Source organism: Achromobacter sp. FW305-C-13 (assembly GCF_058783475.1).
Map to the genome: position 1 here is coordinate 849,504 of NZ_JBYSYN010000003.1, position 56,135 is coordinate 905,638.

At 65.1% G+C, this 56,135-nt stretch carries 52 protein-coding genes and 1 tRNA gene (2 of these 53 cut by a window edge); 37 read left to right on the forward strand and 16 right to left on the reverse strand.

The window, feature by feature from the left end:
* On the forward strand, positions 1-725 hold the 3' portion of the coding sequence (locus tag AC3WMU_RS22800) for a LysR family transcriptional regulator (RefSeq protein ID WP_492283014.1). The gene continues 211 nt to the left of window position 1, outside the view; only the last 725 of its 936 coding nucleotides appear in the window; its start codon lies beyond the left edge, outside the window; it ends in the stop codon at positions 723-725.
* A gap of 721 nt (positions 726-1,446) precedes the next feature.
* Here AC3WMU_RS22800 and AC3WMU_RS22805 read toward each other — a convergent pair.
* A tRNA-Met gene (locus tag AC3WMU_RS22805) sits at positions 1,447-1,523 on the reverse strand.
* Between the two features lie 62 nt (positions 1,524-1,585).
* Here AC3WMU_RS22805 and scpB point away from each other — a divergent pair.
* The 8 genes from scpB (at position 1,586) to typA (ending at position 13,324) form a co-directional block, all read left to right on the forward strand.
* Positions 1,586-2,767: an SMC-Scp complex subunit ScpB gene (scpB, locus tag AC3WMU_RS22810; RefSeq protein WP_424922716.1), complete on the forward strand. Its 1,182-nt coding sequence runs from the start codon at positions 1,586-1,588 to the stop codon at positions 2,765-2,767.
* Between the two features lie 35 nt (positions 2,768-2,802).
* A complete protein-coding gene (locus AC3WMU_RS22815) occupies positions 2,803-4,647 on the forward strand; it encodes a pseudouridine synthase (protein ID WP_424625699.1) in 1,845 nt (614 codons plus the stop codon).
* Positions 4,648-5,144: 497 nt separating this feature from the next.
* Positions 5,145-5,648 carry a ribosome maturation factor RimP gene (gene rimP / locus AC3WMU_RS22820; protein ID WP_006225086.1) on the forward strand — a complete coding sequence of 168 codons (504 nt, stop codon included), beginning with the start codon at positions 5,145-5,147 and terminating at the stop codon, positions 5,646-5,648.
* Positions 5,645-7,123 (forward strand): transcription termination factor NusA, encoded by a 1,479-nt coding sequence (gene nusA, locus AC3WMU_RS22825; protein WP_006225085.1) that lies wholly within the window; start codon positions 5,645-5,647, stop codon positions 7,121-7,123. Before rimP ends, nusA begins: the two co-directional genes overlap by 4 nt.
* A 95-nt stretch (positions 7,124-7,218) precedes the next feature.
* Complete coding sequence (gene infB, locus AC3WMU_RS22830; protein WP_006225084.1) at positions 7,219-10,287, forward strand: translation initiation factor IF-2; 3,069 nt, start codon at positions 7,219-7,221, stop codon at positions 10,285-10,287.
* 24 nt (positions 10,288-10,311) lie between these two features.
* Positions 10,312-10,713, forward strand: a complete 402-nt coding sequence (gene rbfA / locus AC3WMU_RS22835) for a 30S ribosome-binding factor RbfA (protein WP_006225083.1) — start codon at positions 10,312-10,314, stop codon at positions 10,711-10,713.
* A 38-nt stretch (positions 10,714-10,751) separates the two neighbouring features.
* On the forward strand, positions 10,752-11,504 hold the full coding sequence (gene truB, locus AC3WMU_RS22840) for a tRNA pseudouridine(55) synthase TruB (RefSeq protein WP_424625700.1): 753 nt from the start codon (positions 10,752-10,754) through the stop codon (positions 11,502-11,504).
* The gene (gene typA, locus AC3WMU_RS22845; protein WP_006225081.1) at positions 11,501-13,324 is read left to right on the forward strand and encodes a translational GTPase TypA; all 1,824 of its coding nucleotides are present in this window, start codon (positions 11,501-11,503) and stop codon (positions 13,322-13,324) included. Before truB ends, typA begins: the two co-directional genes overlap by 4 nt.
* Before the next feature lie 90 nt (positions 13,325-13,414).
* Here typA and AC3WMU_RS22850 read toward each other — a convergent pair whose 3' ends face one another.
* The gene (locus AC3WMU_RS22850; protein ID WP_006225080.1) at positions 13,415-13,813 is read right to left on the reverse strand and encodes a tautomerase family protein; all 399 of its coding nucleotides are present in this window, start codon (positions 13,811-13,813) and stop codon (positions 13,415-13,417) included.
* A gap of 106 nt (positions 13,814-13,919) precedes the next feature.
* Between AC3WMU_RS22850 and AC3WMU_RS22855 the strand changes: the two genes are divergently transcribed.
* Positions 13,920-14,783: a LysR substrate-binding domain-containing protein gene (locus tag AC3WMU_RS22855; protein ID WP_006225079.1), complete on the forward strand. Its 864-nt coding sequence runs from the start codon at positions 13,920-13,922 to the stop codon at positions 14,781-14,783.
* 8 nt (positions 14,784-14,791) lie between these two features.
* On the opposite strand, the gene AC3WMU_RS22860 is transcribed toward AC3WMU_RS22855, so the two are convergent.
* Positions 14,792-15,715, reverse strand: a complete 924-nt coding sequence (locus AC3WMU_RS22860; protein ID WP_006225078.1) for a LysR family transcriptional regulator — start codon at positions 15,713-15,715, stop codon at positions 14,792-14,794.
* Between the two features lie 122 nt (positions 15,716-15,837).
* On the opposite strand from AC3WMU_RS22860, the gene AC3WMU_RS22865 reads away from it, so the two are divergent.
* On the forward strand, positions 15,838-16,821 hold the full coding sequence (locus AC3WMU_RS22865) for a Bug family tripartite tricarboxylate transporter substrate binding protein (protein WP_280025347.1): 984 nt from the start codon (positions 15,838-15,840) through the stop codon (positions 16,819-16,821).
* A 47-nt stretch (positions 16,822-16,868) separates the two neighbouring features.
* Positions 16,869-18,293, forward strand: coding sequence for a M20 family metallopeptidase (locus AC3WMU_RS22870; protein WP_315135123.1), 1,425 nt, complete (start codon positions 16,869-16,871; stop codon positions 18,291-18,293).
* A 46-nt stretch (positions 18,294-18,339) separates the two neighbouring features.
* Here AC3WMU_RS22870 and AC3WMU_RS22875 read toward each other — a convergent pair whose 3' ends face one another.
* A complete protein-coding gene (locus AC3WMU_RS22875; RefSeq protein WP_446678354.1) occupies positions 18,340-19,032 on the reverse strand; it encodes an LOG family protein in 693 nt (230 codons plus the stop codon).
* On the opposite strand from AC3WMU_RS22875, the gene polA reads away from it, so the two are divergent.
* The 3 genes from polA (at position 19,031) to AC3WMU_RS22890 (ending at position 23,544) form a co-directional block, all read left to right on the forward strand.
* Positions 19,031-21,748, forward strand: coding sequence for a DNA polymerase I (gene polA, locus AC3WMU_RS22880; protein WP_280025344.1), 2,718 nt, complete (start codon positions 19,031-19,033; stop codon positions 21,746-21,748). The two genes, AC3WMU_RS22875 and polA, sit on opposite strands and share 2 nt — an antisense overlap.
* A gap of 114 nt (positions 21,749-21,862) precedes the next feature.
* Positions 21,863-22,699 carry a ZIP family metal transporter gene (locus AC3WMU_RS22885; RefSeq protein ID WP_035213206.1) on the forward strand — a complete coding sequence of 279 codons (837 nt, stop codon included), beginning with the start codon at positions 21,863-21,865 and terminating at the stop codon, positions 22,697-22,699.
* 56 nt (positions 22,700-22,755) lie between these two features.
* A complete protein-coding gene (locus AC3WMU_RS22890) occupies positions 22,756-23,544 on the forward strand; it encodes a dienelactone hydrolase family protein (RefSeq protein WP_006225072.1) in 789 nt (262 codons plus the stop codon).
* A 221-nt stretch (positions 23,545-23,765) separates the two neighbouring features.
* Here the strand turns inward: AC3WMU_RS22890 and AC3WMU_RS22895 are convergent, their stop codons facing one another.
* On the reverse strand, positions 23,766-25,427 hold the full coding sequence (locus tag AC3WMU_RS22895; RefSeq protein ID WP_006225071.1) for a Na/Pi cotransporter family protein: 1,662 nt from the start codon (positions 25,425-25,427) through the stop codon (positions 23,766-23,768).
* Positions 25,428-25,602: 175 nt separating this feature from the next.
* Between AC3WMU_RS22895 and AC3WMU_RS22900 the strand changes: the two genes are divergently transcribed.
* Entirely contained in the window at positions 25,603-26,994 is a 1,392-nt protein-coding gene (locus AC3WMU_RS22900) for an L-serine ammonia-lyase (protein WP_088590219.1), read from the forward strand.
* Positions 26,995-27,077: 83 nt separating this feature from the next.
* On the opposite strand, the gene htpX is transcribed toward AC3WMU_RS22900, so the two are convergent.
* Positions 27,078-27,959 (reverse strand): protease HtpX, encoded by an 882-nt coding sequence (htpX, locus tag AC3WMU_RS22905; protein WP_006225069.1) that lies wholly within the window; start codon positions 27,957-27,959, stop codon positions 27,078-27,080.
* 153 nt (positions 27,960-28,112) lie between these two features.
* On the opposite strand from htpX, the gene AC3WMU_RS22910 reads away from it, so the two are divergent.
* Both AC3WMU_RS22910 and AC3WMU_RS22915 read left to right on the forward strand, forming a co-directional pair.
* A complete protein-coding gene (locus tag AC3WMU_RS22910) occupies positions 28,113-28,967 on the forward strand; it encodes a DMT family transporter (protein ID WP_035213204.1) in 855 nt (284 codons plus the stop codon).
* 31 nt (positions 28,968-28,998) lie between these two features.
* A complete protein-coding gene (locus AC3WMU_RS22915) occupies positions 28,999-29,850 on the forward strand; it encodes a sulfurtransferase (protein ID WP_492283015.1) in 852 nt (283 codons plus the stop codon).
* A gap of 85 nt (positions 29,851-29,935) precedes the next feature.
* Here the strand turns inward: AC3WMU_RS22915 and AC3WMU_RS22920 are convergent, their stop codons facing one another.
* Positions 29,936-30,505, reverse strand: coding sequence for a phosphonate degradation HD-domain oxygenase (locus AC3WMU_RS22920; protein ID WP_006225066.1), 570 nt, complete (start codon positions 30,503-30,505; stop codon positions 29,936-29,938).
* A 52-nt stretch (positions 30,506-30,557) separates the two neighbouring features.
* Positions 30,558-31,421, reverse strand: coding sequence for a LysR family transcriptional regulator (locus AC3WMU_RS22925; protein WP_035213262.1), 864 nt, complete (start codon positions 31,419-31,421; stop codon positions 30,558-30,560).
* A 147-nt stretch (positions 31,422-31,568) separates the two neighbouring features.
* On the opposite strand from AC3WMU_RS22925, the gene AC3WMU_RS22930 reads away from it, so the two are divergent.
* From AC3WMU_RS22930 to AC3WMU_RS22950, 5 genes are all read left to right on the forward strand, one after another.
* Positions 31,569-32,642: a putative 2-aminoethylphosphonate ABC transporter ATP-binding protein gene (locus tag AC3WMU_RS22930; protein WP_454676377.1), complete on the forward strand. Its 1,074-nt coding sequence runs from the start codon at positions 31,569-31,571 to the stop codon at positions 32,640-32,642.
* Positions 32,643-32,673: 31 nt separating this feature from the next.
* Entirely contained in the window at positions 32,674-34,422 is a 1,749-nt protein-coding gene (locus AC3WMU_RS22935) for a putative 2-aminoethylphosphonate ABC transporter permease subunit (protein WP_052017882.1), read from the forward strand.
* Positions 34,423-34,437: 15 nt separating this feature from the next.
* Positions 34,438-35,271 carry a phosphonoacetaldehyde hydrolase gene (phnX, locus tag AC3WMU_RS22940; RefSeq protein WP_424625707.1) on the forward strand — a complete coding sequence of 278 codons (834 nt, stop codon included), beginning with the start codon at positions 34,438-34,440 and terminating at the stop codon, positions 35,269-35,271.
* 125 nt (positions 35,272-35,396) lie between these two features.
* Entirely contained in the window at positions 35,397-36,419 is a 1,023-nt protein-coding gene (locus AC3WMU_RS22945) for a putative 2-aminoethylphosphonate ABC transporter substrate-binding protein (protein WP_088590223.1), read from the forward strand.
* A gap of 104 nt (positions 36,420-36,523) precedes the next feature.
* Complete coding sequence (locus tag AC3WMU_RS22950; RefSeq protein ID WP_424625708.1) at positions 36,524-37,651, forward strand: TIGR03364 family FAD-dependent oxidoreductase; 1,128 nt, start codon at positions 36,524-36,526, stop codon at positions 37,649-37,651.
* 93 nt (positions 37,652-37,744) lie between these two features.
* On the opposite strand, the gene AC3WMU_RS22955 is transcribed toward AC3WMU_RS22950, so the two are convergent.
* The 3 genes from AC3WMU_RS22955 to AC3WMU_RS22965 form a co-directional block, all read right to left on the reverse strand.
* Positions 37,745-38,890, reverse strand: a complete 1,146-nt coding sequence (locus AC3WMU_RS22955; protein WP_492283016.1) for an aromatic ring-hydroxylating oxygenase subunit alpha — start codon at positions 38,888-38,890, stop codon at positions 37,745-37,747.
* 294 nt (positions 38,891-39,184) lie between these two features.
* The gene (locus tag AC3WMU_RS22960) at positions 39,185-40,195 is read right to left on the reverse strand and encodes an acyltransferase (protein ID WP_280025331.1); all 1,011 of its coding nucleotides are present in this window, start codon (positions 40,193-40,195) and stop codon (positions 39,185-39,187) included.
* A 211-nt stretch (positions 40,196-40,406) separates the two neighbouring features.
* On the reverse strand, positions 40,407-41,375 hold the full coding sequence (locus AC3WMU_RS22965) for a Bug family tripartite tricarboxylate transporter substrate binding protein (RefSeq protein WP_280025329.1): 969 nt from the start codon (positions 41,373-41,375) through the stop codon (positions 40,407-40,409).
* Positions 41,376-41,546: 171 nt separating this feature from the next.
* Here AC3WMU_RS22965 and AC3WMU_RS22970 point away from each other — a divergent pair, with 171 nt between their 5' ends.
* The 12 genes from AC3WMU_RS22970 to AC3WMU_RS23025 all read left to right on the forward strand — a co-directional run bounded on the left by AC3WMU_RS22970 (position 41,547) and on the right by AC3WMU_RS23025 (position 51,675).
* Positions 41,547-42,401, forward strand: a complete 855-nt coding sequence (locus AC3WMU_RS22970) for an IclR family transcriptional regulator (protein ID WP_006225056.1) — start codon at positions 41,547-41,549, stop codon at positions 42,399-42,401.
* An 82-nt stretch (positions 42,402-42,483) separates the two neighbouring features.
* Positions 42,484-42,750 (forward strand): exodeoxyribonuclease VII small subunit, encoded by a 267-nt coding sequence (locus tag AC3WMU_RS22975; RefSeq protein ID WP_006225055.1) that lies wholly within the window; start codon positions 42,484-42,486, stop codon positions 42,748-42,750.
* A 7-nt stretch (positions 42,751-42,757) separates the two neighbouring features.
* A complete protein-coding gene (locus AC3WMU_RS22980; RefSeq protein ID WP_006225054.1) occupies positions 42,758-43,669 on the forward strand; it encodes a polyprenyl synthetase family protein in 912 nt (303 codons plus the stop codon).
* A gap of 53 nt (positions 43,670-43,722) precedes the next feature.
* Positions 43,723-45,585 (forward strand): 1-deoxy-D-xylulose-5-phosphate synthase, encoded by a 1,863-nt coding sequence (dxs, locus tag AC3WMU_RS22985; RefSeq protein WP_006225053.1) that lies wholly within the window; start codon positions 43,723-43,725, stop codon positions 45,583-45,585.
* A gap of 187 nt (positions 45,586-45,772) precedes the next feature.
* Entirely contained in the window at positions 45,773-46,570 is a 798-nt protein-coding gene (folE2, locus tag AC3WMU_RS22990; protein ID WP_006225052.1) for a GTP cyclohydrolase FolE2, read from the forward strand.
* A gap of 7 nt (positions 46,571-46,577) precedes the next feature.
* Positions 46,578-47,501: a DUF817 domain-containing protein gene (locus AC3WMU_RS22995; protein WP_006225051.1), complete on the forward strand. Its 924-nt coding sequence runs from the start codon at positions 46,578-46,580 to the stop codon at positions 47,499-47,501.
* Between the two features lie 226 nt (positions 47,502-47,727).
* Positions 47,728-48,102 carry a 30S ribosomal protein S6 gene (gene rpsF, locus AC3WMU_RS23000; protein ID WP_006225050.1) on the forward strand — a complete coding sequence of 125 codons (375 nt, stop codon included), beginning with the start codon at positions 47,728-47,730 and terminating at the stop codon, positions 48,100-48,102.
* 50 nt (positions 48,103-48,152) lie between these two features.
* Complete coding sequence (gene priB, locus AC3WMU_RS23005; RefSeq protein ID WP_006225049.1) at positions 48,153-48,476, forward strand: primosomal replication protein N; 324 nt, start codon at positions 48,153-48,155, stop codon at positions 48,474-48,476.
* 110 nt (positions 48,477-48,586) lie between these two features.
* The gene (rpsR, locus tag AC3WMU_RS23010) at positions 48,587-48,859 is read left to right on the forward strand and encodes a 30S ribosomal protein S18 (RefSeq protein ID WP_006218308.1); all 273 of its coding nucleotides are present in this window, start codon (positions 48,587-48,589) and stop codon (positions 48,857-48,859) included.
* Between the two features lie 14 nt (positions 48,860-48,873).
* Positions 48,874-49,329 carry a 50S ribosomal protein L9 gene (gene rplI / locus AC3WMU_RS23015; RefSeq protein WP_006225048.1) on the forward strand — a complete coding sequence of 152 codons (456 nt, stop codon included), beginning with the start codon at positions 48,874-48,876 and terminating at the stop codon, positions 49,327-49,329.
* A gap of 127 nt (positions 49,330-49,456) precedes the next feature.
* Positions 49,457-50,296, forward strand: coding sequence for a BUD32 family EKC/KEOPS complex subunit (locus AC3WMU_RS23020; protein WP_006225047.1), 840 nt, complete (start codon positions 49,457-49,459; stop codon positions 50,294-50,296).
* On the forward strand, positions 50,293-51,675 hold the full coding sequence (locus AC3WMU_RS23025) for a replicative DNA helicase (RefSeq protein WP_006218311.1): 1,383 nt from the start codon (positions 50,293-50,295) through the stop codon (positions 51,673-51,675). Before AC3WMU_RS23020 ends, AC3WMU_RS23025 begins: the two co-directional genes overlap by 4 nt.
* Before the next feature lie 64 nt (positions 51,676-51,739).
* Here the strand turns inward: AC3WMU_RS23025 and AC3WMU_RS23030 are convergent, their stop codons facing one another.
* The 5 genes from AC3WMU_RS23030 to AC3WMU_RS23050 form a co-directional block, all read right to left on the reverse strand.
* Positions 51,740-52,717 (reverse strand): bile acid:sodium symporter family protein, encoded by a 978-nt coding sequence (locus tag AC3WMU_RS23030; protein WP_006225046.1) that lies wholly within the window; start codon positions 52,715-52,717, stop codon positions 51,740-51,742.
* Between the two features lie 115 nt (positions 52,718-52,832).
* On the reverse strand, positions 52,833-53,825 hold the full coding sequence (gene pdxA / locus AC3WMU_RS23035) for a 4-hydroxythreonine-4-phosphate dehydrogenase PdxA (protein ID WP_280025320.1): 993 nt from the start codon (positions 53,823-53,825) through the stop codon (positions 52,833-52,835).
* Positions 53,822-54,130 carry a hypothetical protein gene (locus tag AC3WMU_RS23040; protein WP_006225044.1) on the reverse strand — a complete coding sequence of 103 codons (309 nt, stop codon included), beginning with the start codon at positions 54,128-54,130 and terminating at the stop codon, positions 53,822-53,824. The genes pdxA and AC3WMU_RS23040 overlap by 4 nt, the downstream gene beginning before the upstream one ends.
* 81 nt (positions 54,131-54,211) lie before the next feature.
* Entirely contained in the window at positions 54,212-54,670 is a 459-nt protein-coding gene (locus AC3WMU_RS23045) for an Lrp/AsnC family transcriptional regulator (RefSeq protein WP_006225043.1), read from the reverse strand.
* Positions 54,671-54,767: 97 nt separating this feature from the next.
* Positions 54,768-55,373 (reverse strand): hypothetical protein, encoded by a 606-nt coding sequence (locus AC3WMU_RS23050; protein WP_006225042.1) that lies wholly within the window; start codon positions 55,371-55,373, stop codon positions 54,768-54,770.
* 171 nt (positions 55,374-55,544) lie between these two features.
* Here AC3WMU_RS23050 and AC3WMU_RS23055 point away from each other — a divergent pair, with 171 nt between their 5' ends.
* Complete coding sequence (locus AC3WMU_RS23055) at positions 55,545-55,790, forward strand: hypothetical protein (protein ID WP_006225041.1); 246 nt, start codon at positions 55,545-55,547, stop codon at positions 55,788-55,790.
* 228 nt (positions 55,791-56,018) lie between these two features.
* Positions 56,019-56,135 carry the beginning of a hypothetical protein gene (locus tag AC3WMU_RS23060; RefSeq protein WP_006225040.1) on the forward strand. The gene runs 117 nt beyond the window's last position, so the window shows 117 of its 234 coding nt (coding positions 1-117); the start codon lies at positions 56,019-56,021; the stop codon falls past the right edge of the window.

A 56,135-nucleotide genomic window follows, 5' to 3' on the forward strand; every position in this document is an offset into this window, starting at 1 on the left:
AGATGCTCGATATGGTGGGTGACCTGCGTAGCGCGGTCTCCACGCCTGAAGACACGCCGCGCGGCTTGCTGCGCATCACGACCAGCATGTCCTTCGGTTCGAAGCATCTGGCCAGCGCGGTCACGGACTACGTCAAGCTGCATCCCGGCACGTCGGTGGATCTGATGCTGGTCGAACGCGCCGTCAATCTGGTGGAGGAGCGGGTGGACCTGGCCGTACGGATCACCAACGACCTCGATCCCAACCTGATCGCCCGAAAATTGGCCGTCTGCCGTTCGGTGGTGTGCGCATCCCCGGAATACCTGGCACGCGAAGGCGTGCCTGCCCGCATCGAAGACCTGTCCTTGCGCAACTGCCTGACGCATTCCTATTTCGGCAAAAGCCTGTGGCGCTTCGAACGCGACGGCCAGCCGGTGGATGTGCCGGTCAGCGGCAATATCAGTGCGAACGAGGTTTCCGTGCTGCTGAGCGCCGCGCTGGAGGGGGCGGGCATCGCGATGTTGCCGACTTACTATGCGGCAGAATATGTGGCGGCAGGGCGCCTGAAGGCCATCCTGCCACAATGCAAACCGCAGGAACTGGGGATTTACGGTGTTTATGCCTCGCGCCGCCAGATGCCGCTGATCCTGCGTTCGATGCTGGATTTTCTGGTGGAACGGCTGGGTTCTGCACCCTGGGACAAGGCCGCCGCAGCGTCTGCGGTGCCGCCCATCTTGTCGTCTTGAGGCGCCCGGCTGCGGGCGCTCGGGCTTGAGGCCCGGAGTTATGGCGGTATAATTTGGACATTGCTTTGGCGGGCGGGTCGCTTTGATCTCGCGTTTCTGCCAGCAAACCATTTTGCGGCGGGCGGTTGTCCGCTAGCATGTAGTCGTCGAAAACATCTAAGAATCGTAAGTCCGGCCTGGGGTTGGCCAACGCATTGCGAAGCCGGTCTTCGTATGCACGAGGGGGAGCATGGGGTTCAGGGAGCGGCAACTGGCCGCAATACCGAATCCGATGCCTGACGATCCGGGTTCTTGATACTGATCGCTGCGGGAAAATGGCGCTGGGTTACCGGCGGGTCCCGCAGGCTTGTTGGCGAGTGAGGCCAGCTTTTCCAGAATTGCTCAAGGCGTCTGCCGCGATGAAAGTCGGGCAGGCATATCGCCCTATCTTGATCGGTACGGCTGTTTAGGCGCATGTTCGCCGCGCAGTCCGTCATGCATGGCAATCATCACAGGAATTTTGTGAACATTACGCAAACCAATGCCGTCTGTAGCGGGTCCACTTTCATGGTGGCCCTGCCGGCGGGTGCGGGCGTGATGTCCATTTTCGGTTTTGCGGCCACTGCTTCGGCTGGCGCCAAAGCAGTGCGCGCAGCATTTGTTGCTGCGCATTCTTCGCAAACCTTGATTTTGCAAACACAAATGAAAAAGGCCCGGCGCATTCGCCAGGCCTTCGTCAATTTGGTTGCGGGGGCAGGATTTGAACCTACGACCTTCGGGTTATGAGCCCGACGAGCTGCCAGACTGCTCCACCCCGCGTCTGAGAAAAGAATATTAACCTTATTTTCAACCTAGCGCAAGTTAGCCCTTTTTGAATTTGAATGTCGATGAACGATAGCGAGGCAATACTCGTGCTGGAAACCGCGCTGCTATGCGCGGTGCAGCCGATGCAACTGTCCGATATGCGCAAGCTATTCGGGGACGATGAACAATTCGACAACAGCAAACTGCGTGCGCTGTTGGAGACGCTGCAAAGCAATTGGGCCGATGGCGGCCTGGAGCTGGTGCAGCTGGCAAGCGGGTGGCGTTTCCAGAGCCGTCCGCACATGCAGCGCTACCTGGAGCGGCTGAGTCCTGAAAAGCCGCCCAAGTATTCGCGCGCCGTCATGGAAACGCTGGCGATCGTGGCCTGGCGCCAGCCGGTCACTCGCGGCGACATCGAGGATATCCGTGGCGTCACCGTGTCTTCGCAAATCGTGAAGGCGCTGGAGGACCGGGGGTGGATCGAGGTCATCGGGCATCGCGATGCGCCGGGGCGTCCGGCCCTGTTCGGCACCACGCGCCAGTTCCTGGATGATCTGGGCTTGCGGGCGCTGGATGAGCTTCCGCCGCTGGAATCGGCGCAAGCCGCCGCGGCGCTGGCCGGGCTGGATCTGGGCGAAGTGCAACAGATCACAGGCGAGGGCGCCGCGCCCGCCGAGGAGGCGGCGCAGGACGAAACCGCGGTGGCTGTCGAAGGCGAAACCGAGCCCGCGCAAGGTGAAATCCCCGTCGACGTGCCGTCCGAAGTGGACGAAAATGACAATATCCCGGTTGCGGAATTGTCTGTTTCGGAACACGATGCACCCATAGCCCCGGGCGATAGCGTAGAATCCGTCGTTTCGCGCACAGAAGAAGGCGCGGATCCCGCAGACGAACCCACCGTCCGGGAGCAAGCCGAAGGCTTGTCCAATACGCCGACCCCGTCCGGTTTTCCCGACGAAGGGGCCGGCAGCGACATTTCCGATATAGCCGCCGACGTCACAGAGGCCGGTGCTGCAAAGGAAAGTGTCGAGAACGCAAAACACGCGGAACCGACCGAACCGATTGACGAGACCGATCACGCAGCGCCTGGCGCCGCCGGGCACGAGCCCGCCATCGGCCTTGACGAACGTGTTCGGCCCGACCCCGATGCCGCCTTTACGGCGTCGGACGAGGCAGATCCGGAGCGGCCTGGCGCCGACCGCGAGTCGGCGTCCCCTGATGATGACGAGCTTGCCCCTGGCAAGCCTACCCAAGTTTGAAATTCGGAGCTGTCCCAGTGACAACGAATACAGCAATGCAGGACGACAATCCCCGTTCGGATGACACCGTTTCCAACGGTCAGCCGGAATCTTCCGCCGCGCGCGAGCCGGCAGCCGAAGGTGAGGCCGGCGCCCGTGGGCGTGGGCGCAAGCTGAGGACGCCGTTCCGCCGCCGTCGCGGCGACGCCGCGGCCGAGCAAGCGCCGGCTGCCGAGGGTCAGCAGTCCGTGGCCGCCGCCGCTCCGGTCGAGTCGCCTGACTCCCGCGGTGGCGAGCAGGAGGCCGAGCAGGCCCTGGCGTACCTCGATTCCGCGGACCGCATGGAGCAGCGCCTGGGCAAGTACCTGAACAGCGATTCGGTCATGCCCAAGCTGCATAAGGTGCTGGCGGATGCCGGCATCGGTTCGCGCCGCGAAATGGAAGAATTGATCGTCGCGGGCCGTGTGTCGGTCAACGGCGAGCCGGCCCATATCGGCCAGCGCGTGGCGCCGAACGACCAGGTTCGCGTCAACGGCAAGCCCATCATGCGCGTGAATACGAAGAAGCCGCCGCGCGTGATCCTGTATCACAAGCCGGCCGGCGAAATCGTCAGCCACGACGATCCGGGCGGCCGTGCCAGCGTCTTTGCGCGCTTGCCCAAGCTGCGTACGGGCAAATGGCTGTCGGTGGGCCGCCTGGACTTGAATACCGAAGGTCTGCTGATTTTCACGACCTCGGGCGATATGGCCAACCGGATCATGCATCCCCGTTATGGCACCGAGCGCGAATATGCGGTCCGCGTGTTGGGTGAAATGGACGAGGCGCAGCGCCAGTCGCTGGTCGACGGCATCGAGCTCGAAGACGGCTTGGCCGCCTTCGGCGCGCTGGACTACCTGGGCGGCGACGGCAGCAACCGCTGGTATCGCGTGACCCTGCAGGAAGGCCGCAACCGGGAAGTCCGCCGCATGTTCGAAGCGGTCGGCGTGACGGTCAGCCGTCTGATCCGCACCCGTTTCGGCGACGTGGTGCTGCCGCGTACGCTGCGTCGCGGCCGCTGGGAAGAATTGGATGGTTCGCTGGTCACCGCGCTGATGGTTCAACTGGGACTGTTGCGTGAAGACGACGAATCCGGCGGCAATCGTCGCCGCTCGAAGCAGCCGCAATCGCATGACAGCGCGCTGCCTCCGGGCTTTGGCACCATGGATCGCAATGGCATGAACGGCGCCCGCATCGGCCGCCGCGGCAAACTGCAGGGCGGCCGTCTGGGCAGCGCGGGCCAAACGGCCGCGTGTCCGTCGGATCCGTTCGGCACCGGCCTGATGATCGCGGGCGGTTATGCCAACGGCCATCCGCTGGCAGCCGAAGGCGCTGGCGGCAATCGCAAGGGCGGCAAGCCTGGCGGCGGCCGTTCGGCGGCACCTGCGGGCGGTGGCCGGCCGGGTGGAAAGCAGGGCGGCAGGCCGGGTGGCAACCAGGGTGGCAAACCGGGCGGCAAGCCGCGTGGTCCGCGGTCGGCAGCGGCCAATGGCCCGTCGGGCGGCGTGGCGTCGTCGGACGTCGCGGTGGGCAATGTGGCCGAAGCGCCGCTGGGCGGTGGTGGCCGCAAGCCTTCGGGCCGTAAGCCTGGCGGCAACAAGCCGGCGGGCGCGGGCGGCGGCAACAGCCGCGGCGGCAAGCCGGCAGGCGCCGGCCGTGGCGGCAACAAGGCTGATGGATCGCCCCGCGCAGCGGGAAGCGGCGCCGGCAACAACAAGGGTCCCGGAGCTGGCGGCAAGCCGCGCGCACCGCGCAACGCTTCGGCCTCATCCTCGCCTCGTGGTGACGACTGGCAGCCGCGTGGTGCGTCGGCCCACGAATCGCGTCTTGGCGTGATGGGCGGACGTGGCCGTCAGGGCCGCTAAGCGCTATCAGGCGGCGGGCTTGGCGCGCCGCCGGGTCCGATGTGTCCCATATAAACGTAAGCCCGTGACGAATCAGGCGTTTTTCCGGTTTATCTGGTAAAATCAATGGTTTTCATGGCTTCGCGTCATTGCTTTTTGTGTGGCAATGGCGTTTGGCGTGGCTGCAAGCAGGCGATAGAGCCAGCGATGTAGTCAGGCAGCAGCCAGTGTTGTGCCGCAATGAGTGTGCGCTGTAAGTTAGGGTCCGATATCGGGCCGGTAGGCTGGGCGCAGTAGGCGGTAGGCAAGAGCAGTTGGCATCGGCGTTGCGCCAAGTGCCGTCAGGCCCGGAATGACGGGTGGGGGCGGGACTGTGTGGGGGAAACCCGTGGCGCAATCCACAAATTAGGTCGCAATATAGGGCGCTGCCCAGCATTGCTCCTTACGTGCAGTAGGGAAGCGGCTGGGCTCTGCGCAATATCGGTGGGCTGGGCGTGCAGCCCATTTTTTTTGAGTATATGGCTGATTTATTCGCATTGACCGAAGAGGCTTTGGCCGGCATGGACGTCGAACTCGTGGACGTCGAGCGTGCCGCCCTGGGCCTTTTGCGCGTGACGATCGATCGGGTCGGCGGTGTGCGCATCGAAGACTGTGAGCAGGTGTCTCGCCAATTGTCGCGGGTGTTTGAAGTCGAGAACATCGACTACAAGCGGCTGGAAGTCGGCTCGCCGGGCATTGACCGCCCGTTGCGCAACGAGAACGAGTTCCGCCGTTTCGCTGGCGAGCGCATCGAAATCAAGCTGCGCGAGGCATTAGACGGACGTAAGGTCTTCTCCGGCACGTTGACCGTGCCCGAAGACGACGCCGCCGCCTCCGACGCCGCTGCTGGCATGCACAAGACCGTGTTCGGTCTCGAATTTGAGGCAAAAAAGAACGAAGTCCAGGTTTTGAATTTCACGGTCGATGACATCGAACGTGCAAAACTGGATCCCGTTCTGGATTTCAAGGGCAAAAAGCGATGAGTCGCGAAATTCTTCTGTTGGTCGATGCCTTGGCGCGTGAAAAGAACGTCACGCGCGACGTCGTGTTCGGTGCACTGGAAAGTGCGCTGGCCTCGGCCATGAAAAAGCGCTTCAAGGATGATGCGGACATTCGTGTCGCCATCGATAGGGAAACCGGCGATCACGAAGGCTTCCGCCGCTGGCTGGTGGTGCCGGACGAAGCCGGGCTGCAAGAACCCGACAAGCAGGAAATGCTGTCGGATGCAGTGGAAATCGTCCCTGGCATCCAGGAAGGCGAATACATCGAAGAGCCGCTCGAGCCCATCGAATTCGGCCGTATCGGCGCGCAGGCGGCCAAGCAGGCCATTCTGCAAAAGATCCGTGACGCCGAACGCGAACAGGTGCTGAACGACTTCCTGGACCGTGGCGAAACCATCGTGTCCGGTACGATCAAGCGCATGGACAAGGGCGACGCCATTGTCGAAACGGGCAAGATCGAAGCACGCCTGCCGCGTTCCGAAATGATCCCGAAGGAAAACCTCCGGGTTGCCGACCGCGTCCGCGCTTTCGTGTTGCGTGTTGACCACGCCGCGCGTGGCCAGCAAGTGATCCTGTCGCGCACCTCGCCCGAGTTCATCCGCCAGCTGTTCGAGAACGAAGTTCCGGAAATCGAACAGGGCCTGCTGGAGATCAAGGCAGCTGCCCGCGATGCCGGCGTGCGTGCGAAGATCGCCGTGGTGGCTTACGATAAGCGTATCGACCCCATCGGCACGTGTGTGGGCATGCGCGGTTCGCGTGTGACCGCGGTTCGCAACGAGCTGGGCGGCGAGCAGGTCGATATCGTGCTGTGGTCGGAAGACCCCGCGCAGTTTGTCATTGGCGCCCTGGCGCCGGCCAACGTCGAATCGATCGTCGTTGATGAAGACAAGCATGCGATGGACGTTGTCGTCGACGAAGAAAACCTGCCCAAGGCCATCGGCGCCAAGGGTCAGAACGTGCGCCTGGCGTCCGAACTGACTGGCTGGCAGATCAACATCATGACGCCGGAAGAAAGCCTGAACCGCCAGGAAGTCGAGCGGTCGGGTCTGCGCGCCACGTTCATGAGCAAGCTGGACGTCGACGAAGAAGTTGCCGACATCCTGATCGACGAAGGTTTCACCGGTATCGAGGAAATCGCTTACGTGCCCATGCAAGAACTGCTGGAAATCGAAGCGTTTGACGAAGACACCATCAATGAATTGCGCGCCCGTGCCCGCAATGCGCTGCTGACTGAGGCAATTGCCCAGGAAGAGCGCCTTGAGACCGCACAGGATTTGCTTGAACTCGAAGGCATGACGCAAGAACTGGCTGGCAAGCTGGCCGAGCGTCAAGTGCATACGCGTGATGATCTGGCCGAACTGGCAACGGACGAACTGGCGGAAATCGCCGGCTTGACCGAGCAGGAAGCCAGCGACCTCATCATGCGTGCCCGCGCCCATTGGTTCGACGAAGAATAACCAAAAGGACACGGGTCTGCGGTGTGTAGTGCTGGTTTCATCCACCGCAAGTTCACGTTGTTTGTAATAGCTGCATATAGGGAAGAGAGAGCCTAATGTCGAGTAACACCGTCGCCCAGTTCGCTACCGAGCTGAAAATGCCTGCCAATGTGCTGCTGGATCAGCTGCGCTCGGCTGGCGTTGACCTCAAATCGGTTGACGATTCCGTCACCGACAGCGACAAGGCGAAATTGCTCGAATCGCTGCGTCGCGCCCATGGCGCGACCGAAGGCAAGAAGATCACCCTGACGCGCCGCCAAACGTCCGAAATCCGGCAGGCTGACGCCACCGGCCGTTCGCGCACGATTCAGGTCGAAGTGCGCAAGAAGCGCGTGTTCGTCAAGCGTGATCCCTCCGAAATCGCCCTGGAACAGGCCGCGTCCGCGCGTGCCGAAGATGAAGCCTCCGTCGAAGACGAGCAGCAGGTGTCCGCGCCGGCTGCACCCGAGGCTCCTGCCGTGGTCGAGCCCCGCGAGGCCACTCCCGTCCAGGCGGAGGCCCCGGCCCCCGTCCAGGCGGAAGAGCCCGTTGCTGTAGAAGCGCCCGCGCCGGTTGAAGCGCCCGCGCCTGTTGAATCCGTCGCGGCCGAAGTGCCCGCCCCCGTCGAGGCGCAAGCCCCCGAAGTCCAGGCCCAGCCTGAACCCGAACCGACGCCGGCGCCTGCTCCTGCCGAGCCCGTGGCCGAAGAGGCCAAGCCCGAAGTTAAGACTGAATCCACCGAGCCCCTGGCTGAAGAAGCCAAGCCGGAACCCGTTGTGCTAGCTAATAAGTCAGAAACATCTTCCTCCCAGGCCAACGCGCCTGTCGCCCAGGCTCAGCCTGCTGCGAAGTCCGAACCCGTCAAATCCGCCGCGCCCGCGCCGGCCGCGCCTACGCCCGCAGCTCCTGCTGCCCGGGTAGGCAACCGTGCCGACAACCGCCGCGCCGGCCCGCCGCTTGCTGCCTCCGCCACGTCGGCAGGCCGCGATGAGGCCCGCCGTGCCGCCGAGGCCGAAGCCGCCGCGCTGCGTGAAATGCTGAACCGTCCCCGCAAGGTGTTGCGCGCTCCCGAACCGGAGGCGCCTGCCGCTCCCGCGGCTGCGCCGATTTCGGGCACGCTGCACAAGCCGGCCGGCAAGCCGGGCGCCACGCCTGGCGCCAAGAAGGACGCCAAGCCCGCCGCTCCCGGCGCGAAGAAGACCATCAAGACCGCCGAAGTCGCTTCGACCTGGTCGGATGACGCATCGCGCAAGAAGCCCGCTGACAAGCCGGCAGCCCCGGCCAGCCGTGATGGCTGGCGCGCAGGCGGCAAGGGTGGTGGCAAGGGCGGCGGCCGTGGTGGCCGCAACCAGCAGAACGACCGTCGCAACGAGCCGGCACCCGCAGAATTCATCGCACGTGAAGTCCACGTGCCGGAAACCATCAGCGTGGCCGACCTGGCCCACAAGATGTCCGTCAAGGCCGCCGAGGTCATCAAGCAATTGATGAAGCTGGGCCAGATGGTCACCATCAACCAGGTGCTGGACCAGGAAACGGCCATGATCGTGGTCGAGGAACTGGGCCACGTGGCGATCGCCGCCAAGCTGGATGACCCGGAAGCGTTCCTGGACGAAACCGCCACGGTTTCCGAAGCCGAGCAACTGCCGCGCGCACCGGTCGTGACCGTCATGGGCCACGTCGACCACGGCAAGACCTCGCTGCTGGACTACATCCGCCGCGCCAAGGTTGCCGCGGGCGAAGCCGGCGGCATTACGCAGCACATCGGCGCCTACCACGTTCAGACCGAGCGCGGCATGGTGACCTTCCTTGACACCCCGGGCCACGAGGCGTTCACCGCCATGCGTGCCCGCGGCGCCAAGGCGACCGACATCGTGATCCTGGTGGTCGCTTCCGACGACGGCGTGATGCCGCAAACGCGTGAAGCCATCCACCATGCCAAGGCTGCGGGCGTGCCCATGGTCGTGGCCGTGACGAAGATCGACAAGCCGTCGGCCAACCCGGAACGCGTCAAGCAGGAACTGGTTGCCGAACAGGTCGTGCCGGAAGAATACGGTGGCGACGTGCCGTTCGTGGGCGTGTCCGCCAAGACCGGCGAAGGCATCGACGATCTGCTCGAAAACGTGCTGCTGCAAGCCGAAGTGCTGGAATTGAAGGCACCGGTCGAAGCCGCCGCAAAGGGCCTGGTCATCGAAGCCCGTCTGGACAAGGGCCGTGGCCCGGTCGCGACGATCCTGGTGCAGAGCGGTACGCTCAAGCGCGGCGACGTGGTGCTGGCCGGCGCAAGCTTCGGCCGCGTCCGCGCCATGCTGGACGAGAACGGCAAGCCGATCCAATCGGCCGGCCCGTCGATCCCGGTGGAAATCCAGGGCCTGACCGAAGTGCCTGCCGCCGGCGACGAGCTGATGGCGCTGTCCGACGAGCGCAAGGCGCGCGAAATCGCGCTGTTCCGCCAAGGCAAGTTCCGCGACGTCAAGCTGGCCCGCCAACAGGCCGCCAAGCTGGAATCGATGTTCGACAACCTGGGCGAGGGCACGCAAACGCTCACGCTTATCGTCAAGACCGACGTGCAGGGTTCGCAGGAAGCGCTGGTGCAGTCGCTGGTCAAGCTGTCGACCGACGAAGTCCGTGTGCAAGTGGTGCACGCGGCCGTGGGCGGCATCTCGGAAACCGACATCAACCTGGCCATCGCCTCGAACGCGGTCGTTATCGGCTTCAACGTGCGTGCGGAAGCAAGCGCCAAGAAGCTGGCCGAGAACAATGGCATCGACGTGCGCTACTACAACATCATCTATGACGCCGTGGATGAAGTGAAGGCAGCCATGTCGGGCATGCTGGCGCCCGAGAAGAAAGAAGAAATCATCGGCCTGGTCGAGATCCGCGAGGTCTACAGCATCTCGCGTCTCGGCAACATCGCGGGTTGTATGGTGCTTGATGGCATCGTGCGTCGCGACTCCCAGGTACGCCTGCTGCGCAACAACGTGGTTCACTGGACGGGGCATCTGGAATCGCTGCGCCGCTTCAAGGACGACGTCAAGGAAGTCAAGTCGGGCTTCGATTGCGGTCTTACGCTGCGCGGCAACAACGACATCCAGGTGGGCGACCAGCTGGAAGTCTTTGAAATCAAGGAAATCGCGCGTACGCTGTAAAGCGTCCGCGAGGCATTATTGCTAATGAGCCGTCACAAGTCCAAAGCCATCCCCGGCCGCAATTTGCGGTTGGCCGACCAGATCCAGAAGGATCTGGCCGGGATCATCCAGCGCGAGATCGACATGACTCGCGCGGGACTGATCACGCTCTCTGGTGTGGAACTGTCGACCGACTACGCGCATGCCAAGGTGTGGTTCACGGTTTTGGGCGCCGAGCCCGAAGCCGCCACCGCCTTGCTGAACGAGAAAGCCGGTTGGCTGCACTCGCAGCTCTACAAGCTGCTGCACATTCACACTGTCCCCACTTTGCGTTTCTTCCACGACGAGCAGATTGCCCGTGGTATCGAAATGTCGATCCTGATCGACCGCGCAAACCGGCCCGGCCCGCACTCGGGCGTGCCCGACGAACCTGAAGACCAGTCCTGATCGGGCTGTCGTCACTGCTCTAAACACGGATTCCGACGATGGCTAAACGACGCGGGCTTGCGCTCGACGGTGTGCTGTTGCTCGACAAACCCGTAGGTTTGTCGAGCAACCACGCTTTACAACGCGCCAAGCGTGCCATGGACGCGGCGAAAGCCGGCCATACGGGCACGCTGGACCCCTTTGCCACCGGCTTGCTGGTGTGCTGCATGGGACGCGCAACCAAGATTTCCGGCGCGATGCTTAACGCCGACAAGGCATATCGCGCTACGCTGCAATTTGGCAGTGAAACCGATTCTGGCGACCTGACCGGCAATGTCGTGTCGACCGCCGAACGGGGGTTTGTCGTAGAGGAACAGGCACTGCGCGACGCGCTGTCACGTTTCTCGGGCACGATCGAGCAGATTCCGCCGATGTACTCCGCGCTCAAGCGCGACGGCAAGCCGTTGTACGAGTACGCGCGCGCCGGCATCGAGCTGGAACGCGCGCCGCGCCAGATCACGATTCACCGCATCGAGCTGCTGTCCCTGTCGGGGACGCAGGCAGAGATCGATGTGGCTTGCAGTAAAGGCACATACATCCGGACACTGGCCCAGGACATCGGGCGCGTGCTGGGCTGTTACGCCCACCTGACGGCGCTGCGGCGCACGCATGTCGGGCCATTTTCTCTGGAACGCGCCGTTGAGCTGGAAGCCTTGCAGGCCATGCCAGACCCCAAGCAGGCATTGCTTGCACTGAACGAATTGCCGGAGGGCTTGCTGCCCTCCACCCTGACCTTAAAGGACTCGCTATGACTCGCGCCTTGCGCAACGTCGCCATCATCGCCCACGTGGACCACGGTAAAACAACCCTGGTCGACCAGCTGCTGCGCCAATCCGGCACCTTCCGCGAAAACCAGGCGCTGACCGAACGGGTCATGGACTCGAACGATCTGGAAAAAGAACGCGGCATTACGATTCTGGCCAAGAACTGTGCCGTTGAATACGAAGGCACGCACATCAACATCGTCGACACCCCGGGACACGCGGACTTCGGTGGCGAAGTCGAACGCGTGCTGTCCATGGTTGACGGCGTGCTGCTGCTGGTGGACGCCGTTGAAGGCCCGATGCCGCAGACCATTTTCGTGACCCGCAAGGCGCTGGCCCTGGGCCTGAAGCCGATCGTCGTGGTCAACAAGGTGGACCGTCCGGGCGCCCGTACCGACTTCGTCATCAACGCCACGTTCGACCTGTTCGACAAGCTGGGCGCGACCGAAGAGCAGCTGGACTTCCCGGTGGTGTACGCCTCGGGTCTGTCGGGCTACGCCGGCCTGACGCCGGACGTGCGCGAAGGCAACATGCGCCCCCTGTTCGAAGCCATCCTGCAGCACGTGCCGCAGCGCGACGACGACCCCAACGGTCCGCTGCAGATGCAGATCATCTCGCTGGACTACAACAGCTACGTCGGCAAGATCGGCGTGGGCCGCATCAACCGTGGCCGTATGCGCCCCGGCATGGAAGTGGCGTACAAGTTCGGTCCGGAAGGCCAGGGCGGCCGCGGCCGCATCAACCAGGTGCTGAAGTTCCATGGCCTGGAACGCATCGTGGTGGATGAAGCCGAAGCCGGCGACATCGTGCTGATCAACGGTATCGAAGAACTGGGTATCGGCTGCACCGTCACCGACGCGGCCACGCAGGAAGCCCTGCCGATGCTGCGCATCGACGAACCGACGCTGACCATGAACTTCATGGTGAACACGTCGCCGCTGGCCGGCCGCGAAGGCAAGTTCGTGACCAGCCGCCAAGTGCGCGATCGCCTGGACCGCGAACTGAAGTCCAACGTGGCGCTGCGTGTGCGTGACACGGGCGACGATACGGTGTTCGAAGTGTCGGGCCGCGGTGAACTGCACCTGACGATTCTGCTGGAAACGATGCGCCGCGAAGGCTACGAGCTGGCCGTGTCGCGCCCGCGCGTGGTGTTCAAGGACATCGACGGCGTGAAGTGCGAGCCGTTCGAATCGCTGACGGTTGACGTCGAAGACGCCCACCAGGGCGGCGTGATGGAAGAACTGGGCCGCCGCAAGGGCGACCTGCAGGACATGCAGCCGGACGGCCGTGGCCGCACCCGCCTGGAATACCTGATCCCGGCCCGTGGCCTGATCGGCTTCCAGAACGAGTTCCTGACGCTGACGCGCGGCACGGGCTTGATGAGCCACATCTTCCATGAATACGCTCCGGTCAAGGAAGGTTCGATCGGTGAGCGCCGCAACGGCGTGCTGATCAGCCAGGACAACGGCGACGCCGTGGCCTACGCCCTGTGGAAGCTGCAGGATCGCGGCCGCATGTTCGTGAGCCCGGGCGATGCGCTGTACGAAGGCATGATCATCGGTATCCACAGCCGCGACAACGACTTGGTCGTGAACCCGATCAAGGGCAAGCAGCTGACCAACGTGCGCGCCTCGGGCACCGACGAAGCCGTGCGCCTGGTTCCGCCGATCCAGATGTCGCTGGAATACGCCGTGGAATTCATCGACGACGACGAACTCGTGGAAATCACGCCGAAGTCGATCCGTCTGCGCAAGCGCTACCTGCTGGAAAACGAACGCAAGCGCGCTGCGCGCGACGCAGCCGTCTAAGCGGAGCGGGGGGCAAGCCCCCTTCGCGTTTCGGTAGTACGCGAAAAAGCCGCACACCTTCGGGTGTGCGGCTTTTTCATTGCCGGCCGCCTAGACGCCGTTTTGCTGATGCCGGTATTCCTGTGTTGCGCCGCCGTAGCCGTAGGCCGCCGCGCGCGCATCGATCACGTGCACATAAGAGCATTCGTGCAGTTCGCCCAGGATCTCCTGGAACGACGCATAGATCTCTTTGATGAAGCGCGCCTTCTCGGCCTTGGTATTGGTCTCGTCGGTGACGCTGATGTCCAGGTGAAAGGCGTTCTTGCCCAGCTCGGACAACGGGCGGCCGCCGATGAACCACAGGTCATGCGGGATGTGCTGCAGCGTAATGGCGATCACGGGCAGCTTCTTGCCCAGTACGGACTGGGTCAGGGCGGCCACGGAATCCACGACGCGACGGTTCACGGCGGGATCGGATTGGCCGGAGAGATGGACGACGATGTGAGGCATGATAGGCTCCTGATTGGGTAGGTGTGAAGCCAGTGTAGGAACCCTGTTGACATCGGAAAAGCGGGAATTTACGATTTTATCCATCGTGTATTCCGTTGGATGAGCCATGTCGGGATTTGATCTGGACCAGTTGCGCACGCTGGTCGCCGTGCTGGATTCCGGCAGCCTGACGGCGGCGGCGCCGAAGGTGTTCCTGTCCCAATCGTCCGTCAGTGAGCAGATGCGCAAGCTGGAAGACCGCGCGGGGCAGCCTTTGCTGGTGCGGGGCAAGGCGGGCGTGGCGGCGACGCCCGCCGGCGAACGCCTGTTGGCGCATGCGCGCGCCATCCTGGCGCTGAGCGACGAGGCCTATCGCGATTTGCGAGGCGTGGCGTTGCGGGGCGAATTGCGCCTGTGCATCACGGACTATTTCCGTCCCGGCGACGTGGCGCGGATGCTGCGGCGCCTGAACGAGCAGTATCCGCAGGTGCGCCTGCACGTCACGATCATGAAAAGCGGCGCCATCGAGGCCGCCTATGAGCGGGGCGAGATCGACGTCGGCATATCGATGTCGATCCAGGAGCGTGGCGCGCCGCGGGCGCGGGCGCAGGGCGCCTTGTTGCGCCGCGAACCGTTGCTATGGATGGCTGCGGAAGGGGCGGGCCCACAAGCGGGCGAGTTCTTGCCGCTGCTGGTGTTGCCGGAGACGTGCGCCTTGCGCCAGTACGTCGAACGGCTGTTGTCGCGCCGGGGCGTGCCCTATGCGGTGGCGCACGTGGCCTCTGGCGTGGCAGGTTTGCAGCTGGCCATTTCGGCCGGCCTGGGCGTCGCCTGCCTGAACGAATCCGCGCTGGCGCCGGGCATTGCGCGCCTGCACGCTCCCGGACTGCCGGCCTTGCCGGCCGTGGAATTCAGGCTGTTGCCCGCCCGGGCTGGCGAAAGCGAATTCATGGGACTGGCGCGCGAGGCCATCATCAAGACGATGAGCTGATTCCCGCGTCAGCGGCGCAGCCACTCCAGGAAATCGCGGCCTGGGCCTAGCGCGCGGACAATGGCGCCGATGGGCGCGAACGAGCCCGGCGATTCGATCGCCACGCGCTGAAAATGGCCGTGCTGCACATACCAGTTGGCCAGCGTCAGCGGCACCATCGCCAGGGCCTGCTGCGCGTGCATGACGGCGATCAGCAAGGGCATGGGCGGCGCGGCGCTGGCCAGCCGGCAACGGCGGGGGACGACTCCCGCACGCTCGAAGAACGCCGTGAACACGGCATGGATGGCCAGTTCGGGGCGGGGCTCGATCCATAGCTGCGCCGCGACCTGTTCCAACGTGGGAACGGATCCGGGCGACAGCAAGGGGTGCCCGGCCGTGGCGACGATCACCGCGGCATCCTGCTGCAGGGGAACGAACTCCAGTCCGGCCGGCACGGCATCCGGCCGTCGGCACAACAGCATGTCGAGGCTGCCGCTGGCGGCAAGCGGCAGCAGTTGTTCCCGGCTGCCTTCCACCACTTCCACATGCAGGTCAGGATGCGCCGTCATGAACGCGGGCAGGCGCTCGGCCAGCAGGCCGCCGCTGGCAGCCGGAATCGCCCCCAGGCGCAGGCTGCCAGCGGCCCCCTCGCGCAACGCGGCTACCGAGTCGGTGGAGGCGCGCAGGGTCGTCAGCATGCCTCGCGCACACTCCGCCATCAACTGACCGCTGCGGGTGGTGCGCATGCCGCGGGCGTGGCGTTCGAACAGGCGCACGCCCAGCAGGTCTTCGATGTCGGCCAGGGCATGGGTGGCGGCAGGCTGGCTCAAGCCGATGTGGTTGGCGGCCTGCTGGATGCTGCCCAGGTCAGCGATGCTGGCCAGCAGTTGCAGATGGCGCAGCCGGCCCTTGGCAAGCAGGCGGGAAAGCAGGGTGGCGGGCGCGACGTCCATGACTCGTATAGATATTCAAAATATGAATATATCAACGCATTAATGTATTTGAAATAAGGATATGCCCTGGCCACAATGCAGCGATTCCGTTCTTCGCTTGCGTCCCTAGGAGTAGCTGGTTCATGAAGTCCCGTCTGCTGCATGCCGTACTTTGCGCTGTTGCCCTCAGCGCGCCTGTCTTGGCCACCGCCCAGGGCGCGTATCCCTCGCAGCCGGTGCGGCTGATCGTGCCGTTCGCGCCCGGCGGATCCACGGACGTGCTGGCGCGTGCCGTGGCCGACGGCCTGCGCAAGGAATTGGGCCAGAGCGTGGTCGTGGAGAATCGCGCCGGGGCGGGCGGGCTGATCGGCACCGAGGCCGTGGCGCGCGCCGAACCGGATGGCTACACCCTGGGCATGGCGACGGTCAGCACCATGGCCGTCAACCCCTTGCTTTATGGCACGCAGCGGGTGGACCCTGCGCGGCAACTGGCGCCCGTGGCCTCGGTGGCGACGGTGCCGGTGGTGTGGATGGTCAACCCGGCCTTTCCCGCCCAGGATTTTCCGCAGTTCCTGGCTGAGCTGCGTGCGCACCCCGGCAAGTATTCCTTCGGGTCGCCCGGCGTCGGTTCGCTGGGCCATCTGAACCTGGCCGCGATGAACGCGGACCTGAAGGTCGACGTGCTGCATGTGCCGTACCGCGGCATGGGGCCGGCGCTGACCGCCGCCGTCGGGGGCGAGGTGCAGGTGCAGCAGGACCAGTATGCGTCGGCGCAATCACTGATCAAGGCGGGCAAGTTGCGTGCCATCGCGGTGTCGGCGCCTGGCCGGTTGGCGGGCATGCCGGAATTGCCGACGCTGGCGGAATTGGGCTACCCGCAGTTGAATGCGCTGGGCCAGACCTGGTTCGGCCTGGTTGCGCCCACCGGTACGCCGGACGCCGTGGTGCAGACGTTGAACCAGGCCGTGAGCCGTGCGCTGGCCGATCCCGCGCTGGTGCAACGGCTGGCGTCGCTGGGCGCGCAGCCGGACAGCGGCACGCCGGACGCGTTCGCGCAGCGCATCTCGCAGACGCTGGCCGTGAACCGGAAAATCATTGAAACTGCCGGGATCAAGCTCGACGAATGACAGGCTTTTTTCAAAGAGACAGGATCAGCCCTTTCACTGGAGAAGCAATGGGTGCCATCGACAAACTTGCGCCGTTCATCGACGCGCGCAGCGACCGTTACGCCGACCTGAGCGACCGCATCTGGAGCCTGGCCGAACTGCGTTACGCCGAGCACAAATCGGCCGAGCTGCACATCGCGATGCTGGAGGAGGCGGGCTTTCGCATTACGCGGGACGCCGCCGGCATCCCAACCGCGTTCGTGGCCGAAGCGGGCCAGGGCGGCCCCGTCATCGGCATTCTGGGCGAGTACGACGCGCTGTCCGGCCTGAGCCAGGAAAGCGGCGCATTCGCCTGCCAGCCGTCGCCCGAGACGCCCAACGGCAACGGCCACGGTTGCGGCCATCACCTGCTGGGCACGGCCGCGCATTTTGCCGCGGTGGCGGTCAAGGAATTCCTGGAAGCCAACCAGTTGCCGGGCACGATCCGCTTCTACGGCTGTCCGGCCGAAGAGGGCGGATCGGGCAAGACCTTCATGGCGCGCGCGGGCCTGTTCGACGACGTCGATGCAGCCCTGACCTGGCACCCGGCCTCGCATACGGGGATATTCCACCAGTCGTCGCTGGCCAATATCCAGGCCTATTTCCGCTTCCGCGGGATTGCCGCGCATGCCGCGAATTCGCCGCATCTGGGCCGCAGCGCACTGGACGCGGTGGAACTGATGAATGTGGGCGTGAACTATCTGCGCGAACACATGGTGCCGGATGCGCGCGTGCATTACGCCGTGACCAATAGCGGCGGCATTTCGCCGAACGTGGTGCAGGCCCGTGCCGAAGTCCTGTACCTGGTGCGCGCGCCGGTCAATTCGCAAGCGTCCGAGCTGTATGAACGCGTGAAGAACGTGGCGCGTGGCGCGGCGTTGATGACGGGTTGCGAGCTGGACATCGTGTTCGACAAGGCGTGTTCGAACTACATGCCGAACCGCGTGCTCAACGAGGTGATGTACGCCAACATGCAGGCGCTGCAAGGGCCCGCCTACACGCCCGGCGAAGAGCAGACCGCGCGCCGCATGTGGGATTCCATCACGGAAGACGACATCGACAACGCGGGCAAGAACCTGGGTGCGGTGCTGCGCAATCCCACACCGCTGTTCTCCGGCGTGGCGCCGTTTGATCCCGCCAAGACCGAGATCACCTACGGTTCCACGGACGTCGGCGATGTCAGCTGGGTGACGCCCACGGCGCAGTGCTGGGGCGCCTGCTACGCCTACGGCACGCCTTTCCATTCCTGGCAGATGGTGGCGCAGGGCAAGCTGTCCATGGCGCACAAGGGCATGGTGCACGCGGCCAAGATCATTGCGGCCACCGCCGCCGATCTGTACACGCAGCCCGAGGCGCTGGCCCGGGCCAAGGAAGAACTGCTGGACGCGCGCCGTGGCCAGCCATACGTGTGTCCCATCCCGGCCGAGGTCGTGCCGGCGTTCATGCGGAAGTGAAAAATGCCCCCTCGGGGGCATTTTTCATGGGGGTGGCGAAGAACGTTCAGGCCGGCAGGGACGGTGCGTATTGCGCGTCCGAGTTGACCTTTTCGTGGAACTCGACCACCCGGCGCACCACCTTGACGGGATCGTCTTCGATGATGAAGAGGTCCAGGTCGTGTGCGCCGATCATGCCATTGGCCAGCACCTGGCCGCCCAGCCATTCGACCAGGCCCGACCAATATTCGCTGCCCACCAGGACGATGGGCGCGGGCGGGACCTTGCCCGTCTGGATCAGCGTCAACGCTTCGAAGAGCTCATCAAGGGTGCCGAAGCCGCCAGGCATCGCCACGTAGGCGAAGCTGTGCATGAAGAACGTGGCCTTGCGCGAAAAGAAATATTCGAACGACAGGCTGATGGTCTGGTATTCATTGTTGTGCGCTTCGTGCGGCAGGCTGATGTTCAGCCCGATGCTGGTGCCGCCCGCCTCGAATGCGCCTTTGTTGGCTGCCTCCATGATGCCGGGGCCGCCCCCGGCGATGACCGCGAATCCGGCGCCGGCGAGGGCGGCCGAGATGGCGACGGTGGTTTCGTAGTGGGGGGAATTGCGACTGACTCGTGCACTGCCGAAGACGCTGACTGCGGGCCCGATGTTTGCGAGCTTGTCTGCCGCCGTCCGTATCTCTGACATAATCAGCGGAATTTGTTTGTTGGCGGGTGTTTCCGCAGTTATTGCCATATCTGCCTTTGTAACCATGAAAAAAACCTTATTACTGGTCGACGGTTCAAGTTACTTGTACCGCGCTTTCCACGCTATGCCTGATTTGCGCAATGCGCAAGGCGAACCTACGGGTGCGCTCTACGGCGTGGTGAACATGTTGCGCAAGCTTGTATCTGACCACAAGGCAGAGTATGCCGCATGTATTTTCGATGCACGCGGCAAGACCTTCCGGGACGATTTGTATCCCGAGTACAAGTCGCATCGTCCTCCCATGCCGGAGGACCTGGCCGCGCAGATCGAACCCATCCATCGCGCGGTGCGTGCGCTGGGTTGGCCGGTGCTGGCCATCGAGGGCGTGGAAGCGGACGATGTGATCGGCACGCTTGCCAAGCGCGCGGCCGAGCACGACGTGCACACCATCGTCTCCACCGGCGACAAGGACCTGGCGCAACTGGTCAACAGCCACGTCACGCTCGTCAACACCATGACCGGCGAAGTGCTGGACGAGCCCGGCGTGATCAACAAGTTTGGCGTGCCGCCCGACCGCATCGTCGACTACCTGATGCTGGTGGGCGACACGGTGGACAACGTGCCGGGCGTGACCAAAGTCGGCCCCAAGACCGCGGTCAAGTGGCTGACGGAGTTCGGTTCCATCGACAAACTGGTCGAAGGCGCCGACGGGATCAAGGGCGTGGCCGGCAGCAACCTGCGCGAAGCCATCCCGAATTTCCCGTTGACGCGCCAGTTGCTGACGGTGAAGTACGACTGCGACTTGACCGGCCACGTCGAAAGCGTGGACGACCTGACGCCGCGTGAACGCGACGAGGCCACGCTGACCGAACTGTACGAACGCTACGGTTTCCGTACCTGGCTGCGCGACCTGACGGGCGACGCCGAGCGCGTGCCCACGGGTGATGCGCGCATTGCGGCGGAAGTGCCCGCGGCGCCCACCGAATTGGACTACCGCATCATCTCCGACTGGGCCGAATTCGACGCCTGGTTCGACAAGCTGCAGAACGCGTCCCTGGTGGCGCTGGACACTGAAACCACGTCGCTGGACCAGATGCAGGCCAAGCTTGTCGGCTTGTCCCTGGCGGTGGAACCGGGCGTGGCCTGCTACATCCCCGTGGCGCATCGCGGCCCCGACGGCGCGACGCAATTGCCCAAGGCCGAGGTGCTGGCGCGCTTGAAGCCGTGGCTTGAAGACGCCTCGCGCGCCAAGCTGCTGCATCACGCCAAGTACGACGCGCATGTGTTCGCCAACGAAGGCATCAAGCTGGCAGGCATCGCCGAAGACACGATGCTCGAGGCGTATGTGCTGGAGTCCCATCGTGGCGTGGGCTTGAACGACCTGGCCCAGCGCTATCTGGGCCGCAGCGGCGTGTCTTACGAGGACCTCTGCGGCAAGGGCGCCAAGCAGATCGGCTTTGATGAAGTGGCTGTCGACAAGGCCGGCCACTACGCCGCCGAAGACGCGGATTTCACCTTGCAGCTGCATCAGGTGCTGCGCCCGATGGTGGCGGCCGACGAAGGGCTGAACCGCGTTTATCAGCTTGAGATCCAGGTGTCGGCGGTGCTGACCACGATCGAGCGCAACGGCGTGAAGGTGGATGCCGCCGAGCTTGGCCGCCAAAGCCACAAGCTGGGCCAGGAAATGCTGCGGCTGGAGCAAAAGGCCTATGAACTGGCCGGCCAGCCTTTCAACCTGAATTCCCCCAAGCAGTTGGGCGAGATCCTGTTCGACCGCATGCAGCTGCCGGTGGTGCGCAAGACCGCGGGCGGCGCGCCGTCTACGGACGAAGACGTGCTGACCAAGCTGGCGCAGGACTACCCGCTGCCGCAGGTGCTGCTGGAATACCGCGGCCTGTCCAAGCTGAAGTCGACCTACACCGACAAGCTGCCCCGCATGATCAACCCGGACACGGGGCGCGTGCATACGCGCTACGCGCAGGCCGCGGTGATCACGGGCCGCCTGGCGTCGTCCGATCCCAACCTGCAGAACATCCCGGTGCGCACCGAGGCCGGCCGCCGCGTGCGCGAAGCCTTCATTGCCGAGCAGGGCCTGCTGCTGTCGGCCGACTATTCGCAGATCGAGCTGCGCATCATGGCGCACGTCTCCGATGACGCCAACCTGCAGCGCGCGTTCGCCGCGGGCGAGGACATCCACCGCGCCACGGCCTCGGAAGTGTTCGGCGTGCCGCTGGCGGACGTGTCGAGCGAGCAGCGCCGCGCAGCCAAGGCCATCAACTTCGGCCTGATCTACGGCATGGGCGTGTTCGGCCTGGCGTCCAACCTGGGCATCACGCGCGATGCGGCGCAGGCGTATATCGACCGCTATTTCGCCCGCTATCCCGGCGTGGCGATGTACATGGAAAACACCCGCCGGCTGGCGCGCGAGCAGGGCTACGTGGAAACCGTGTTCGGTCGCCGCCTGCAACTGCCGGAAATCCGCGGAGCCTCGGGGCCGCGCCGGCAGGGAGCGGAACGGGCGGCCATCAATGCGCCCATGCAGGGCACCGCCGCCGACCTGATCAAGATGGCCATGGTGGCCGTGCAGGACTGGCTGGAAGCCGAAAAGCTGCAAACCCGCATGATCATGCAGGTACACGATGAACTGGTGCTGGAAGCGCCGGACGCCGAGATCGAGCTGGTCAAGGAAGCGCTGCCGCGCCTGATGTGCAGCGTGGCCGAGCTGCGCGTGCCGCTGGTTGCCGAGGTGGGCATGGGCAAGAACTGGGAACAGGCGCACTAAGCCCGCGTCTGGTCGCCCGCAGGACCGGTGGGCCGCCTTCGGGCGGCCCATTTCCGATTTTGGGATTGCAACAATATAATGTTGCGCTTCCCCCGCCTATATTGCGTCCCCCAAATGTTGCTGCTCTGGGTCCTGCTTGCCACCGTCACCGGTGGCCTTATCGCCGTCCTTGTCGCCAGCTGGCTGGCCTACAAGGTGTTTGCCCAATACCTGCATCACATGGTCAGCCTGTCGGTGGGCGTGCTGCTGTCGGTGGCGCTGTTGCACTTGCTGCCCGAGGCCTTCGAGGGGGCGGTGGGCGACGCCCATGCGCTGTTCGGCCTGATGCTGGCGTCGTTGATCGGCTTCTTCGTGCTGGAGAAGATCGCCTTGCTGCGCCACAGCCATCACCACGAGGGCGACGGCCACCATCACCACAAGGGCCACGACCACCACGAAGCGGGGCGTGGCGGGGTGCTGATCCTGATCGGTAGTTCACTGCACAACCTGTGCGACGGCGTGCTGGTGGCGGCCGCGTTCCTGACCGATCCGCTGCTGGGCGTGCTGACGGCCGCCTCGATCATCGTGCACGAAGTGCCGCATAAGCTGAGCGACTTCGTCGTGCTGCTCAATGCAGGGCTGGCGCGCCGCCGTGCCTTTTCGCTGATCCTGTTCACCAGCTTGTGTTCAGCCGTGGGCGGCATAATAGGGTACTTCGTGCTTCAGCAGGCGCAGGGCTGGGTGCCCTATGTGCTGGTGATCGCCGCCAGCAGCTTCCTTTACATCTCGGTGGCCGACCTGATGCCGCAGATGCACGAACGGGTGTCCCTTTCGGACGCCGTCCCGCAATTGCTGCTGGTGGGTGTGGGCGTGGCGCTGATCTATAGCGTGACGACGCTGATGCACGGGCATGAGCATGGAACCGACGCCGCTCGCGGCGCGCCCCATGCGGAGCATTCCCACACGCACTAGGGACGCGCACGGAAACGGGAGGCCCGGTGTCGTTGATCCCTACACAGGAGTACTCCATGAGTTTTTCCGCCGCCGCCGGCAACGTCGCTCCCACCGTCATCCATACGGACACCCAGGGCCTGGTCCACGGGGATTTCCAACTACCCGTGGCCGATGGCTCCATCGCCGCCTATTACGCCGCGCCTGAAGGCCGCCGCGACCTGCCCATCGTGCTGGTCGTGCAAGAGATCTTCGGCGTGCACGAGCACATCAAGGACATCTGCCGCCGGGTCGCCAAGGCCGGCTACCTGGCGGTGGCCGCCAACCTCTACGAGCGCCAGGGCGATGCCTCGGTCTATACCGACATCCCCAAGCTCATCGCCGAACTGGTCAGCAAGGTGCCGGACGAGCAGGTGTTCGCCGACCTGGATGCCAGCGTGGCCTGGGCCGCGCAGCACGGCGGCGACGCCCGCCGCGTGGCGGTGACGGGCTTTTGCTGGGGCGGGCGCCTGACGTGGATGTACGCCGCGCACAACCCCAACGTACGCGCCGCCGTCGCCTGGTACGGCAAGCTCAGCGTCGGCCACGGCCCGCTGATCAAGCGCTTTGCCTATGACGTGGTCAACGAGCTGCATGGCCCGGTGCTGGGGCTGTACGGCGCCAAGGACGCCAGCATCCCGGTGGCAGACATCGAGACCATGAAGACCAAGCTGGCCAACGGCAACGCCGCCGCCAAGCAGTCGGAATTCGTGGTGTACCCGGACGCCGACCACGCCTTCATGGCCGATTACCGCGCCAGCTACAAGCCCGACGCCGCGAAAGACGGTTGGAAGCGGATGGTGGAGTGGTTCCAGCGGTACCTGTAGGAGGGCGACGGTAGGATGGGTGGAGCGCGGGTTGGCGGCGGCAAAAGCTCAGCCGCCAAGCGCGCGCAACCCATCAAGCAGCGGATGCGTTGTCGCTGACGTGGCGAAGAATTCACCGCCGCTTGATGGGTTTCGCGCGCTGGATATTCGGGTTCTTGCTTAAGAACTCCCGCGCTCCACCCATCCTACGGCCTTCCGTCAGGCGTGCCGCTGCCTCGTCATTAGTTCCCGGCTTCGCGTAGGCGGCTGGGAAGCAGTTCGCCGTGGCGGGCCAGCAAGGGATAGGCCGCGGCGCCCACCAGGTGGGAGTTGATCCCCTTCATGTCGCGCAGGATGTCCAGGTACAGCGCGCCGACTTCGGCGGCATCCACCTGGCCAGCCTTGATCTTTTGCAGGTGCGTGTCCGACGCCTGGGTTTCGATCGTGCGGAAGCGGGCTTTTTCACCGGCCAGCGCGCGGGCCTGGCGCAGGTCGTCGTTGACGAAGAGCGCGGCGGCCTGGCGTTCATTGGCGATCAATTGGCCCAGGGTGTCGTCCAGGCTGGCGCGCTGCTCGGGCGAGAAAGTCCAGCCCTGCTTGCGCAACTTGGCCACGTGGCTGAGCAGGCCGTGGTGGGCGATGTCGCCCGCGTGGCCGATATTGCTGGTAAAGGCCAGGATGTCGTCCATGCGCTGCACGTCGTCGCGCGTCATGTTTTCCTGGTCCAGCGTGGCCAGATACGTCGTGATGGCGTTTTCCAGCTTGTCCAGTGCGGCGTCCAACTGGCGCGCCTGCACCATGCGGTGGCGGTTGTCGCGCTTGAAGCCGGCGCGGGCATAAAGCAGCAGCGTCTGCACCATGTCGGCCATGCGCAGGGCCTCGCGGGCGGCATTGCCCAGCGCCACGGCCGGCACGTCGTGCGCCCATTCGTCAAGATATTGGGGACGGGAGGGATCGTTCGGGTCCGCCCGCTTGGGCAGCCAGCGGGTCAGCAGCGCGGCGTACGGGGTCAAGAGCGGCAGGAACACCAGGGCGATCACCGCGTTGAACAGCGTGTGGAAGTTGGCGACGGCGCGGGCCGGGTCGCTGGCCATTTCGCTCATCAGCGGCTGCAGCACCGGCAGCAGCAGCAGGCCGGCCAGCACGCCCAGCACCCGGGTCAGCAGGTTGCCCAGCGGCAGGCGGCGGGCGGCGGGGTCGTCGCCCGTCACGCCTTCGATCATCGGATTGATGGCGGTGCCCAGGTTGGCGCCCAGCACCAGCGCAAAGGCCACGTGGGGGGCGACCATGTGGTGGCTGGCCAGCGACATCACCAGCACGACCACGGCCACGCTGGAGTGCGCGGCCCAGGTGAAGGCGGCTGACAGCAGCACCGCGGCGACGGGCTGGGTGGCCAGGGCGTCCAGGATCATGCCCAGCATGGGGGCGGTCTGGAAGGGCTCGAACAGTTCAACCAGCTGATGCAGCGACAGCAGCAGCAGCCCCAGGCCGATGAACACCCGGCCCAGGTCGCGGGTGCGGCCGGGCGGATAGCGGCGGAACATCCACACGCCCGCCAGGATCAGGATCGGGGCGAGCGAGGTCAGGTCGAAGGACAGCAGCTGGACGATCAGCGTGGTGCCGACGTTGGCCCCCAGCATGGCGGCCAGGGCTGGCACCAGGCCGACGACCCCGCCGGCGGCAAAGCCGGTGATCATCAGGCCGGTGGCGGTACTGCTCTGCAGGGCGGCCGTGATGCCCAGGCCGGCGGCAAAGGCGCGCAAGCGGGTGCCCAGCGCCTTGCCCAGCGCCGCGCCCAAGGCGGCCCCGAAGGCGCGCTGGACGCCGGTTTGGACCATGTGCACGCCCCAAAGAAGCAGTGCGACATATCCGGCGAAGTCAAGCAGGGTAATAAGTCCAGACATCCAGGGGTGTTCCCGTTCTTTTTATGACAAGAAATAATTTTGTAATGATCGCATGCCTGACCGGACGGGGAAACCCGTAGCCGTGATACAGCATACGCCCGGCGGGGCTTTGCTGCGCGCGGCTGTGGCTACGCGTATCATTGCCTGACTATTCTTTGATGTACTGGAGTTTCGCGTGGCCGTTTCCGTATTCGATCTGTTCAAGATAGGCATTGGCCCGTCTAGCTCCCATACGGTGGGCCCGATGCGGGCCGCCTTGCTGTTCGCGCAAGGGCTGGAACGCGACGGCCTGATGCCGCGCGTGGCCAATGTCCGGGCCGAACTCTACGGATCGCTAGGCGCCACGGGCAAGGGCCACGGCACCGATAAGGGCGTGTTGCTGGGCCTGATGGGCGAAGCCCCCGATACCGTCGACCCGGCCGCCATCGTCGGCATGGTCGCCTCGGTGCGCGCCAGCCGCCAATTGCCGCTGCTGGGCCGCTACCCGGTTCCCTTCGTGGAAAAAGAGCACATGGTGTTCTACCGCCGCGAGGCGATGGCCGAGCACCCCAACGGCATGAAATTCCATGCACTCGACGCCAATGGAGAGTCGCTGCGCGAGGCGCGCTACCTGTCGGTGGGCGGCGGCTTCGTGGTGACGGCGGGCGCTTCCAACAGCCAGGTCATCGCGGCCCACAACCAATTGCCTTACCCGTTTCGCTCCGGCCGCGAACTGCTGACCATGTGCCGCGAAAGCGGCCTGTCGGTGGCCCAGCTGATGATGCAGAACGAGCTGACCTGGCGCGAAGCCGCGGAAACCAGCAGCGGCCTGGACCGCATCTGGCAAGTCATGCAGGACTGCGTGTCGCGCGGTTGCGGCATCAACTATCCGGAAGCCGACGGCGAATTGCCCGGCCCGTTGCGGGTGCGCCGGCGCGCGCCCGAGCTCTACCGCAATCTGACGCAGCGCGCCGAGCGCACCTTGTCCGACCCCTTGTCGGTGATGGATTGGGTCAATTTGTACGCCATGGCGGTCAATGAAGAGAACGCCGCGGGCGGCCGTGTCGTGACGGCGCCGACCAACGGCGCAGCGGGCATCATCCCAGCCGTGCTGCACTATTACGACCGTTTCGTGCCGGGTTCCAACCGCGAGGGCGTGCGGGAATTCCTGCTGACCGCCGCCGCGGTGGGGCTACTGTACAAGTACAACGCGTCGTTGTCGGGCGCCGAAGTCGGCTGTCAGGGCGAAGTGGGCGTAGCGTGTTCGATGGCAGCCGGCGGCTTGGCCGCCGCGCTGGGCGGCACGGTAGAGCAGGTCGAGAACGCCGCCGAGATCGGCATGGAACACAACCTGGGTCTGACGTGCGACCCGGTGGGCGGCCTGGTGCAGATTCCCTGTATCGAGCGCAACGCCATGGCCTCCATCAAGGCGGTGAACGCCGCCCGGATGGCGCTGCGCGGCGACGGGCAGCACTATGTGTCGCTGGATTCGGTGATCAAGACGATGCGCGAAACCGGCGCCGACATGAAGACGAAATACAAGGAAACGGCGCGCGGCGGTCTGGCGGTGAACATCGTCGAGTGCTGATGCGCGGCGGATGCCGCCCATGAAAAAGCCCCTCCGAGGAGGGGCTTTTTGCTGCTTGGGCGGGGAAGCAGGCCAGGGCCGGCTTAGATGACCCGCGCGTTTTGCAGCGCCGCGATGCGGGCCGGGATCGGCGGGTGCGACGCGAACATGGCCGAGATGCCGCCGCGGCCGGTGATGCCCGAGGCCTCGAAGGACTTGGGCAGGTCGCCCGGCTCCAGGCCGCCCAGGCGGGCCAGGGCGCGGATCATGGGTTCGCGTGCGCCCATCAGGTGGGCCGAACCGGCGTCGGCGCGGTATTCGCGCTGACGCGAGAACCAGGCCACGATGATCGAGGCCAGCACGCCGAAAATGATCTCACAGACCAGCACGGTGATGTAGTAGCCCGGGCCGATGCCGCGTTCGTTCTTGAACACGACGCGGTCGATGAAGTAGCCGACCACGCGGGCCAGGAACACGACGAACGTGTTCACCACGCCCTGGATGAGCGTCAGCGTGACCATGTCGCCGTTGGCGATGTGGGCCACTTCGTGCGCCAGCACGGCTGCGACTTCCTCTTCGCTCATGCTTTCCAGAAGGCCCGTCGACACCGCGACCAGCGAGTCGTTCTTGAACGCGCCGGTGGCGAACGCGTTGGGGGCGCCGTCATAGATGGCGACTTCCGGGCGGCCGATGCCGGCGCGGTCGGCCAGCTGGTGCACGGTGTCGACCAGCCAGGCTTCGCGCTGGTTGCGCGGGGCGTTCGGATCCAGCACCTGCGCGCCGGTGCTCCATTTGGCCATCGGCTTGCTGATCAGCAGCGAGATGATCGCGCCCGTAAAGCCCACGACGACCGAGAAGATCAGGAGGGCGTTGAGGTTCAGGCCGTTGGCGGTGATGTAGCGGTCTACGCCCAGGATGCGCAGCGTGGCCGACAGCACGAGCATGACGGCCAGGTTGGTGATGACGAACAAGACAATGCGTTTCATGTTTTTTGTGTTCCTCTGCGAGCGGGAAATACCCGGGTTCGACATCGCGGCGGCCTGCCAGTTCCCCGACTCGCCGGCACCGCTCCCGGTGACGGAGAGTATAGTATCGCTTTCCCCTATTCCTCCCCACTTTTCCCTTAGCGCAGACCCCCAATGCAGGCTCTCTGGATGTTGCTGGCGTCCGCCATGTTCGCCATCATGGGGTCGTTCGTGAAGCTCGGTACCGAGCACGGCGCCTCCCTCCCGCAGATCGTGCTGTTCCGCGGGCTGCCTTCGGTGATCCTGCTGCTGCTGTGGGCGCGCGCCGGCCGGCAATCCATCATCCCGACCAGCTGGAAGCTGCACCTATGGCGCAACTTGTCCGGCGTCACGTCGATGTGGCTGGGCTTTTTCGCCATCTCGCACCTGCCCCTGGCCACCGCCACCAGCCTGAACTACACCGCGCCGCTTTTCATCGCCTGTTGGATGCTGGGCTGGGGCGGCGCGCAGCGCGACCCCGTGCGCATCGTGGCGGTGGCGCTGGGCTTTCTGGGCGTGATCGCCGTGCTGCGGCCCAGTATCAACGACGACCAATGGGTGGCCGCGGTCATGGGCATGGGCGCCGGGGCCATGTCGGCGATCGCCATGATGCAGATCCGCCAACTGGGCCGGATCGGCGAACCCGAATGGCGCACCGTGCTGTTCTTTTCCGTGGCGGTCTGCGTGTCCAGCGTGGCCGGCCTGTGGTTCGAAGGCTGGGGCCAGGCCGACTGGCAGGGCTACGCATCGCTCTTCGGCGTGGGCGTGGCCGGCATGTTCGGCCAGCTTGCCATGACCCGGGCCTTCGGCATGGGGTCGGCGCTGCTGACCGCCGCGCTGCAATACAGCACCATCATCTTCGCGGCCTTGCTGGGCATGGGCTTCTGGGGCGACCACCTGGACGGCGTGGCCTGGGCCGGCATGGGCTTGATCATTTCCGCGGGGCTGCTGTCGGTGTGGCGCACGATGCGCGACCCCAAGCCGGCCTGACCCGCGCCCCCTTAGACCAGGAGCACACCGAATGACGATGACACTGATTTCCGCCGCCGATCTGGCCGCGCGCCTCGATACGCCCGACGTGCGCGTCTTCGATGTGCGCCATGACCTGACCAACCACTCGGCCGGCCGCCAGGCCTATGACGCCGGCCATATCCCCGGCGCCCGTCACCTGGACCACGAGACCGAACTGGCCGCGCCGCGCACCGGCAAGAACGGCCGTCATCCCTTGCCCTCGCGCGCGGAATTCGGCGCGCTGATGGCCGCGCACGGCGTGACGCCGCAGACGCTGGTCGTTGCCTACGACGCCAGCGGCGGCATGTACGGCGCGCACCTGTGGTGGATGCTGCGCTGGCTGGGCCATGACCGTGTGGCCGTGCTGGACGGCGGCTGGCAGGCCTGGGTAGCCGCCGGACTGCCCACGACGACCGAGGCCGCAGCGCCCGTGCAGGCCGGAAAACCCGTGGAGCCGGGCGCGTCGCTGGCGGGTGCCGTGGACGCCAATGCCGTGCTGGCCAACATCGCCCAACCCTCCTTCACCGTGATCGACGCGCGCGCCGCCAACCGCTACCGCGGCGAGGTCGAACCAATGGACCCGGTGGCCGGGCACATCCCGGGCGCGCTGAACCGCCCCAACGGCGAAAATCTGCAAGCCGACGGCCGCTTCAAGAGCGCCGAGCAACTGCGCGCCGAATTCGCAAGCTTGCTGGGTGGCCGCGACCCGGCATCCATCGTGCACCAATGCGGCTCGGGCATCACTGCCTGCCACAACCTGCTGTCGATGGAGATCGCAGGCCTGGCGGGATCGCGGCTGTATCCGGGCTCGTGGAGCGAGTGGTGCAGCGACCCGTCGCGTCCGGTGGCCAAGGGCGCCTGAGGCGGCCCCCATCCGTAACCCCATCCGTAAGCCAGGGCGATTGCCCTGGCTTTTTGCTTTGGCGCGCGTGTTTTGCTGGTAGCCGTTACCAGATCGCGGCCAGCTTGACCCGTCCCGAGACGCTTTCGGCGATTTCCAGGAAGTGGTCCAGAGGCGGCGTGGCCAGCCCGGGGACCTTGGCCATGTCGTCCCACCGCCTTAGACGAATCGCATCCGGCGCGCCCGGCATGCTGGCGAAATCCACCGCCTGGCCCGCATCGAAGCTGCCCCCCTGCAATGCCAGGCTGCGCTTGGAGTCTTCCGAGAGCGACGCTTCATATTGCGGCTCCACGTAGCAGAGGTAGCGTTTGGCTTCCACATGGAGCCGGATGGGATCCAGCACGGCCGAGCTGAACAGCCCGCGCAGGAACGGCAGCACGAAATACTGGTGCTTGTCATCGATGCCGCGCAGCGTGGGCGTGCCGGGCCGGTCGGCGATCAGGTGGCCCAAGTCGTGCAGCAGGCAGGCGGTGATCAGTTGCGCGTTGGCGCCGTTGCGCTCGGCGAGCGCCGCCGTCTGCAGCGCATGCCGCAAATGGCTGACGGACTCGCCATGATAGGAGCGGTGTCCGCGCTCCAGGAAAATCTGCTCGATGTCTTGCAAGGTCAAGGCCATGGTTGTCTCCTGAGTGGCCGCAAGGGGGAGAGGCGGGCAGTGACCTTCGCGGTCAGCCGGCTGCCGGCGCCATCTCCAGAAAGCGCGCGATCAATTGCACCGGTTGGCGCTCGCGCAGGCAGTACAGGTATTCGTTCATCACGATGTCGGCGCCTTCGATGTCCAGCGCCGCCAGATCGGGATGCGAGGGGATTTCACGCGATGGGATAAGGCTGATGCCCAGATCGCACAGGATGGCTTGCCGGATCGACTCCCGGCTGCCGATCTCCAGCGTGCGCCGCACGGTGACGCCGGCTGCCGCCAGGGCGTCCTCGGTCAGTTGGCGCGTCATGGAGCCGGGTTCGCGCAACAGCACCGCATGGTCGGCCAGATCGGCCAGCCGGACGCGGGTCAGGCGGGCCAGCGGGTGGTCGCGGTGCGTCACCACGCGGATCGGGTCGGCGGCGATCATCCGCCGGTACAGGTGCTTGTCATCCATCAGAAAAGATGACGTGGCAATCTCGATGCGGTAGTCGTGCAATGCCTGCAGCATCGACTGCGAATTGCCGATCGTGACGGTCAGGTCGATGCCGGGGTAGCGCTGGTTGTACCGGCGCACCGTATCCATGATGTAGAAGGGTCCGGTCGCGCCGACGCGCAGATTGCCCTCGCGCAGGTCGCTGGCGTCGCGCAGCCGGAAATCGATCTCGGTTTCCTGCTGCACCAGCTTTTCCACCATCGGCATCAGGCTGTGGCCCGCATCCGACAGGCGCATGCCGCGGCCCTGGCGGTGAAAGAGCTCGACGCCGTAACGCGACTCCAGCTGGCGCAGTTGCCCCGTCACCGTAGGTTGGCTGACACCCAGCTGGGCGGCGGCCTTGGTGACGGTGCCGCAGCGAGCCACGGCGTAGAAGGATTTGAGTTCGGCGACAAGCACGATGGTGGGGGCGGGAAAGGGACGCAATGCGCAAGACCGCCAGTACACCAAAATAATTTGATGTTTTTATTACTGCATTTGCGCGAAGTGTCATAAACACTCAATACGCGGCTTCCATACTGCCTTCGTTCCCAGACCGGAGGCACCATGCCCCAACCCGATAACGCTTTCCTCTCAGTCAGAAATCTCGTGAAACGGTTCGGCAGCCATACGGCGCTGGCCGATGTTTCGCTGGATATCCGGGCAGGCGAGCTGGTGTGCCTGCTGGGCCCGTCCGGTTGCGGCAAGACGACCCTGCTGCGGGCCATCGCGGGCCTGGAGCGCCAGGACAGCGGCACCATCGTGCTGTCGGGCCGGGATATTTCCCATGCCGAGCCGCAAGAGCGCGACTACGGCATCCTGTTCCAGTCCTATGCGCTGTTTCCCAACCTGACCGTGGCCCAGAACGTGGCGTACGGCCTGAGCGGCAAGCGCGCCCACCGCAAGCACGTCGCCAACCGGGTCGAGGAAATGTTGACCTTGGTGGGCCTGGCCGGTGCTGCGGAAAAATATCCGGGACAGATCTCTGGCGGCCAGCAGCAGCGCGTGGCCTTGGCGCGCGCGCTGGCGCCGTCGCCGTCGCTGCTGCTGCTGGACGAACCCATGTCCGCCCTGGACGCCCGGGTGCGCGAGCACCTGCGCATCGAGCTGCGCGCCTTGCAGAAGCGCCTGTCCATCACGACCTTGATGGTGACGCATGACCAGGAAGAGGCCATGGTGATGGCCGATCGCATCGCCGTCATGAACGGCGGGGTCATCGAACAGTACGGGACGCCGCGCGAACTCTACCGCCAGCCGGAATCGGCCTTCATCGCCGACTTCGTGGGCGAGGCGAACTGGCTGCCGTTCGAACGCATCGATGTCCACCGTGCCCGCGTCGGCCGCCAGGAACTGGCCGTGGACACGGCGCTGGACGGGCAGTCGGGCAAGCTCTTTGTGCGCCCCGAAGCGGTGCGCGTCAGCATGGCGCGCCCGGAAGAGCCCAACTCGATGCTGGCTGACGTGCTGGACGGCGTGTTCCTGGGCCGCGGCTATCGCCTGGCGCTGCGCCTGGAAGGCGTGCCCGGTTCCACCGTGCACTCCATCGTGTCCCCTGAAATCGGAGACGCCCTGTTGGGCCCTCACGCTGCCAGCCGCTGCTGGGTGGAGCTGCCGCGCCATGCGATTCGCGCCTACGCTTGATTCCGCCATGACCGGATCTACCGCCGCCGAAATGGCCGCCTCCACCCCCGTGCCTGCAGCGCCGGCCGCACCCGCGGTCGTCCTGGGCCGCCGCCCCTTGCCCGCCTGGATCGGCGCGCTGGGGCTGACGGCGGGGCAGGGCGCGCTGGTGTTATTCCTGGTGCTGTTCCTGGCGTTGCCGCTGGCCGCGATCCTGCTCAAATCCGTCACCGATAGTGACGGCGCCTGGGCCGGCCTGGCGGTCGTGACCGGCATCATCGGCGCGGACGGATTTCTTTCCATGGTCGGGCGCAGCCTGATGGTCGGCATCGTGACGATGCTGCTGGTGGTGCCTTGCGCCTATGGATTCGCCTATGGGCTGACCCGCACGCGCCTGCCGGGCAAGGGCCTGCTGCGCACCATCGCGCTGCTGCCGCTGCTGGCCCCGTCGCTGCTGCCCGGCATTGCGCTTGTCTATCTGCTGGGCAACCAGGGCCTGCTCAAGGGCCTGACCGGGGGCGCCACCATCTACGGCTTCTGGGGCATCGTGGTGGGCGAGGCCTTCTACACCTTCCCGCATGCGCTGATGATCCTGCTGACCGGCCTGACGCTGGCCGATGGCCGCCTGTATGACGCTGCGCGGGCGATGGGCGCCGGTGCATGGCGCACGTTCCTGACCGTGACCCTGCCCGGCACGCGCTATGCCGTGTTCTCGGCCTGCTGCGTGGTGTTCACGCTGACCGTGACCGATTTCGGCGTGCCCAAGGTGGTGGGCGGGGACTACAACGTGCTGGCCATGGAGGCCTATAAGGCCGTGGTCGGCCAGCAGAATTTCCCCAAGGGCGCGGCCATCGGCATCCTGCTGCTGCTGCCCGCCTTGCTGACCTTCGTGCTGGACCGCCGGCTGCGTGCCCGCCAAGGCGCCCAGATGAGCGGCCGGGCTCAGCCTTATGTCTCGGGCGTGAACGTGCGGCGCGATGCCGCCTTCCTGGCGCTTGCCGGCGTAATGGCCGCCTTCCTGCTGGCGATCATCGGCGTGGCGGTCTGGGCGTCGTTCGTGAAGATGTGGCCGTACAACCTGTCCATGTCGCTGCGTTCCTACGATTTCGACAATATGGACGGCGGCGGCTGGCTGGCCTGGCGCAACAGCTTGCAGCTTGCGTTCTGCACGGCCGTGATCGGTACGGCGGTCGTGTTCGTCGGCGCCTGGATGATGGAGAAGGTGCCGGCGCGCGGCGGCGTGGCGCGCGGCCTGCGCGGCGCGGTGAGCATGCTGGCGTTGATGCCGATGGCGGTGCCGGGACTGGTGTTGGGCCTGGGCTACATCTTCTTCTTCAACAGCCTGATGAATCCGCTGAACGTGTTGTACGGCACGATGCCGCTGCTGATCCTGTGCACGGTCGTCCACTTCTACACCAGCGCGCACCTGACGGCGGCGACCGCGCTCAATGCGCTGGATCCGGAATTCGAAGCCGCGTCGGCGTCGCTGAAAGTGCCGCGCATGACGACGTTCCTGCGGGTGACCTTGCCGATGTGCCTGCCGGCGGCGCTGGACGTTGCCCGCTACCTGTTCGTTTCCGCCATGACGACCGTGTCGGCTGTGGTGTTCCTGTACAGCCCCTCCACGGTGCTGGCGGCCGTCGCCGTGCTGAACATGGACGACGCCGGCTTCATCGGTCCGGCCGCCGCCATGTGCACCGTGATCATGGCCAGCTCCGCCGTCGCGGCCCTGGTGCTCCACCTGGCCAGCCGTGCATTGGTGGCGCGCAGCCAGGCCTGGCGCCGCCCCGTGGCCTCTTGAACGCTTATTTCTAGGATGACCCTCATGACTGCTGTTTCCCCTTTGCCCGTCCAACTGGAAGCCGTGATCTTCGACTGGGCCGGCACGCTGGTCGACTTCGGATCGTTTGCGCCCACCAAGGTGTTCGTGGATGCGTTCTCGCAATTCGGCATGGACGTGTCGTTGAAAGAGGCCCGCGGCCCGATGGGCATGGGCAAGTGGGATCACATCCGCGCCCTGTGCGACCAGCCCGCCATCGCCAGCCAGTACCAGGCCCAGTTCGGCCGCCTGCCGACCGATGACGACGTGACCGCCATCTACGAACGCTTTTTGCCGATGCAGCTGGAAAAGGTCGCGCAGTATTCGGCGGCCATTCCCGGTGCGGCCGAACTGCTACGCGCGCTGCGCCAGCACGGCCTGAAGATCGGATCCTGCTCGGGCTATCCCGGCAGCGTCATGCGCCGCGTTGTCGAGCGCGCTGCCTCCGAAGGCCTGGAGCCCGATTGCATCGTAGCCAGCGACGACGTGCCGCGCGCACGTCCGGCGCCGGCGATGGCGCTGAAGAACGTTGTGGAGCTGGGCCTGTCGGACGTCGCCGGCTGCATCAAGGTTGATGACACCTCGCCCGGCATTGAAGAAGGCCGCCGCGCCGGCATGTGGACGGTGGGGCTGCTGTTGTCCGGCAACGCCGCCGGCTTGACGCTGGACGAATACCTGAGCCTGGACGAAGCGGGGCGCGACAAGGCGCGCGCCGAGGCGACCCGCGAACTCTCGACCGTCGCGCCGCATTACCTGATCGATACGGTGGCCGACCTGCCGGCCGTCGTGACCGATATCGAAGCCCGTCTGGCACGAGGCGAACGGCCCTGAACTAGATCCTGACCGGCCAGCGCCGCCGGCCACATTCCTCTCTTTCACACCGCGTACCGCAGCCGGCAACCGCCGGCAGCGGGGGCGACTCTCACCCTTTTTTCCGCTCATCCACGGAGTTCCTCATGAATCGCTACAAGCTGCTTGCACTGGCCGCCGCCCTGACGGGCGTGATGGGCGCCGCCTCCGCCGAGACCACGCTGACGGTCTACACCGCGCTCGAAGCCGACCAGATCAAGGTCTATCAGGCCGCGTTCGAGCGCGCGAATCCCGACATCAAGATCCAGTGGGTCCGTGACTCCACGGGCATCATCGCCGCCAAGCTGCTGGCCGAAAAGAGCAACCCCAAGGCCGACGTCATCTGGGGCCTGGCCGGCACGGCGCTGGGCTTGATGGACAAGGAAGGCATGCTGCAACCCTACGCGCCCAAGGGCCTGGACCAGATCGCCGCCAACATGCGCGACGCCAAGGCCGAGCCGTCGTGGGTCGGCATGGACGGCTACGCCGCCGCCATCTGCTTCAACACCATCGAAGCCGAAAAGCAGAAGCTGCCCAAGCCCACGTCGTGGGAAGACCTGACCAAGCCGGTCTATGCCGGCAAGATCGTCATGCCGAACCCGGCTTCCTCGGGTACGGGTTTCCTGGACGTCAGCGCCTGGCTGCAGATCTTCGGTGAAGAGAAGGGCTGGGCCTACATGGACGCCCTGCACAAGAACATCGGTTCGTACACGCACTCCGGTTCGAAGCCGTGCAACATGGCGGCCGCGGGCGAGTTCCCGATCGGCGTGTCGTTCGACTACCGCGCCGCCAAGCTGAAGGCCGACGGCGCGCCGGTCGAAGCCGTGTTCCCGTCGGAAGGCCTGGGCTGGGAAGTCGAAGCCACCGCCATCATGAAGGGCACGAAGAACCTGGAAGCCGCCCGCAAGCTGGCCGACTTCTCGGCCAGCCGCGAAGCCAACGAGCTGTACAAGGCCAACTTCGCGGTGCTGGCGATCCCGTCCATCGCCACTGTGAACCCCAACCTGCCGGCCGACCTGACCAAGCGCATGATCAAGAACGATTTCGTGTGGGCCGCCACGAACCGCGAACGCATCATCGCCGAATGGACCAAGCGCTACGACGGCAAGTCCGAGCCGAAGAAGAAGTAAGCGTCCGTCAACGCGGCAGCGCGGCTTGCCCCGCGCCGCCGCCCGTCGGGGAAGCGCCGCGGCGCGGAGGCTTCCCCCGCTATTCCTCCAGCAATGTTCCCAAAATGAAAACTTACGACGTAATCGTGGTGGGCGCAGGGATGCTCGGCATCGCGCACGCCTGGGCAGCCGCCAAGCGCGGCTTGTCGGTGGCCGTGATCGAACGTAGCCGCCAGGCGCACGGCGCCACGATCCGCAATTTCGGCCAGGTCATCGTGACCGGCCAGCCGCCCGGCATGATGCTGTCGCATGCGCAGCAGGCCCGCGAGCTGTGGCTGGATCTGGCCGCCAAGGCCGGCTTCCATGTGCGCGCCAATGGCGCCCTGGTGCTGGCCCGCAATGCCGATGAGGCCACCGTGCTTGAGGAGTTTGCGGACACCCGCCTGAAGCAGGAAGGCTATCGCGCCGACCTCCTGTCGGCCCGCGATGTGGCCGGCCTGTACGACGGCCAATTGGCGCACCACTGCATGGGGTTGCGTGGCCACGACGACTTGCAGATCTACTCCCGCGAGGCCTTGCCGGCGATCACGCGCTATCTGGCGGAAGCCCTGGGCGTGACCTTCATCACCGGCACGCTCGCGCGCGCCGTGGAAAACGGCCTGGTCGGCACGACCGCCGGCGATTTCCAGGGCAAGCACGTGTTCGTGTGCCCCGGCCACGACTACCTGACCCTGTTGCCCGAACGCTTCGCGCCGCTGAACCTGGAAATCACCCGGCTGCAGATGCTGCGCGCGGCGTTCGAGACGAACCCCGTTGCGCTGGACCGTCCGTTGCTGACGGGCTTGTCCTGCGTGCACTACGGCGCTTTTTCGGATTTGCCGTCGGCGCAAGTCCTGCGCGACGTGATCCAGGCGCGCACGCCGATGCTGTTGGAAAACGGCATCCACCTGCTGATCAGCCCCACGCCTTATGGCGAACTGATCATCGGGGATTCGCACCGCTATGGCCAGGATGCGTTCCCGTTCAATGACGAGGCGGTCGACAACGCCATGCTGGACCTGGCGTCGCAGGCCCTGGGCGCGCGCTTGCGCGTAGTGGAGCGCTGGCAGGGCGTGTATGGCGCCCACGGTCCGGCGCCGTTCTCGGTGATGCCGGTGGACGCGGCCACGACCGTGGCGGTCATGCACTCCGGCGTCGGCATGACGGTGGGGCTGGCGATCGGCGAACGCACGGTGGCTGGCGCGATCGGGTAGGGGGCGCTTGCGCCGCGCGCAATGAAAAGGGCCTCGCGATGTGCGAGGCCCTTGTTCCGACTGCGGCAAGCCCTGCGTAGACAGAACCTGCGCTTACACGTCCTGCATGATGCGTCGGTACCACTCGTGGAAGTGCTGCATGCCGTCTTCCATCGGCGACTGGTAGGGGCCGGCCTCGTTCACGCCGCGCAGCATCAGGGCCTTGCGGCCCGCATCCATGCGTTCGGCGATCTCATCGTCTTCGATGGCCGTTTCCATGTAGGCGGCGCGCTGCGCCTCGACGAATTCGCGTTCGAACGCCGAGATTTCCTCGGGGTAGTAGAACTCGACGACGTTGATTGTTTCCTGCGGGCTCTTCGGATACAGCGTGGACAGCACCAGCACGTGCGGATAGAGCTCGATCATGTGGGTCGGGAAATACGTGACCCACACCGCACCGAAATCCGGCGCGTCGCCGTTGCGGAACGACAGCAGGCGGTCGTGCCACTGCTTGTAGACGTCCGAACCGGGTTGCGCCAGCGCATTGTGCACGCCGACTTTCTGCAGGCTGTACCAGTCGTTGAATTCCCAGGTCAGGTCGTCGCAGGTGACGAAGCGGCCCAAGCCGGGGTGGAACGGACCGACGTGGTAATCCTCAAGATAGACCTCGATGAAGGTCTTCCAGTTGTAGTTGCACTGATGCACTTCGACATGGTCGAGCACGTAGTCGCCGAAGTTGAACTCGGGACGCGAGAACAGCGGAGCCATGTCGGAGGCCGGATCGCGCGGGCCTTCGAACAGCAGGCCGTGGCAATCGCGCAGCCGAAACTTCTGCAAGTTCATGCAGGGCGTTGTCTCGAACTGCGGCGCGCCCAACAACTCGCCCTGGTTGTTGTACGTCCAGCGGTGCAACGGGCAAACGATGTTGCCGCCAGTGGCTTTCAGATTGCCTTGGGAATTGCAGTTGCCGGCTACATTGCCGGCCTCGCCGCCCAGCATCAACGCCTGGCGGTGACGGCAGACATTTGAGATGAGTTCAACGCCTTGCTGGTTGCGAACCAGCACGCGTCCTGCGTTTTCCTGAACCAACGTACGCCAATCCCCGATCTCGGGCACCAATTTCTGATGGCCGACGTATTGCGAGGATTGCTTGAAAATGAGTTCTTGCTCGCGGGCAAAGAGGGCTTCGTCAAAATAAGCACTGACGGGTAGCTGGGTGCGAGCTGGCACGACATGTGCCATCCGACCGATGTCGGTCATGATTCCCTCCGCTCGGATAAAAAAGCCAGGACGGTTTGAGCTCTGCCAAGCGCTTTTGTTTCAAGCCCAGCGATTTTGCGAACTGCTTGTGCAAACGCTTGAGCTCAACTGTCGAGCTTGGCTAAATCCGTGCTGGCGCGAAGAAAAATCGGTGTCTGGCCGATCAAATAAGCCGTGAATTGTACCCCAAGGGATTCCCCTACGCCCGTGAAGATCCGTGAAGCCTGGTGAAGTTATGGAGGGGGGTGATTGGCCGGGTGCAAAACCCGATTAACCCTTCACGGCGTAGGTCTTTCAGACGAGTCGGCGGGTCGCCGGATGACGCCTGAGCAGCCAGCTGCTGGCCGCCGACAGGCCGAAGACAGCAAGCGTCAGCAGCGGCACCGTCCAGGCATCGCGATCGCCGCCCGTGAAGGCGCCGGCGCGGCGTGCCACGTCCAGGAACACCGGGTGGATCAGATACACGCCGAACGTCAGCGGCGCCAGCGCGGCCAGCCGCGGCAACCGGGGCGAGGACACGATCCACTGGAATGCGGCCAGCGACATGAACGGCACGGTCAGGCTGAAGTAGTCGTAGAAGTAGGTGTCCAGCGTGTGGCCGTTGGACATGGCCGTCACGCCCAGCGCGGTGGCGGCGACGCTGGCCGCCAGCATCAGGCCCGGCCGGGGGATGCGCATTTCGCCGTCGAAGATCAGGCGGCCGGCCACGAAGTAGCCCAGATAGGGCAGGAACCAGGTCAGGAAGAAGCCGTGAGGCGCGCCCAGCGCACGGCGATACAGCGCGTCCAGGATCGCCACGCCCAGGATGCCCACCACCCAGAGCGAGCGGCCACGGGGCGTGCTCCGCGCATAGAGCATGCGGGCCAGCGGGGCGAAGAGGTACAGCCCCACGATCATGTACAGGTACCAGAGGTGGTAATACGGTTCGCCCTGGACGACCTTGCGCGGCCAGAAGGAAAAGTCGACGCGCCCGTCGTCCCACCAGTCCAGCCCCGTGCGCCACGTCAGGTAGAACAGAGTCCAGAACACCAGCGGCGCGCAGATGCGCGCCATGCGACGGCTGTAGAACTTGAGGGCGTCCTGGGGCTTGCCGGGATCCAGCAGCAATGCGCCGCTGACCATGACAAAGACAGGCACGCACCAGCGCGCCGCCGAGTCATACAGGTTGGCGGCCAGCCACGCGCCGCCGCCGTAGGCGGCCGGGTCGCTGACAATCAGCGCCGCGCTGTGCAGCAGGACGACTGCCACGGCCGCCAGCCAGCGGGCGGCGTCCAGGCGGGCGTATCGGTCTTCGGTATCAGGCATCCGGGCTCCCGCTGGTGAATCTTCTTCACCTTAGCAGCGGCAAGCGCCCGGTTTCTGTATCCAGCGGTTAGGCAAGGCGTAAAAAACCGACAGGACCCCGGTGGGCGCTGTCGGGGAAAGGGCGACGGGCCGAGTGGCCTGCCGCCGTTTCGCGGGCCGGCAAGACCGCGAACGATTTGTCACTAAACCGTTGGCGCGGAGCCGCGCGCGCTTATTGCAGGACGATGTTGGCCTGCTTGATCAGTTGCGACACGATCGGCTGTTCGGTCTTGATCTGCTTGTCCAATTCGGCCGCCGTGCCCGAACGCGGGTCGATGCCCATGTCCAGCATGCGCTTCTTCACGGCCTCGTCCTGCAGGGTTTCGGTCAGCGCGGCCTGCAGCTTCGCCAGGACCGGAGCCGGGGTGCCCTTGGGCGCCACGAAGCTGAACCAGGCGGTCATGTCGAAGGCGGGGTAGCCCTCTTCGGCCAGCGTCTGCAGTTTCGGCAGCGTCGCCAGCCGCGACGGGCTGGTGATGGCAAAGACCTTGACCTTGCCGGCGTCCGCCTGCGGCATGCCGGTGGCGACCATGTCGAAGAACAGGTCGACGTCGCCGCTGATCAGGGCGGGCAGGGCCTGGGTCGCACCCTTGAAGGGCACGTGCAGGATGTCGATGCCGGCGCGCGCCTTGAACAGTTCGCCGGCCAGGTGCGACGACGTGCCGGGCCCGAAGGTCGCGAACGTCAGCTTGCCCGGGTTCTGCTTGGCGTAGGCCACGACGTCCTGCGTGCTGTTGAAGGGCCGCTTGGGGCTGGACAGCAGCACCAGCGGGCCGACGCCGACCATGCCGATTGGCGAGAAACTGTCCGGGTCGTAAGGCAGTTCCTTGTACAGATAGCGGTTCGTCACCAAGGTGGAGTTCGTGGCCATCAGGATGGTGTAGCCGTCGGGCTGTTCTCGCGAGACGAACGCCGCCCCGATGGACGTGCCGGCGCCTGCCTTGTTCTCCACGATCATGGGCTGGCCCAGCGTCTTGGCCATGCGTTCGGCCAGAATGCGGGTCAGCACATCGGTGGCGCCGCCGGCCGGGAAGGGCGAGACGACTTTAATCGGCCGGGCCGGATACGTGTCGGCCTGCGCGCCCAGTGCGGCGGCGCTAAGCAATACGGTAGCCAGCAGTTTGATGCTCGTGCGAATCATGTTTTCCCCTTGGAATCGCGTGCGTGAGTGGATCGCCGGGCTTGGCTTGACCGAACCGCGCTGCGGGAAGCATCGCGGGGGCTTGCCAAGTCTCCTTGGATCATTTAAATTCCGTTATATGGAATTTAGTTTTGTTATTCGAAATAAACTATAAAAACGAAGCGAATAGAAATGCAATCTTTTTCTGACACCAAGCGCGTCATCCACGCTGCCACCAAGCCCGACGAGACGCTGGAACTCAGCCAGCCGGCGCGGCGCAAACGCACCGCGGGCGTAGGCGAAGGCGCCAATTCGCCCGACTTCATCACCGCGCTGGCGCGGGGGCTGGACGTGCTGCGGTGTTTTCGCCACGGCGTGACCGCGCTGGGCAACCTGGACCTGGCGCGCCTGACCAGCCTGCCCAAGCCCACCATCAGCCGCATCACCTATACGCTGACCGAGCTGGGTTACCTGCGCTATCACCCCGACACCGGCAAGTATTCGCCCGGCTATGGCGTGCTGGCGCTGGGCTTTGGCCTGCTGGCAGGGCTGGAGGTACGCGAACTGGCCAAGGCCTCGATGACCGAATTGGCCCGGGACACCGGCGGCGCGGTTGCGCTGGGCGCCTTCGACGGCGACGCCATGACCTATGTCGAGGCCATCCACGGGTCCTCCGCGCTGTACTTGCGGCTGCCCGTCGGCTATCGCGCCAGCCTGGACAGCGCGATGGGCCGAGCGTATCTGGCCAGCCTGCCTGCCAGCGCCTGCGACGAGGTGCTGGCGCGCCTGGGGGCCGCCGCGCCGCCTGTCGACGCCATTGCCCGCGCCCGCCTGGAGCTGCAGGAATCGGGCTGTTGCTTCGCCATTGGCGAGTGGCAATCTGGCATCAACGCCGTCGCCGTGCCGTTCACGTCCATCACGGGCGAAGGCGTCTTTGTGATGAGCTGCGGCGGCCCCGCCAGCCTGTTGCCGGAAGCGGACTTGCGCACGCGCGTGGGCCCCGCACTGCGCGCTGCGATCGCGGGTCTTGCCGGGGCGTCGGCCTGATCGTCCGGGCGCACGCGGGTCCGGCGTGGCTATCTCGTACAATTCGGAGATTGATCCACCCCTAGCGCCCTCGGAGACCCGTTTGGCCAAACCCACACCAGCCGATCCGCAGATCGACGACCGTCCCTTGCCCCAGGATTTCGAAACGGCCCTGGCCGAATTGGAGTCATTGGTTGCGGCCATGGAAGACGGCTCGTTGCCGCTTGAGCAATCGCTGGCCGCCTACCGGCGCGGCGTCGCGCTCACCCGGGTCTGCCAGGACCGCTTGGCGCAGGCCGAACAGCAGGTCAAGGTTCTGGAAGGCGACTTGCTGCGTCCGCTGGACCCGGCGGCGCTGGATGACGAATAAGAACCCGATGAAGCAAACTCAACTCGCTTTCCCGGAGTGGCTGCAGGGCCGTGTGCGGCACGTCGAAGACGTCCTCGACGACCTGATGCCCCCCGCGGATGTGCTGCCTGTCCGTCTCCACGAAGCCATGCGCTACGCCGTCCTGGGCGGCGGCAAGCGCGTGCGCGCCGCGATGGTCTACGCCGCCGGGCAAGCGTGCCCGGTCAGCGGCAGCGTGCTGGCCATCGAAGCGTCGCTGGACCGCGCCGCCGCGGCGGTGGAATTGATCCACGCGTATTCGCTGGTGCATGACGACCTGCCTTGCATGGACGACGATACGCTGCGCCGCGGCCAGCCCACGACGCACGTGAAGTTCGACGAAGCCACTGCCATGCTGGCGGGCGACGCCTTGCAGCCGCTGGCCTTCGATCTGCTGGCCTCGATGCCGATTGCGCCTGCGCTTATCGTGCAGGCCACGCAGTCGCTGGCGCGCGCCGCCGGCAGCCAGGGCATGGCGGGCGGCCAGGCCATCGACCTGCTCAGCGTCGGCCGTTCGCTGTCGCGCGACGACCTCCAGACCATGCACAGCATGAAGACCGGCGCCATGCTGGCCTGCAGCGTTGCGCTGGGCGGCATCGTCGCGGGCGCCAGCTCGGCGTCGCGCCAGGCGCTGGATGCCTACGCGCAAGCAATGGGCCTGGCGTTCCAGGTCGTGGACGATATCCTTGACGTGACCGCCGACACGGCCAGCCTGGGCAAGACCCCCGGCAAGGACGCGGCGGAGAATAAGCCGACGTACGTGTCGCTCCTGGGCCTGTCCGAGGCGCGCGCGTTCGCCGACGAATTGCGTGAAGCAGCGCTGGCGGCCCTGGCACCGCTGGGCGATGCCGGCGGACGCTTGGCGCAACTGGCCGACTTCATCGTCCTTCGAGACCGCTGATCCGTGACTAGCCCGGCTTGAATCCACGCCGGGTCAACGAACCCCATAAAAGCATGACGACTGATTTGTTGGACCGCATTCAATCCCCGGCAGACCTCAAGCGCCTGGATCGTCGCGAGCTGAAGAAGCTTGCGGACGAACTGCGCGGCTTCGTGCTGGAGTCGGTATCCAAAACGGGCGGGCACTTGTCGTCCAACCTGGGCACGGTCGAGCTCACGCTGGCGCTGCATCAGGTGTTCGACACGCCGCATGACCGGATCGTCTGGGACGTGGGCCACCAGTCCTACCCGCACAAGATCCTGACAGGACGCCGCGCCGGCATGGCGCGGCTGCGTCAAGAAGGCGGGATCTCGGGCTTTCCCAAACGCAGCGAATCCGAATACGACGCCTTCGGCACCGCACATTCCTCGACGTCCATCTCGGCTGCGCTGGGCATGGCGGTGGCCTCGCGTAACGCCGGCGTGCAGCGCCAGCACATCGCTGTCATCGGCGACGGCGCCATGTCGGCCGGCATGGCGTTCGAGGCCATGAACAATGCGGGCGTCACGCCCAACATCAACCTGCTGGTGATCCTGAACGACAACGACATGTCGATCTCGCCGCCGGTGGGGGCGTTGAACCGCTACCTGGCGCGCCTGATGTCGGGCCGCTTCTACGCTGCGGCCAAGAACGTCGGTCGCGCCGTCCTGCAGCACGTGCCGCCGGTGCTTGAGCTGGCACGTCGTTTCGAAGAGCATGCCAAAGGCATGGTCACGCCGGCCACGCTGTTCGAGGAGTTCGGCTTCAACTACGTCGGCCCCATCGACGGCCACGACCTGGACGCCCTGGTGCCCACCCTGCAGAACCTGAAGGCCCTGCAAGGCCTGCAGTTCCTGCACGTGGTGACCAAAAAGGGGCAGGGCTACAAGCTGGCCGAGGCCGATCCGGTGCTCTATCACGGCCCGGGCAAGTTCGACCCCGCCGTGGGCATCCAGCAATCCAAGGCGCCGGGCAAGCGCACCTTCACCCAGGTGTTCGGTCATTGGCTGTGCGACATGGCCGAGCAGGATCCGCGTCTGGTCGCGGTCACTCCCGCCATGCGCGAAGGCAGCGGGCTGGTGGAATTCGAAAAGCGCTTCCCGCTGCGGTATTTCGACGTGGGCATCGCCGAACAGCATGCCGTGACGTTCGCCGCCGGCATCGCCTGCGAAGGGCAAAAGCCCGTCGTCGCCATCTATTCGACCTTCATGCAGCGCGGCTACGACCAGTTCATTCATGACGTGGCCCTGCAGAACCTGGACGTGACCTTCGCGCTGGACCGTGCAGGCATCGTGGGCGCCGACGGCGCCACCCATGCCGGCAATTACGACACCGCCTTCCTGCGCTGCGTGCCGAACATGGTGGTGGCCACGCCGTCCGACGAAAGCGAAACGCGCCTGTTGCTGTCCACCTGTTATCAGTACCCGGGCCCGGCATCCGTGCGCTATCCGCGCGGCGCGGGTTGTGGCGCCGCGGAAGGTGCTGGCCTGGATACCGTCGAAGTGGGCCGCGGCGTGGTCCGCCGCGAAGGCAAGAAGATCGCCATCCTGGGGTTCGGCACCCTGGTGCCGGCCGCGCTGGCCGCCGCCGACAAGTTGGATGCCACCGTAGCCGACATGCGCTTCGTCAAGCCGATCGACCGTGAACTGATCCTGGATCTGGCGGCCCGGCACGATGCGCTGGTCACGCTGGAAGACGCGTCCATCATGGGCGGCGCGGGCAGCGCCGTGCTGGAAACGCTGAGCGCCGCCGGGGTGCAGATTCCCGTGCTGCAGCTGGGGCTGCCGGACGCCTTCATCGACCATGGCGACCAGTCGGCCTTGCTGGCGGGCATCGGCCTGGATGCCGCCGGCATCGAGCGGTCGATCCGTGCCCGCTACGCCGATCTGCTTGCTTGATCGGCTGCGGGGTTCCGGGCAAAGGCGTCGCTTTTGCCCGGAATATGAAACACACTGTTCTGGCCCCGCTAACCTACGGATAGAAGGGTTTTCCCTGGCGGTTGCCAGGGTTTGGGCGATAATGGCCCTCTCTCAAAGTTTCCTAGGCCGTGCGCGAGCGACTGATTGCCTAGACAGGTAAGCTGAAATGAATTCTCCGATCGACCCCGCCATCGTGATGCCCGACGTCCAGAGTTCGGCGGATACCCGGCACATCCCGATTCAACGCGTGGGCATCCGTGGCGTGCGCCACCCCATGCTGATTGAAAGCGGTGATGGCTCGGCCCAAGGCACCGTTGCCAACTGGACGCTGACCGTGGCGCTGCCGCCCGAAGAAAAGGGGACGCACATGTCCCGCTTCGTGGCGCTGCTGGAAAAGTACCGCAGCACCCCCATGACGCCGACGCTGTTTCGCGCCATGGCTGCCGACATGTTGCCGCTGCTGCATGCCGAACGCGGTGACATCACCGCCGCGTTCCCGTACTTCATCAACAAGTCGGCCCCGATCTCCGGCGTGCAAAGCCTGCTGGACTACGAAGTCCAGTGGATTGCCCGCGCCCAGGGCGACGGCGTGGAATTCGAACTCGTCGTGCAGGTGCCCGTCACCAGCCTCTGTCCGTGTTCGAAGGCCATCTCGGAATACGGTGCGCACAACCAGCGCTCGCATGTCACCGTCTCGGCCATCCTGAGCGACGACATCAGCATGGACGGCGTCATCCGCCTGATCGAAGAAGAAGGCTCGTGCGAACTCTGGGGCCTGCTCAAGCGCCCGGACGAAAAGTACGTGACCGAACGCGCCTACGACAACCCGAAGTTCGTCGAAGACCTGGTGCGCGACGTGGCTGCCCGCTTGAACGCGCACCCCGGTATCGCGCGCTATCGCGTCGAAGCCGAAAACTTCGAATCGATCCACAACCACTCGGCCTACGCCGTCGTGGAAGGTTGAACGTTCCGTGAGCCATCCGGCGGCCAGCGACTGGCCGCTTATCGCGGGGCTGCAAGAATGGGAATCGCGGCTGGCCAATCATCTGGCCGGCCGCGGTCGTTTTGGCGTCGCGCTCTACGAGTTCTTCCGCTTTGGCGTGAAGCAGGCCTGGGCTTGCCTGTTCGGCGGCTTGATGTGCGCACTGCTGCTGGGCACGCACTGGTGGTATCCCAAGGATGCCGCTCTGGCCCGCTACGATTTCCTGACCTTGGCCGCGCTGGGCATCCAGGCCCTGTTGCTGGCGCTGCGCATGGAAACCTGGAGCGAGGCCCGCGTGATCCTGATGTTCCATGTGGTGGGCACCGGCATGGAACTCTTCAAGACGGCGGCGGGATCCTGGATCTACCCCGAGGCCAGCGTGCTGCGCATCGGCGGAGTGCCGCTATTCACGGGCTTCATGTATGCGGCGGTCGGCAGCTACCTGGCCCGGGTATGGCGCCTGTTCGATTTCCGTTTCCGCGCCCATCCCCCGTTGGCGCCCACCGTGGCGCTGTCGGTACTGATCTACGTGAATTTCTTCGCGCACCACTTCATCTTCGATTTCCGATGGGCGCTGTTCGCGGGCACGGCCATATTGTTCGCGCGGACCTGGGTGTATTTCCGGATCTGGCGGGTCTATCGCCGCATGCCGTTGCTGCTGGGTTTCGTGCTGGTGGCCTTGTTCATCTGGTTCGCCGAAAACATCGGCACCTTCGCCAACGCCTGGCGTTACCCGAACCAGTCGCACGTCTGGCAATGGGTGTCGATCGCCAAGCTGGGCTCGTGGTTCCTCTTGATGATCATCAGCTATGTGATGGTCAGCATGGTCAACCGGCCGCGGCAAATCGGTGTTGCCGATCTGCCGCAACCGGCAGGCAAGGGCGCCGAAAATAGCCCGTCCCTTATTTCCTGATCTTCCTCTGGCTTGCGTCAGGCTGCCCGATCGGTGATAATCGAGGGCTTTCTTGCTCGACCGCCCATGGTTTTTGGGTAGCGGGCTGCCCCTTGCGGGCCGACGTCTTAACGTGTTGAAACCCTGAAACGGCGTGATCCGTGGCGGTGGTACGGCGCGACACCCATGATGGAAAGCGCGGGTGCGGGACGGTTGGCCAGCGAGACATCCTCAAGGAGTTTTACTCATGCGTCACTACGAAGTAGTGTTTATCGTTCACCCCGACCAAAGCGAGCAAGTGCCCGCCATGGTCGAACGTTACCAAGCGCTGGTCACGGGCCAAGGCGGCTCGGTTCACCGCCTGGAAGACTGGGGTCGCCGTCAACTGGCCTACCCGATCCAGAAGCTCGTCAAGGCTCACTACGTTTGCCTGAACATCGAGTGCGGCCAAGCCACGCTGGATGAGCTGGAACACTCGTTCCGCTACAACGACGCCGTTCTGCGCCACCTGGTCATCAAGACCAAGAAGGCTCAGTCCACGCCCTCGATCATGATGAAGTCGGTTGAGCGCGAAGAAGCCCGTAAGGCTTCGGCTGAAGCAGCGCCGGCTCAGGCCGAGTAAGCAGGGCTCACGCAGAGCTCACTCGTGAAGTCCCCTCGGTGCCTGGCAGGATGAATAAGCTGGAACTCAGCGCCCGCGTTCTTGAATGCGAGCCTTTGCGCCACACTCCCGCCGGATTGCCAGCGCTGGAAATGTTGCTGGCACACGAATCGGAAGTCATTGAAGCCGGCCTTCCGCGCCGCGTTGAATTGACGATTACCGCCGTGGCACTGGGCGATCTGGCGTTGCTGTTGAAGAACACCGCGTTAGGGTCCGAATTGCTGGTGCAGGGGTTTTTGGCTCCCGCCCGCAAGGACTCGGTGAAGATCAAGCTGCATTTGCAGCAGGCACGCAAGATCAGCGGCAGCGCAGGACGCGATCCGCAGGTGGCTTGAAGGGAATGAGCAAGAGGTGCGAGAGCGCCTTCTGAATACGGATAGGTTATGGGAAGTTTGGCCCGGTTATCGATAACCCCCAAGCCCCCTCAAACATAGAGGCACATATCATGGCTTTCTTCGGAAAACGCAAAGAAAAACGCAAATTCACGCAGCAGAACCCGCTCTTCAAGCGTCGTAAGTTCTGCCGCTTCACCGCAGCCGGCGTCGAAGAGATCGACTACAAGGATCTGGACACCCTGCGCGACTTCGTGCAAGAAAACGGCAAGATCATCCCGGCTCGTCTGACCGGCACCAAGGCAATCTACCAGCGTCAGCTGGACACCGCCATCAAGCGCGCGCGCTTCCTGGCCCTGTTGCCTTACACCGACAACCACAACTAATCCGGGGCACTGAAATGCAAGTTATTCTGCTCGAAAAAGTCGTCAACCTGGGCAACCTGGGTGAAGTCGTTCGCGTGCGTGATGGTTACGCCCGCAACTTCCTGATTCCCCAGCGCAAGGCTCGTCGTGCTACCGACGCCGCGCTGAAGGAATTCGAAGCTCGCCGCGCCGAGCTGGAAAAGGTCCAGGCTGAAAAGCTGGCCGCCGCCCAAGCTCTGGGCGAGCGCGTCTCCGGCTTCCAGCTGAAGATCGCTCAGAAGGCTGGTGTTGACGGCCGCCTGTTCGGTTCGGTCACCAATGCCGACATCGCCGACGCGCTGAAGAAGGCCGGTTTCGAAGGCATTGAAAAGGCGCAAGTGCGTCTGCCCAATGGCCAGCTGAAGTCGATCGGCGAGTTCCCGATCCAGGTCGCCCTGCACGCCGACGTTCTCGTCGACGTCACGGTCCTGGTTGAAGGCGAACTGTCCTAAGCCGGTACCCGCAGTACAAAGAAGCCGGCCCGCGCGCCGGCTTTTTTTCTTTTTGCCCCGCCGTCATTGCGTGTAGCCTTTCGGGCATTGCGCAAGAAGCGCGCCATTGTCTTGTACCGAGGACCCTTTGACTCAGCCGCCCGTTCATCACAACGCGCCGCCCGGCCTGCGCGCCTGGCTCGACAGCGTGGATGCCTCGCGTGAACCCTCCGTGCGGGACGTGACGATCGATGGCGTACGCTGCATCATCAAGCGCCGCCGCCCGAGCTTTGGCCGCGGCGTCGCCTATGCGCTGCGCTACGTCCGGGCCTTTCTGCTGGGCGTGGGCTGCAAGCTGTTCCTGGGCGAATTTCCGCGCCCCGGCGTGCTGCTGCGCAACGGCCTGACGCACGAGGCCCAGCGCCTGGCGATGCTGTTGCAGGCCGGTTGCCGGGTGCCCGAAGTGTGGTGGCAAGAGCAAGGCCTGCTGGTCCTGGAATACGTGGGCGAAGACCTGGCCGACCTGATCCGCAACGAGGATTCCACCTCGCAGCTGTGGCTCACCCGTGCGGCTGCCACCGACCTGGCGGCGTTCCACGCCCGCGGCATGTGGCATGGCGGCGCGCAGATCCGCAACGTCACGCTGCGCGATGGCGAGCTGTGGCGCATTGATTTCGAAGAGAACATCGGGTCCACGTTGTCCCGGCCGCTGGCCCAGGCGTACGATCTGTTCCAGATGCTGGCCTCGCTGGTGTCTTTGCGTAAGTTGCCCGACGATGTGGCCCTGGCCCTGGGTAAACTGGCGCTTGACGTCTACCTCGAGAGCAACCCCGACCCCGAGGTCAAAGCCCGCCTGACGCGCCTGGCGCGCGTCCTGTGCGGCGTGGCGACGCCCTTGCGGCCCCTGTTGCGCCGTTTGCCGTCGCGCGACATCCAAGGCTTTTTCCGCGCTGCCGATATCTTGCAGCCGTTACTATTGAAGTTATGAACACACCTGCCGATCCCCAGCTTGAATACCTGCGCGTTCCTCCCCATTCCATTGAGGCGGAGCAGTCGGTGCTGGGCGGCCTGCTGCTGGACAACACCGCGTGGGACCGCATCGCCGACGTGCTGGTCGAAGAAGACTTCTACCGCCATGACCACCGGCTGATCTGGCACCACATTGCACGGCTCATCGGGCTGGCGCGCCCCGCAGACGTCATCACGGTCAATGAATCGCTGATCAGCGCCGGCAAGGCCGAAGATTCCGGCGGCCTGGCGTATTTGAACGCGCTGGCGCACAACACGCCGTCGGCCGCGAACATCCGCCGCTACGCGGAAATCGTGCGCGAGCGCGCCATGTTGCGCAAGCTGGTGTCGATCGCCGACGAGATCTCTTCGGCAGCGTTGAATCCGCAGGGCAAGGAAGCGCGCCAACTGCTGGACGAAGCGGAATCCAAGGTGTTCAAGATCGCCCAGGAAGGCTCGCGCGGCGCTGCGGGCTTCCAGGAGATCCAGCCGCTGCTGACGCAGGTCGTCGAGCGCATCGACGAGCTCTACCACCGCGAAGGCAGTTCGGACGTCACTGGCGTGCCCACGGGCTTCACCGACCTGGACAAGATGACATCCGGCATGCAGGGCGGCGACCTCATCATCGTGGCCGGCCGCCCGTCCATGGGCAAGACCTCGTTCTCAATGAACATCGGTGAACACGTGGCCATCGAGCAGGGCCTGCCCGTTGCCGTGTTCTCGATGGAAATGGGCGCGGTGCAGTTGGCGATGCGTATGCTGGGGTCGGTCGGCCTGCTGGACCAGCACCGCATGCGTACCGGCAAGCTCATCGCCGACGACTGGCCCCGCGTGACGCACGCGGTGCAGCTCATGCAGGACGCGCAGGTCTACATCGACGAGACGCCGGCGTTGAGCCCGATGGAAGTGCGCGCGCGCACGCGCCGCCTGGCCCGCCAATGCGGCCAGCTGGGCCTGATCATCATCGACTACCTGCAACTGATGTCAGGCAACGGCTCCGGTGAAAACCGGGCGACCGAAGTGTCGGAAATCAGCCGCTCGCTCAAGGGCCTGGCCAAGGAACTGAACTGCCCGCTGATCGCGTTGTCGCAGCTGAACCGAAGCCTGGAGCAGCGCCCCAACAAACGCCCCGTGATGAGCGATCTGCGCGAATCCGGCGCTATCGAACAGGACGCAGACGTGATCCTGTTCATCTACCGCGACGAGGTCTACAACCCCGATTCGCCGGATAAGGGCACGGCCGAGATCATCATCGGCAAGCAGCGTAACGGGCCGATCGGCACGGTGCGCCTGACGTTCCAGGGCTCCAGCACGCGCTTCTTGAACTTCTCGGGCGCGCAACCTCGCGACATGTACTGACGCGCCGACGGCGCCCCAAAAAAAACCGCGCTACGGCGCGGTTTTTTTATGCTGCGGCAAGGCTTCAGCCGTCGGCTTCCGGGCGCTTGCCGTAGCGGGCAGCCAGGACGCCGCATACCATCAACTGGATCTGGTGGAACAGCATCAGGGGCAGCACGATGGCGCCGACCGCATGGCCGGCGAACAGCACCTGCGCCATCGGGATGCCGCTGGCCAGGCTCTTTTTCGACCCGCAGAAGAGCAGGGTGATGCGGTCTTCCACATTGAAGCCCAGCAGCTTGCCGGCCACTGCCGACAGGCCCAACGCCAGCGCCAGGATCACGGCGCAGCACACCACGAGGCCGACGAGCGCGGGGATGGGCGTGGTGCTCCACAGGCCTTCATTGATGGCCTCGGAGAACGCCGTGTAGACGACCAGCAGGATCGAGCCCTGGTCGACGAACTTCAGCATCGCCTTGCGCTTGTGCACCCAGGCGCCGATCCAGCGGCGGGCGAACTGGCCCAGCACGAAGGGCAGCAGCAGTTGCAGCATGATCTTGCCGACCGCGTCGAACGAGATCGGCGCGCTGCCGGCGTTGGCCACGACCGTGCCCACCAGCAGCGGGGTCAGGAAGATGCCCAGCAGGCTGGAGGCCGACGCGCTGCACACGGCGGCGGGCACGTTGCCGCGCGCCATGGACGTGAACGCGATGGCGGACTGCACCGTGGCCGGCAGGCAGCACAGGAACAGGATGCCCAGGTACAGCTCGGGCGTCACCAGCGGTTCCAGTACCGGCTTGAGGGCCAGGCCCAGCAGCGGAAACATCAGGAACGTGGCCGAGAAGATCGTCAGGTGCAGCTTCCAGTGCGTCAAGCCCGCGATGATGGCCTCGCGGGACAGGCGCGCCCCGTGCAGGAAGAACAGGAGGCCGACGGCGATGTTGGTGATCCAGCCGAATATCACGACGCCTTGCCCGTGCGCGGGCACGATGCTGGCGATGATGACGGTGCAGATCAGGTAGAGGGTGAAGCGGTCGGGCAGAAGGCGGGCAAGGCGTGACATGGAGGGGTAAAGGGCAAGTCGGAAAAGCGGCGGCGCGCGAAGGGGCGCCGGAAACGGGGCGTATTGTAGTCCCGTGTCCGCTCAGGCCCTAGGGGCCGTTGCCATTGAGCTGTGCCTAGCCCTGGTCCTGGGGCGTCATGGCCAGCGCCAGATCGAAAGCGGCGACCAGCGAAGCCTGGTCGGCCACGCCGCGGCCGGCGATGTCGAAAGCGGTGCCGTGGTCGACGCTGGTGCGCACGAAAGGCAGGCCCACCGTGACGTTCACGCCATGGTCCAGCCCCAGGTACTTGACCGGGATCAGGCCCTGGTCGTGGTATTGCGCCACGACGATGTCGAATTCGCCCCGGCGGGCGCGCATGAAGATGGTGTCGCCGGGCCACGGGCCGCTGGCGTCGATGCCTTCGGCGCGCGCGCGGGATATGGCGGGTTCGATGATGTCGATGTCTTCACGGCCGAACTTGCCGCCTTCGCCGGCATGCGGGTTCAGGCCTGCCACCGCCACCCGGGGCTTTTCGATGCCCATCTGCCGGCAGGCGCGGTCGGCCAGCCGCATGGCGGTCAGTTCAGCGTCGGGCGTGATGCGGGCGATGACGTCCGCCAGCGCCACGTGGATGGTGACCAGCAGCACGCGCAGTTCGTCGTTGGCCAACATCATGGCGAAGTCCTGCGTGGCCGAACGCTCGGCCAGGATCTCGGTATGGCCGGGGTAGTCGATGCCCGCTTCGTGCATGGACTTCTTGTTCAGCGGCGCCGTGACGATCGCCCGGATACGGCCGGCCTGCGCGTCGTCGATGGCGGCGCACACGTAGTCATAGGCGCCCCGTCCGGCGGCGGCGCTGATCTGCCCGGCAGGCAGGTCGGCGGGCAGCGCCGGGCTACAGGCGATGACGTTGATGCGGCCGGCATCCAACCGGGCCTCGCCCACGTCGGGCACTTCAACGATGTCCAGGCGCGCGCCCAGTTGGGCTGCGGCGCGGCGCAATGCACCGGTGTCGCCATACACCACGCAAGGCGCGTTCAGGCCTTGCGCATAGGCTTTGACGACGATTTCGGGGCCGATGCCGGCGGCATCGCCCATGGTGATTCCCACGGGCAGGAGAGCGTTCACGATGCTTTGTCTTTAGGAGGATCGATGACGCCGCATTCGAACGTGACCGTCGCACGCTTGGAGCCCAGGCCCGTCGCATGGTTGGACGTCACCTTCGGCTTCTGCAGCTTGCGGCCGATGGATTGGCAATACTGGTCGGCGCGTTGCAGCGTCTGGTTCTTCAGCTCAACCCAGGTCAGCAGCTGCGTGCCCGAACTGTACGTGACGCTGTACGTGTTCTTGTCGACGGACGTGACCTCGCTCATGCTGGAGCAGGCAGCAAGCAAGGTCAGCAGGGCGGCGGCGGGGGCAAGGCGTGCAAGCATGGGTCGTCCAGGAATCTCGTTATCCGCCATTACAACACTATGTCGGGCCGCGAGAAAAGGCGGGGGCACGAGGCCGGCGCGTCAGGGCGCGGCGACCGCGCTGCGTCGGTCCACTTTACGGCTCAGGACGATCGACGTCTGCGTCTGCTTGACGCCATCGATCAGGCCGATGCGGTCCAGCAGTTCGTCCAGCTGCTCGTGGGTTTCGCAACGCAGGAAGATCAGATAGTCGTACGGGCCGCTGACGGAAGACACTTCCTCCACTTCCGGCATGCGCTCCAGCTCGCGGATGACGGCGGCGGGCGTCTTGGGCAACACGCTGATGAAACAGTACGCGCGCACGGCCGCCTCTTCCAGCAGGCGGCCCAGGCGCACGCCATAGCCCGAGACGATGTGCTCGCGTTCCAGCCGGGCGATGCGAGCCACCACCGTGGTGCGGGCCAGCCCCAGCTTGCGCGCCAGGATGGCAGCGGGTTCCCGCGCGTTGGCGGAAAGCAGGCTGAGCAGTTGCCGGTCGATGGCGTCGAGTCGTTCGTTCATGCGGTGGGCACAGGGCGGGAAGGAGAGTGCCGACGGTACAGGCGCCGGCATGCCCGCGTCAATGCGCGTCGACAGGCGCCAGGGCGGGACGTGCGGCCTAGCCGTCGGATTCCGGCGGTATCCCGCCATGATAGATGCGGCCGTCGAACTCGAAGCGGGTGATTGTTTTGTGCGCGGCGTCAAAGATGCGGTCGCGGCTGGCGGCGTCCAGCCCGTCGTGATCGGCAAAGCGGAAGCGGCACAGGTCGATGTCGCTGTCGTAGAACACGGTGTGCACGAAGCGGCTGACGTCGGACTCGTGGGCGAAATGCGCGAACTCGCGCAACTGCTCCATTTCGTGGAAGGCGCCGTTGCGGCTGACGAGCAGCATGCCGAATTTGCGCTCCTCGTCGGGCTCCGGCTCCGGCGCGGGCGGCGCCTCGCCGGCCAGCGGGTCTTCGTAGTCGAAATGGGCGCCGGCCTCGCGCATGGCGGCCAGCACCTTCTGCCAGTCCTGCTCGTCCAGCGTCAAGCGGGCCATCATATAGAACAGACGCTGCCGGCCCAGTTGGCGGGGCTCGGGGCCGCCGGCATAGCTGGGCCACGGGGTGGCCGCGTCCAGTCCGGCTAGTTCCGCCATGCGTGCGTCGCTGTAGCCCAGGCGGTCCTGCAGCCGTTGCAGGGACTGGGCGTCCGGGGGGGCGTAATGCTGGATCGTCTTCATGAGCGCGCTCCGGTGGCCCGGGGCGCCGTGGATAGGGCCGGGGGCGTGCGCCGCGATGCCCTTGCGGCTACGCTTGATGCTAGCGCGGCGCGTGGCGCTTGCCTAGCGCCGGCTCGGCTGGCGGGCGCCATGCTAGGATTTGCGCCGATTATCAATGCCAGGAGGCTACACATGGACATCCAGGAACAAATCGCCGTCATCGTGCACACCATTTCGCATCAGGGCGGCCGCATCGATGCGCTGAATTCGACCTTGCTGTCGATGCTGCATCTGGTCAAGGCCTCGCCGGGGCTGCGCGAAGCGATCGAGGCGCAGCTGGAGCAGAACTATTCCAGCCTGCTGGCCCGCTCCGAAAATCCGCAGTACGTGGCGGGTTTCGAAAGCGTGCGCGACATGATCGCGACCGCATTGAAGTAGGGCGTCGCAAGCAGGAAGTTACCCACAGCTTCTGTGGACAAGCCTTGGGATAGTGCGGGCATAGATCCGCAATTTCCTTTAATTACAAGGACTTGGAAGGGGCGGTCAAAGGTGGCTCCTTTTGCGCTTTTCGGGCGCCTGTTTCAATGTCCTACGCGGGACGCCGCAAGCCGGGTAATATGCGGCCCCATGCGGAATCAGTATCGATTGGAACCCCGGGGCCCGGCCATGTTGGCCCGTGTCTCGGAAGCGGCAAAGCTGGCGGCGTTCGACCCCGGCAAACTCACTCCCGAAGCGCGCCAGAGCTGGGAGCGCATGGGGCATGGCTTCAAGGCCTGGCACGAC

Coding starts and splice junctions, on each gene's coding strand:
- AC3WMU_RS22885 (WP_035213206.1), top strand. CDS start 21,863: ATGTTGCTGCTCTGGGTCCTGCTTGCCACCGTCACCGGTGGCCTTATC.
- AC3WMU_RS23050 (WP_006225042.1), bottom strand. CDS start 55,373: ATGAAGACGATCCAGCATTACGCCCCCCCGGACGCCCAGTCCCTGCAA.
- AC3WMU_RS22860 (WP_006225078.1), bottom strand. CDS start 15,715: ATGGACGTCGCGCCCGCCACCCTGCTTTCCCGCCTGCTTGCCAAGGGC.
- AC3WMU_RS22855 (WP_006225079.1), top strand. CDS start 13,920: ATGTCGGGATTTGATCTGGACCAGTTGCGCACGCTGGTCGCCGTGCTG.
- folE2 (WP_006225052.1), top strand. CDS start 45,773: ATGAATTCTCCGATCGACCCCGCCATCGTGATGCCCGACGTCCAGAGT.
- rbfA (WP_006225083.1), top strand. CDS start 10,312: ATGAGCCGTCACAAGTCCAAAGCCATCCCCGGCCGCAATTTGCGGTTG.
- AC3WMU_RS22955 (WP_492283016.1), bottom strand. CDS start 38,890: ATGACCGACATCGGTCGGATGGCACATGTCGTGCCAGCTCGCACCCAG.
- nusA (WP_006225085.1), top strand. CDS start 5,645: ATGAGTCGCGAAATTCTTCTGTTGGTCGATGCCTTGGCGCGTGAAAAG.
- rimP (WP_006225086.1), top strand. CDS start 5,145: ATGGCTGATTTATTCGCATTGACCGAAGAGGCTTTGGCCGGCATGGAC.
- AC3WMU_RS22875 (WP_446678354.1), bottom strand. CDS start 19,032: ATGGTTACAAAGGCAGATATGGCAATAACTGCGGAAACACCCGCCAAC.
- AC3WMU_RS22915 (WP_492283015.1), top strand. CDS start 28,999: ATGACGATGACACTGATTTCCGCCGCCGATCTGGCCGCGCGCCTCGAT.
- phnX (WP_424625707.1), top strand. CDS start 34,438: ATGACCCTCATGACTGCTGTTTCCCCTTTGCCCGTCCAACTGGAAGCC.
- AC3WMU_RS22865 (WP_280025347.1), top strand. CDS start 15,838: ATGAAGTCCCGTCTGCTGCATGCCGTACTTTGCGCTGTTGCCCTCAGC.
- AC3WMU_RS22960 (WP_280025331.1), bottom strand. CDS start 40,195: ATGCCTGATACCGAAGACCGATACGCCCGCCTGGACGCCGCCCGCTGG.
- AC3WMU_RS22890 (WP_006225072.1), top strand. CDS start 22,756: ATGAGTTTTTCCGCCGCCGCCGGCAACGTCGCTCCCACCGTCATCCAT.
- AC3WMU_RS23030 (WP_006225046.1), bottom strand. CDS start 52,717: ATGTCACGCCTTGCCCGCCTTCTGCCCGACCGCTTCACCCTCTACCTG.
- AC3WMU_RS23040 (WP_006225044.1), bottom strand. CDS start 54,130: ATGCTTGCACGCCTTGCCCCCGCCGCCGCCCTGCTGACCTTGCTTGCT.
- htpX (WP_006225069.1), bottom strand. CDS start 27,959: ATGAAACGCATTGTCTTGTTCGTCATCACCAACCTGGCCGTCATGCTC.
- rplI (WP_006225048.1), top strand. CDS start 48,874: ATGCAAGTTATTCTGCTCGAAAAAGTCGTCAACCTGGGCAACCTGGGT.
- typA (WP_006225081.1), top strand. CDS start 11,501: ATGACTCGCGCCTTGCGCAACGTCGCCATCATCGCCCACGTGGACCAC.
- scpB (WP_424922716.1), top strand. CDS start 1,586: ATGTCGATGAACGATAGCGAGGCAATACTCGTGCTGGAAACCGCGCTG.
- AC3WMU_RS22850 (WP_006225080.1), bottom strand. CDS start 13,813: ATGCCTCACATCGTCGTCCATCTCTCCGGCCAATCCGATCCCGCCGTG.
- dxs (WP_006225053.1), top strand. CDS start 43,723: ATGACGACTGATTTGTTGGACCGCATTCAATCCCCGGCAGACCTCAAG.
- rpsR (WP_006218308.1), top strand. CDS start 48,587: ATGGCTTTCTTCGGAAAACGCAAAGAAAAACGCAAATTCACGCAGCAG.
- AC3WMU_RS22930 (WP_454676377.1), top strand. CDS start 31,569: ATGCCCCAACCCGATAACGCTTTCCTCTCAGTCAGAAATCTCGTGAAA.
- AC3WMU_RS22815 (WP_424625699.1), top strand. CDS start 2,803: ATGCAGGACGACAATCCCCGTTCGGATGACACCGTTTCCAACGGTCAG.
- priB (WP_006225049.1), top strand. CDS start 48,153: ATGAATAAGCTGGAACTCAGCGCCCGCGTTCTTGAATGCGAGCCTTTG.
- rpsF (WP_006225050.1), top strand. CDS start 47,728: ATGCGTCACTACGAAGTAGTGTTTATCGTTCACCCCGACCAAAGCGAG.
- AC3WMU_RS22920 (WP_006225066.1), bottom strand. CDS start 30,505: ATGGCCTTGACCTTGCAAGACATCGAGCAGATTTTCCTGGAGCGCGGA.
- polA (WP_280025344.1), top strand. CDS start 19,031: ATGAAAAAAACCTTATTACTGGTCGACGGTTCAAGTTACTTGTACCGC.
- infB (WP_006225084.1), top strand. CDS start 7,219: ATGTCGAGTAACACCGTCGCCCAGTTCGCTACCGAGCTGAAAATGCCT.
- AC3WMU_RS23045 (WP_006225043.1), bottom strand. CDS start 54,670: ATGAACGAACGACTCGACGCCATCGACCGGCAACTGCTCAGCCTGCTT.
- AC3WMU_RS22935 (WP_052017882.1), top strand. CDS start 32,674: ATGGCCGCCTCCACCCCCGTGCCTGCAGCGCCGGCCGCACCCGCGGTC.
- AC3WMU_RS22945 (WP_088590223.1), top strand. CDS start 35,397: ATGAATCGCTACAAGCTGCTTGCACTGGCCGCCGCCCTGACGGGCGTG.
- AC3WMU_RS22910 (WP_035213204.1), top strand. CDS start 28,113: ATGCAGGCTCTCTGGATGTTGCTGGCGTCCGCCATGTTCGCCATCATG.
- truB (WP_424625700.1), top strand. CDS start 10,752: ATGGCTAAACGACGCGGGCTTGCGCTCGACGGTGTGCTGTTGCTCGAC.
- AC3WMU_RS22965 (WP_280025329.1), bottom strand. CDS start 41,375: ATGATTCGCACGAGCATCAAACTGCTGGCTACCGTATTGCTTAGCGCC.
- AC3WMU_RS22895 (WP_006225071.1), bottom strand. CDS start 25,427: ATGTCTGGACTTATTACCCTGCTTGACTTCGCCGGATATGTCGCACTG.
- AC3WMU_RS22980 (WP_006225054.1), top strand. CDS start 42,758: ATGAAGCAAACTCAACTCGCTTTCCCGGAGTGGCTGCAGGGCCGTGTG.
- AC3WMU_RS22950 (WP_424625708.1), top strand. CDS start 36,524: ATGAAAACTTACGACGTAATCGTGGTGGGCGCAGGGATGCTCGGCATC.
- AC3WMU_RS22870 (WP_315135123.1), top strand. CDS start 16,869: ATGGGTGCCATCGACAAACTTGCGCCGTTCATCGACGCGCGCAGCGAC.
- AC3WMU_RS22970 (WP_006225056.1), top strand. CDS start 41,547: ATGCAATCTTTTTCTGACACCAAGCGCGTCATCCACGCTGCCACCAAG.
- AC3WMU_RS23055 (WP_006225041.1), top strand. CDS start 55,545: ATGGACATCCAGGAACAAATCGCCGTCATCGTGCACACCATTTCGCAT.
- AC3WMU_RS23025 (WP_006218311.1), top strand. CDS start 50,293: ATGAACACACCTGCCGATCCCCAGCTTGAATACCTGCGCGTTCCTCCC.